The sequence below is a fragment of the Dactylosporangium sp. NPDC050688 genome (assembly GCF_040654515.1).
Lineage (GTDB): Bacteria > Actinomycetota > Actinomycetes > Mycobacteriales > Micromonosporaceae > Dactylosporangium.
This window is the reverse complement of record NZ_JBFAIC010000076.1, coordinates 1-52,901: the sequence shown is the minus strand read 5'-3', so window position 1 is coordinate 52,901 and position 52,901 is coordinate 1. Positions and strand designations below refer to the sequence as shown.

The window sequence follows — 52,901 nt, the reverse complement described above, 5'->3', positions numbered from 1 at the left end:
CGGCGGGCTGCCCGGGGCGGCGGGCTGCCCGGGGCGGCGGGCTGCCCGGGGCGGCTCGCCGACTGCCCATCGGCGCAGCGCCGAACGGCTGCCAGGCCCACCGCCCCGCCGAGCACCGCCAGCCGATGAACAGGCCAACTACCCGCCCCGACCAGGTACCAAGCCCGGCGGCAATCGGGGCGCGGCTCACCGGCACCGCCCGCAGCGTGAACACCCGTGCCATCCGCCTGCGGCCACGGCCATCAGGGCCACCGCAGCCGACGCCCGGCCGGATCAGCGCGCCTGGCCGGGCTGCACATCGTTACGTGCGGCGGCCACGCCGTCGGCCTCAGGGGCACCCGCAGCGCGGTGCGCGGCGTGATCGGCATGCACCCCAACGACACCGTGCGCGGTGCGAGCGGCCGTGCCGACCACGGCGTAAGCGCCCTTGCCGGCCGTGCCGCGAGCGCCCATGCCGCCCGCCGGTGCCGCGACCCAAACCAGCGACGTCGGCGACGCACCGCGCTCGCGGCCCCGACCAGCAGGGCCGCCGCAGCCGGGGCCAGCCGGGGCCAGCCGCATCCAGCAGTGCGGCCGCAGGCGGGGCCGGGCCTGATCAGCGGGCATGGCTGGCCTGGTCAGTGGGCATGGCGGGGCTGGTCAGCGGGCATGGCGGGGCTGGTCAGCGGGCATGGCTGGCCTGGTCAGCGGGCATGGCGGGGCTGGTCAGCGGGCATGGCGGGGCTGGTCAGCGGGCATGGCGGGGCTGCACGTCGTCGTGCGCGGCGGCCACACCGTCAGCCTCGTGCGCGCCGGCGGCGTGGTGCGGGGCGTGATCAGTGTGGGGCTCGGCGACGCCGTCCCCGGCGTGGGCGCCCGTGCCGTCGTGGCCGTGGCCGTGGCCGTGGCCGTGGACGTCAGTGCGGCCGAAGCCGTCGCCGTCGGTGCTGCTGAAGCCGTCGCCGGTGAAGCCCTTGCCGTCGGTGGGGCGGAAGCCGTTGCCGTCGGCGGCGGTGGCGACGGTGCCTGCGGGCGCGACCGAGCCGTTGCGGGGGTTGCCGGAGGCGCCGGCCGGGACGGACCCGCCGCCCGCGCTGCCGCCCGCGCTGCCGCCCGTGTCACCGCCCGCGGCCCACGAGCCGGCGGCTGACGCGCCGGCGGGCGAAGCGCCCGCGCCCGGCCCGCCCGACGATGCACCGGCGGCCATCGCGCCCGCCGGTGACGAGGCGGCGCCCGACGGCGCGCCGGTCGACGGGGAGCCCGTGGCAGGCCCGGCGGCGGACGCGGACTCGGCGTCCTCCTGGGCTCGCTGCTGCGCGGCGGACAGCGAGCGCAGCGGGATCTCCGGCAGGAACAGGATGACGCAGAAGCCGACGACCATGATGGCCGCCGCGACCGTGAACACCACGCTCATCGAGTCGGAGAAGCCGACCTTGAAGGGGTGGGCGAGGGCGGCGGCGAGGTTGTTGACGAACGAGGTGTCGTTGAAGGAGCTGGCGCTGCCCGAGGTGCCGGCCTGCTGGATGCCCTGCAGCTGCTCGGGGTTGGCGCGGGCTGCGGCCTGGAACTCCGGCGTCGACTGGGCGGCGATGAAGGCGGCCTTGATCTTCTCCGGCAGCAGGCTGAACAGCACGGAGAGGAAGACCGCGGCGCCGACGGTGCCGCCCATCGAGCGGAAGAACGTCACCGTGGAGGTGGCCACGCCGATCTCGCGCGGGTTGGCCGCGTTCTGGGCGGCGGTGATGATCGGCTGCATGTTGCCGCCGAGGCCGAGCCCCATCAAGGCCATGACCAGCATCGTCTGCCACAGCGGGGTGTCGGCGCCGATGCGGGAGAACAGTGCGAGCGCGGCGACCATGAGCAGCGAGCCGATGATGGGGAACTTGCGGTACTTGCCGGTGCGCGCGATCACCTGGCCGGACACGATGGAGCCGGTCATGATGCCCAGGACCAGCGGCAGCAGCATGAGGCCGGCCTCGGTGGGACTGGCGCCCTTCACGATCTGCAGATAGAGCGGCAGCGTGAGCAGGCCGCCGAACATCGCGATCCCCAGGATGAAGCTGCTGGTCGAGGCGACCGAGAAGGTGCGGCCCCGGAACAGGCGCAGCGGCAGCAGCGCCTCGTCCTTGTAGGACCACTCGGCGATGAGGAACAGCACCAGGCCGACCACGCCGATGCCGAAGCACAGCAGGGAGCGGCCGGAGCCCCAGCCCCACTCGCGGCCCTGCTCGGCGACGGTGAGCAGCGGCACCAGGCAGACGATGAGCGCCAGCGCGCCGGGCCAGTCGATGCGGTGGTCCTGGCGGCGGTGCGGGATGTGCAGGACCCGCATGACGACGAGGAACGCGGCGAGGGCGATCGGCACGTTGATGTAGAAGATCCACCGCCAGCCGGTGACGCCGAGGATGGAGTCGGCGCCGGCGAAGAAGCCGCCGAGGACCGGGCCGAGGACGCTGGAGGTGCCGAACACGGCCAGGAAATAGCCCTGGTACTTGGCGCGCTCGCGGGGCGGCACGACGTCACCGATGATGGCGAACGCGAGGGAGAACAGGCCGCCGGCGCCGATGCCCTGCACCGCGCGGTAGGCGGCGAGCTGGTAGACCGAACCGGCGAGGCCGCACAGTACCGAGCCGAGGATGAAGATGCCGATGGCGAAGAGGATGAACGGCTTGCGGCCGTAGATGTCCGACAGCTTGCCATACAGCGGCGTCGCGATCGTCGACGTGATGAGAAACGCCGTGGTCGCCCACGCCTGGATGGAGAATCCGCCCAGGTCGTCGGCGATGGTGCGCATGGCCGTGGACACGATGGTCTGGTCGAGGGCGGCCAGGAACATCGCCATCATCAGCCCGCCGAGGATCGTGAGGATCTGGCGGTGGGTCAGGGCAGTTTCGTCGGCGGTGGCTGTGCTCAAGGCGTCTCTCCCGTTACGAGCCGATCGCGTTTCGGAAATCACGCTACTCCGAGGTCCCCCGTTCGGCGCGCTCAGACACAATATGCGCGGGGTACGACAACTTTTGCGGAGGTACGTGGTGAGCGCCACGCTCGTGGTCAAGGAACTCGCGGCAGGTCACGGTGACCGGGCGTTGTTCTCCGGGCTGGACCTGGTCGTCGCGCCGGGCGACGTGATCGGCCTGGTCGGGGCCAACGGGGCGGGCAAGTCGACGCTGCTGCGCACCCTCGCTGGGCTGCTGCCGACGGAGGCGGGCGGCTTCGCGCTCAACCCGCCGAGCGCGATCATCGGGTACCTGCCGCAGGAGCCGGACCGCCGCGAGGGCGAGACGCTGCTGCAGTGCCTGGCCCGCCGCACCGGGGTCGCCGACGCGCAGGCGCGCATGGACGCGGCGGTCGAGCGCATCGAGCAGGACCCGGACGCGTATTCCGACGCGCTGGAGCGGTGGCTCGCCCTCGGCGGGGCCGACCTCGAGGAACGCGCCGCGGCCGTGGCCGCCGACCTGGGCCTGGCCGTGGAGCTGGACCTGCCGATGACCGCGCTGTCGGGCGGCCAGGCCGCAAGGGCCGGGATGGCGTCGCTGCTGCTGTCACGGTACGACGTGTTCCTGCTCGACGAGCCGACCAACGACCTCGACCTGGACGGCCTGGAGCGCCTGGAGCGGTTCGTGCAGGGGCTCAAGGCCGGCGCGGTGATCGTCAGCCACGACCGGGAGTTCCTGGCCCGCACCGCGACGGGGGTGCTGGAGCTGGACCTCGCCCAGCAGCAGGTGAACTTCTTCGGCGGCGTTTACGCGGCGTACCTGGAGGAGAAGGCGATCGCGAAGCGGCGGGCCCGGGAGGCGTACGAGGACTACGCCGATACGAAGGCCGACCTCGAGGCGCGGGCGCGCATGCAGCGGGCGTGGATGGAGAAGGGCATCAAGAACGCGCGGCGCAAGCAGCCCGACAACGACAAGATCGGCAAGGGCAAGAAGATCGAGTCGACGGAGAAGCAGGCGTCCAAGGCCCGCCAGACCGACCGGCTGATCGAGCGGCTCGAGATCGTGGAGGAGCCGCGCAAGGAGTGGCAGCTGCGGATGGAGATCGCCGCCGCGCCGCGGGCGGGCGCGATCGTGGCGACGCTGAACCGGGCGGTGGTGACCAGGGGCTCGTTCACGCTCGGGCCGGTGGACCTGCAGGTCGACTGGGCCGACCGGATCGCGATCACCGGCGCGAACGGCTCCGGCAAGTCGACCCTGCTCGGCGCGCTGCTCAAGCGGATCCCGCTGGCGAGCGGCACCGCGGCCCTCGGTCCCGGGGTGGTCGTCGGCGAGGTCGACCAGGCCCGCGGGCTGTTCCTCGGCGACGCGCCGCTGCTGGACGCGTTCTGCGCGGCGGCCCCGCAGCTGCAGCCGGCGGACGTCCGCACGCTGCTGGCCAAGTTCGGGCTGAAGGCGCACCACGTGCTGCGGCCGGCGGCGAGCCTGTCGCCGGGCGAGCGGACCCGGGCGGCGCTGGCGCTGCTGCAGGGGCGCGGGGTCAACCTGCTGGTGCTCGACGAGCCGACGAACCACCTGGACCTGCCCGCGATCGAGCAGCTGGAGTCGGCGCTGGACGGGTACCCGGGCACCCTGCTGCTGGTCACCCACGACCGGCGGATGCTGGAGTCGGTCCGCACGACCCGCCACGTGGACGTGCACGAGGGGAAGGTCACCGTCCGGTGAGCGACGAGGAGTTCTGGACCGAACGGCACCTGTGCACGATCACCACCGTGCGCGCCGACGGTACCCCGCACGTCGCGCCGGTCGGCGTCACGTACGACCCGGCGACGGGCACCGCCCGGGTGATCACGTCGGGCACGTCGCAGAAGGTCCGCAACGTGCGCGGCAACCCGAGGGTGGCGGTCTGCCAGGTCGACGGGCGCCGGTGGACGACCCTCGAGGGCACCGCCGTCGTCGAGGAGGACCCGGCGGCCGTCGCCGACGCCGAGCGCCGCTACGCGCAGCGGTACAGGACCCCCCGCCCGAACCCGGCGCGGGTCGTCATCGTCATCTCGGTGACCAGAGTGCTGGGCACCGTGCGTCCCGCGGTGCCGGTACGGTCACCGGATGGGGATTCCTGACTACGTCCGGGTCATGCGCGCGCACGTGGGCCACGACGTGCTGCTCCTGCCCGGCGTCAGCGCGATCGTGGTCGACGAGCGGGGCCGGCTGCTGCTCGGGCAGCGCAGCGACACCGGCCGGTGGGCGGTGCTGGCCGGCATGGTCGAGCCGGGTGAGCAGCCGGCGGACACGGTCGTGCGGGAGGTCCGTGAGGAGGCCGGCGTCGACGTGGTGGTCGAGCGGCTCCTCGGCGTCGCCTCGCACCCCGTGCACTACCCCAACGGCGACCGGTGCGAGTACCTGAACGTGACGTTCCTGTGCCGGCCCGTCGGCGGGACCGCCCGGGTCGCCGACGACGAGTCCCTCGACGTCGCCTGGTTCGACCCGGCGGACCTGCCGGAGATGGAGCCCTACTCGCGGCTGCGGGTCGAGATGGCGCTGCGCGACGCGAAGGAGGCATGGTTCGCCCCCGCCGGGTCGCGCCATCCGGCGCTGACCGAACCGTCGATGTGACCCGCCGGGCACGCGGGTCACATCGACGTCACTGCTGCGGCGGCCAGGCCGGCGGCGGGGCCGGCGGGCCGGCGTTCGGCGGGCCGCTGACCGGCGGCGACACCGGCTGCGACGGCACCTGCGGCGCGGCACCTGCGCCGGGGACCGTCCACGGCTGCGGGATGATCGGCTGGCTGCCCGGAGGTGGCGGCGGCAGTGGCGGGTACCCGGGTGCACCGGCCGGCGGTGCCGGGTACGTGGGCTGACCGAACGCCGGACCATCCGAGGTCGGCGGCGGAGGCGGCGGGTACGCGCCCGGCGGGTAGGTGCCGGGCAGCGCGGACACGGGCCCGGCCGGCTGCGCGGGGATCCCGGCCGGCGATCCCGGTGGGTACACCGGCGGCACCGGCGAGGACGCCCCGGCCGGCACGAACCCGGCCGGCCCCGGCACCTGCCCCGCAACCGGCCCGGCGCCCGGCGGCGGACCGGGGAACGCGCTCGTGGCCCCGGGCGCACCGAGGAACGCGGCCACCGGCGAACCGGGGAAAGCGGCGACCGGCGAACCGGGAAACCCGGCGGGCGGCGAGCCAGGGAAGGCAGCGGCCGGCGCACCGGGGAACGCGGACAGCGGCGCCACCCGCCGGCCGATCAGCTCCAGCAGCCAGACCACCAGCAGCCCGAGCACCGCCAGGACCGCCGTCGTCAGCAGCGCCACCGGGGCGCCCACGCCCTCGAGCAGCTGCCAGCGGCGTACCCCGTCGACGATGACCACGGCGAGCACGACACCGGCCACGCCGGCCCGGCGGCCCAGGACGCTGACCCCGCCGAGCAGGACGGCGGCAAGCGCGTACGGCAGCTGGCCGGAGTCGGTGACCATGGCGCCACCGGTGAGCCGCGCCGACAGGATCCCGGAGACGCCGGCGAGGACCGCGGAGCCGGCGACCCCGACCAGGGCGCCGACGAGCTTCGCGGGGCGCCACCGGCCCGGCTCGTCACCGCCGGCGACGGGACGGTTGGCCGTGAGCAGCTGCCGTACCGCCGGGACCGCGAACACCACCGCCCCGCCGATCGACACGACGACGAACACCGCCGCCCACACCCCGAAGCCGGTCGTCATGCGGGCGGCGCGGGCCAGCGGCTCGATGCGCCCCCCGGTAGCCTCGAGCACCGCCGCGGACACGATGAACCCGCCGCCGAGGGTTACCGCCCAGCCGGGCAGCGCGGTCAGCCCGACGATCAGGGCGAGGACCAGGCCGACGCCGGCGGCGGCGAGGACGGCCAGGAGGAACGCGACGGCGACCGACGCGCCGTCGTTGGTCCGCGTGACGAAGACCCAGCCGGCGAGCACCGCGATCGGCGCGATCGCCAGGTTGGGGGTGGCGGTGCGCAGCGACAGGGCCAGGCCGCAGGCGGCGAAGCCGAGGATCGCGATGCCGGCCCACACCTGCCCGCGGGTGAACACGGCGGAGTTGGCGTTGTAGAGGCCGGCGACGACGCCCGCGGCGGCGAGCAGCAGCACCCCCTCCCAGATCAGGTGCGGTGCGAGCTCACGCAGCGGTTTGACGTCGGTCATGCCGGCGACGCTACCGTGCATCGACGCTCGGCGCTGACCACATGCCACGCGACGTCACCCCTGCGCGTGCTCTACTCTCCGCGGGTGGCCGACGATGTCGAAGACCCGGTGGCGCAGGCGCACGGTGAGCTGTCCCTCGCGCGGGTGGCGCTCGCCGAGGACGACCTCGAGCACGCCGCCGAGCACCTGGCCGGCGCGATCGCGTGGGCGCCGCGGCTGCCGGAGGTCCACGAGCTGCTGGCGGCCCTGACCGCGCGGGCCGGCGGCCGGGTCGCGGAGCTGTTCCCGCTGCGGGAGCCGGCGTTCATCGGCACGGTCGTCGCCCGGGCGCACGTGACGGCGCCCGCCGACCCGCTCGGGGCGCTGCGGATGCTGGCGCAGGCGACCGGGTTCGATCCGCACCAGCCGTGGGCCGACGTCAGCTGGGTGCGGGCCGTGGACCCCGCCGGCCTCGACCCGGACGAGCTGGCCCGGCTGTTCGTCGGGGTGATGCAGCGGCTCGGCGACCCGGCGCCGGCACCGGTCGCGAAGGCCAACGAGGTGTACCTGGACCTCGCCCGACGCTCGCTGCGCGCCCACCCCGACCACGCGCTGCTGCACGGCGCCGCCGCCGGGCTCGGCCGCAGGTTCGGCGACACCGCGGAGGCGGTCCGCTGGGGTGCCCGCGGCCACCGCCTGCGCCCCGACAAGCTCACGTCGGTCTGGTACGCGTACGCCCTGCGCGCCGACGGCCAGCTGGACGCGGCGCTGAAAGTCATGCGCGGCGCGTGGCGGGCCACGCCGCAGGAGATGGACCTGTGCGCCGACATGGCCAACTGGCTCGCCGACTCCGGCCGCGTCGACGAGGCGATCGCGCTGCTCGATGAGGGCATGCGCGGCCAGGCCGACTACGACTGCGCCGTGCACACCGCGCAGCGGCTGCGCTTCCAGCGCGACGGGCAGGTGCGGCACCTGGTCGCACTGGTCGACTTCATCCGCGAGCACCCCGTGGTCAGCCACGAGCACACCGACCTGGCGCAGGCCTGCGATCGCCGCGCCTGGCTCGGCCGGGTCACCGGCCCGACCGAGGCGTGCGTCAACATGCTGCACCGGGTGCCGGCCGACCAGCGGGCCACGATGGACGGCGGGGTGGCGCTGTCCGCCCTCGAGGTGCCCAGCGCGCTGGCGCTGCTGCGCCGGGAGCTGCCCCGGGTCACGCTCGACGTGGCCGGCCCCGCCCCGCAGGACCTGGTGCGGCCGCTGAAACCGGTGCGGGTGCTGTGGCGGTACGACGGCACCACCGCCTACCCGACGGTCGAACCGGCGAGCCCGGCCGCCCAGGCCCTCCTCGCCGGCATCGCGGGGCCGGCCTGGCCGCACCCGGTCGCGGCGTACGACCACGCGCTGCCGCTCGGCGAGCTGCCGGCCGAGCAGCTGCTGTCGCTGCTGGTGCACCCGCCGGCCCGGCCCGCCCGGTACGCGGAGCTGCCCGACGGCTGGTGGGAACGCTCGGCGCAGGTGTTCGCGTGCCTCGGCCTGCTGCACTGCGGCGAGCTGCGCAACCCCGCCGACCCGGGCGACACCACCGCCCAGCGGCGGCTGCTCACCGACATCGCGTGGGGCGTGGAGGACTGGACGACGGACGCGGCGCTGTTCGCGCTGACGGTCGCCGCCTGGCTCGACCCGGCCTGCCGGGTCGAGGTCTGCGACACCGTCGGCCGCCGGTTCCTGGCCGCGGTCCAGGCGTCCCGCACCAGGGCGGTGACGATCCGCGACTCCCTGGCGGCGCTGGTGCACGCCGTGCCGGACATGGTCCCGGACGTCCTGGCCCTCGCCGACGAGGTGACCGCCGCCGCGGACCGCGCACCGGCGGCGGCGAAGCCGGCCGCTGGGAAGCCGGCCGCCCCGTCGAGGTTCGGCCGGCTCTTCCGCCGCCGCCGATAGCCGGCGGCGAATTCAGCGGCTTTTTACGGCCGGCGCTCATCAACATAGCGCCGTATGGCTGCAATACCAGCGCGACCCGGAAACGCCGATGGCCGGCGGGGAACCGCCGGCCATCGGAGCAAGTGCGGGATGAGCTACCAGTAATGGCGGCGCCCGGCGAGGGGGCGGCCGACGGCGCCCAGGATCCACAGCACTGCGCCCACGATCAGCAGCACGATGCCGATCGTCTCCAGGATGCCGACGTGGAGGAAAAGCCCGAGCAGGAAGAGGATCAGGCCAAGGACGATCATGTTCAGCTCCCGGGGAGGAGGGGTGTTGCTTGGACGTTCTTCAGGTACCCCTCCCCCGCCGCTGCTGAAACACCGGTCACCCGCGGCGCCCCCGGCGGGCGCGGATGTAGTCGGACACGACGTATCGGCCGAGGTCACCGGCGTCGGGGGTGAAGACCCGGCCGCCGCTGCGGCGGGCCACGGCGTCCACGAACCGGCGCAGGCCCGGGTCCTCGCCGAGCATGAACAGGTTGAGCACGGCGCCGTACCGGGTGAGCTGGTCCACCTCGTGCACCGTCGAGGTCACCGTCTCGCGGGTCGACGGCCAGTGGAAGGACGAGGTGCCGTCGTCGAGCAGGTGCGCGGTCGGCTCGCCGTCGGTGACGACGAGGACGACGGGGTCGGAGCCCGGGTGCCGGCGCAGGTGCCGACCCGCGAGCATGAGGGCGTGCTGCAGGTTCGTGCCCTGCACGTAGTCCGGCTCGACGGCGGCCAGCTCCTCGACGGACAGTTTCGTCGCGTACCGGCCGAACCCGATGATCTGCAGGGCGTCCTGCGGGAACCGGGTGGCCACGAGGTGCGACAGCGCCAGGGCGGCCTGCTTCATCGGGCCCCACCGGCCGTCGGCCATCATCGAGAAGGACAGGTCGACGCAGAGCGCGACGGCCGCGGAGACCCGCCGCTCGGTCTCGGCGATCTCGAAGTCCTCGACGTCCAGCGCGACGGGCAGCACCGCGGTGCCGCCGGTGGCCTGGCGGCGCACCGCGTTGCCGATGGTGCGCACCACGTCGATGGGCTGCTCGTCGCCGTACTGCCAGCGCCGCGACGCGCCGGTCAGCTCGCCCGCGGCGCCGGCGTCGCGCAGGTCGTGCTGGCCCTTGCGGCCGGCGGACAGGTCGGCGAAGACGGTGCGCAGGGCGGTGCCGCCGAGCCGGCGCAGCGCCTTGGGGCTCAGCGTGAGCCCGTCCGCGCCGCGGGTGACCCAGCCCTGCCGGCGCAGCTGCCGCTCCAGCTCCCGCAGCCGGCGCAGGTCGTCCGCGGCGGACCGGCCGAGCTGCCGCTCGACCGCCTCGACGTCGACGTCGTCGAGGGTGGCGCCGGGGTGCTCCTGGCCGAGCTGGTCGAGCAGGTCGTCGAGGTCGCCGATCTCCTCGAGGGCGCCGGCTGCCTCGCCGTAGCCGAGGTCGCGCTCGCCGCGCACCCGCTCGCCGCGGCCCCAGTTGAGGTCGGGGCGCAGCGAGCGCAGGTTGTCGGTGAGCGCGGCCATCTCCCCGGCGAGGCTGCCGAGGGACTGCTCCATCAGCGACTGCAGCTCGGCGCGCTGCTGCGGGCTCAGCGAGCGCAGCAGCCGCTCCCCGGCGGCGGCCCGGCGGGCGAGCGCGTCGACGAGCTCGTCCACCGAGCCGGGCTGCTCGGGGAAGAACTCGCCGTGCCGCTGCATGAACTGCGCGAACGCGTCGTCGGTGTTCTCCCCGCGGGCGTGCTTGCCGAGCAGGGCGTTGAGGTCCTGCAGCATCTCGCGCATGCGTTCCTGCGTCGCCGGGTCCTGCAGGGCCTCCTTCATCCCCTGGAACCGCTGGCCGAGGACATCGTTGCGCAGCTGGTCGAGGATCTGCTCGTACAGCGCGCGGGCCTCGGGCGAGGTCCACCCGTAGGAGGACAGCTCCGAGACCGCCCGCGACGTCGAGCGCGGCAGGTTGGCCAGCTGCGCCTCGGCGAAGCGGGCGTCGTCGGAGTCGACCTGGGCGAGGGCGTCGCGTTCGGTGGCCACCGCCTGGTCGAGCAGCTGCTGGGCGCGGGTCACGGCACCGTCGAGGTCGCCGCGGCGCATCGCCTCGCGCCGCAGCCGCCGCGCCCTGGCCAGCAGGTCGTCCAGGCCGCGCCCGCCGTCGGGGCCGTTGCGCAGCAGGTTGCGCAGCGCCTCGCGGAGGCTGCCGCCGTCGAGGACCTCGGCGCCGACCTGGTCGACGGCGGCGCGCACGTCGTACGGCGGGGCGAGCGGGTCGGGGCCGCCCCGCCACGCCCCGTAACGGAACCTGTTGTGGCGCACGTGCTCAGCCTCCGTAGACGGTGCGGCCGTCCTCGGTGAGATCCTTGGACAGCCGTCTGGTGAGGTGCAGTCCCTCCAGCACGAACTCGATGCCGGCGGCGGCCTCGCCGCGGCTGGGCGCGTCGCCGAGGCCCAGGCGCTCCAGCACCTTGGCCAGGCCGGGCACGGTGCCGACCTGGCGCAGGATGTCGTCGGCGCCGGCGAGCTCGCCGGTCTCGATGACCTGCCCCTCGGCGACGAGGTCGGTGAAGCCGGACAGGTCCAGCCCGGCGAGCCGGGACCGGAACGTGTCGGCGGTCGCGGTGCGCAGCAGGTGGGCGAGGATCTCGATCTCCCGGCCCTCCTCGCCGCTGTCGAACTCGACCTTGCCGCGCAGGGTGCTGGTGACCGAGACGGTGTCGCCGACCCGGGCGACCGGGTTGTCGTCGCCGAGCAGCCCGCCGCGGCGCAGCGCGGACGCGGCGACGGTCTCGACGGCGGCGATGGCGAAGCGGGCGGACACGCCGGAGCGCGCGTCGACGGCCGGCGACTCGCGCACCGCGCGGGTGAACCGGGCCAGGACCTCCAGGACGTGCCCGGGGACCTGCGCGACGAGCTGCGCCTCCTGCTGGATCAGGTCGGTCTCCAGCTCCAGGTCCAGCGGGTAGTGGGTGCGGATCTCGGCGCCGAAGCGGTCCTTGAGCGGCGTGATGATCCGGCCGCGGTTGGTGTAGTCCTCCGGGTTGGCGCTGGCCACCAGCAGCACGTCCAGCGGCAGCCGCAGCTGGTAGCCGCGGACCTGGATGTCGCGCTCCTCCAGGACGTTGAGCAGCGACACCTGGATGCGCTCGGCGAGGTCGGGCAGCTCGTTGACGGCGAAGATGCCGCGGTTGGTGCGCGGGACGAGGCCGAAGTGGATCGTCTCCGGGTCGCCGAGCGTGCGGCCCTGCGCGACCCGGATCGGGTCGACGTCGCCGATGAGGTCGCCGACGGAGGTGTCCGGGGTGGCGAGCTTCTCGCCGTAGCGCTGCGAACGGTGCAGCCAGTCCACCGGCAGCGCGTCGCCGGCCTCGGCTGCCATCCGCCGGGACGCGGGGGTGATCGGCTCGTAGGGGTGCTCGTTGAGCTCCGACCCGGCGATGACCGGGGTCCACTCGTCCAGCAGCGACACGAGGCCGCGGATGACGCGGGTCTTGCCCTGGCCGCGCTCGCCGAGCAGGACCAGGTCGTGGCCGGCCAGGATGGCCCGCTCGAGCTCGGGCAGGACGGTGTCTTCGTAGCCGACGATGCCGGGGAAGCGCGGCTCGCCGGAGCGCAGCTTGGCCAGGAGGTTGTCGCGCAGCTCCTGCTTGACGGTGCGGAACCGGTGGCCGCTCGATCGCAGCTCGCCCACGGTGCGGGGCAGGTCCAAAGGCTGGGTCACCGCTCGAACCTAGCGCGCTCACGTTTCCGGTGGCGAAACCCGCCGATCTGGGGGCCCGGCGCCGCGGAACCGGGCCAGCAGCGCGGCGCGCACGGCGGCGACGGCCGGGGCGGCTGGACCGGCCTGGTCACCGGCCAGAACCCGGCCAGCGCCACCGGCGTGGCGGAGGCGATGCTCGACGCCCTCGGCCAGTGGTCAGCGGGTGCTCACCGACCAGTCGCTGAACCCGGTCCAGGCGCTGTCGGGGCCCTGGTAGTGGTAGTAGTCGTGCGCGGCGTCCCGGCCGAGCAGCACGAACGCGGCGGTCAGCGCCGCCAGCACACCGGTGACCGCGGCCGAGGACAGCACACTGAACCACAGCGGCAGCACCTGGTACAGATGGGCCTCCTCAGCCGCGCCGTAGGCGAGCAGTGCATTGTCGGGGTTGACGACGACGCCGAGCAGCAGCACCACCCCGGCGAGCAGGGCCGCGGACCCGACGAGCAGCCGGGTGCCGATGTGCCGGCGCGGGACCGCCACCGCGACCCCGACGAGCAGCAAGGTCATCCCGGCGCCCAGCACGGCGGTGAGCGCCAGCCGGATGTGGATGCCGTCGATCTGCTCCTGCTCGCGGATGCTCCACGGCCCGTGCGCCGCGTAGGCCCCGGCGAACCGGGCGAGCAGCACCGTCGCGGCGAGCGTCTGCGCGCCGAGCAGCGCGGCCGCGGCCACGACCAGCCAAAACGCCCGCCGCACGGGGGCGGCAGGGCGGCGGCGCGGGACGGGGTCGGCGGCCATCCCGTCCAGGATAAGCGGCGCCGGGTGGGCGCTCATCGGCCGCGGCGGAGGAGATCCAGCCAGGACCCGTAGCCACCCCACCGGGCGTCCGGGTCGTAATCCTGGTAGTACCCGGCGGCTGCCGGCCGGCCCATCCGGACGAACGCGGTGCCGAACAGCGCCGCCACCCCGAACACCACCACCGCGGACAGTGTCTGGAACCAGGCGGGGATCAGTGTCTCGAGCCAGGCGAGGGAGGCCGCGATCACCAGGCCGCGATCACCGGCTGACGATGTCGAGCCATGACGTGAAGCCGCGCCACGTGGCGGTCGGGTCGTGGTGCTGGTAGTAGTCGAGCGCGGCGTCGCGGCCCAGCCGGGCGAAGGCGGTGCAGAGCAGGACGATCGCGCCGGTCACCGTCACCGACGCGGTCGCGGTGAACCACGCCGGCAGCAGCTGCTCCAGGTCGGCGAGCTCCTCGACGTCGCCGGCCAGGACCGCGCCGTCGGGGCCGACGACGATGCCGAGCAGCAGTGCGAACGCCACGACCAGCGCGGCGCAGCCGACGACCGTGCGGGTGCTGGTCGAGCGGCGCGGCACGGCCATCGCGGCGCCGAGCAGCAGCAGCGACATCCCGGCGCCGAGGACGACCGCGCCGGCCAGCCTGGCGCGCACGCCGTCGGCCTGGGTCTGCTCGCTGAAGGTCCACGGGGCGTGCGTGTCGTAGGCGGCGCCGAAGCGCAGCAGCAGCACCGCGGCCGCGACGGTCTGCGCGGCGACCAGGATGAGACCACCGGTGACCAGCCAGAAGGCCTGACGCACCGGGGCGGTCGGAGGGCTGCCGTGTGCCATCGGCATTCAGCGTACGACCGGCCACCGGACGTGGTCCATATCACCTCCGGGCCAGATGCCGGGTGGTCGGCGGCCGGGCTGCGGCGCATACGGCAGGATGGACGCGACACGTACCGCAGCAATCCCCATCCGCCGAGGAGTTTTCGCATGGCGCTCAGCAAGCCCGACGTGACCCTGCCCGACGGCCCGCCGCCGGCCGACCTGGTGATCGAGGACATCACCGTCGGTGACGGCGAGGAGGCGCGCCCCGGCCAGCAGGTCAGCGTCCACTACGTGGGGGTGTCGCTGTCGACGGGCAAGGAGTTCGACGCCTCGTGGAACCGTGGCAGCTCCACCTTCGACTTCGGCCTCGGCCAGGGCCAGGTCATCGCCGGCTGGGACCAGGGCGTGGCGGGCATGAAGGTCGGCGGCCGGCGCAAGCTGGTCATCCCGCCGCACCTGGGCTACGGCAGCCGGGGCGCCGGCGGCGGGCTCATCAAGCCCAACGAGACGCTCGTCTTCGTGGTGGACCTGCTCGGCACCCGGTAGGTCCGGTTGCCCGTCCATGGGCCCGGTATTCCCTGCCGGACCCATGGACGGCAATGCGGTAATTCACAGCTGACGCTCAGCCCACCTCGGACATCGAGATGCGATGCTGGACCATCGGCGTCGGCCGGCACTCTTTTTCACCATGTCACAACGCCATAAAGGGGTGTGCAGATGACAATGCAGTCGGCGGCACCGCGCGCGAAACGGATCCTCATGATCGGCGCACCCGGTGCCGGCAAGGGCACCCAGGCGCAGCTCATCGCGCAGCAGTTCGGCGTCACCCACATCGCCAGCGGCGACCTGCTCCGCAAGAACATCGCCGAGGGCACGACGATCGGCCGCACGGTCGAGCAGCTGGTCAACAAGGGTGAGCTGGTCCCCGACTCGATCATCATGGACATGCTCCGCAAGCCGGTCCTGGCCGCGAACGCAGCCGGCGGCTACGTGCTGGACGGCTTCCCGCGCACGGTCGAGCAGGCCGAGGCGGCCTACCGCACCGCCGGGAGCCTCGGCGTCGGTGTGCAGATCGCGATCCACCTCGACGTGCCGGAGGACGAGCTGACCCGCCGCATGCTGGCGCGGGCCCGCGGCGCCGACGACACCGTGGACGTGATCAAGCACCGGATCAAGGTGTACGAGGAGAAGACCCGCCCACTGCTGGAGTATTACCAGCAGCGGGAGCTGCTCATCCAGGTCAACGGCGCCCGGCCCGTCGGCGAGGTGACCTGGTCGATCGTCGTGCAGCTGCAGCGCGCCTTCAAGCAGCGCCCGGCCGCGGCCCGCACCGCCGCCGCGCCGGACCGCGCGGTGGCCTGAGCGGCCCGCACACGCTTCGACAGCGGAAGGCCCGGCCGGGACGGCCGGGCCTTCCGCTGTCGCTCACGCCGACAGCGCCGCCGAGACGACCCCGCGCGCCTCCTGCTGGATGCGCTCGAGGTGCTCCGGGCCCTGGAAGGACTCGGCGTAGACCTTGTACACGTCCTCGGTGCCGGACGGCCGGGCGGCGAACCAGCCGGACGCGGTGACCACCTTCAACCCGCCGAGGGCGGCGCCGTTGCCGGGGGCCGCGGTCAGCTTCGCGGTGATCGGCTCGCCGGCCAGGTCGGTCGCGGTCACCTGCTCCGGCGACAGCTTGCCCAGCACCGCCTTCTCCTCGCGGGTCGAGGCGACGTCGATGCGCGCGTACGCGGGGGCGCCGTGCCGGGCGACCAGGTCGGCGTAGTGCTCGCTGGGCGAGCGGCCGGTCGTCGCGATGATCTCGGCGGCGAGCAGGCACAGCAGCAGGCCGTCCTTGTCGGTGGTCCACACCTCGCCGTTGCGGCGCAGGAACGACGCGCCGGCGCTCTCCTCACCGCCGAAGCCGACGGAGCCGTCCAGCAGGCCGGGCACGAACCACTTGAAGCCGACCGGGACCTCGATCAGGGTCCGGCCGAGGTCCTCGGCGACCCGGTCGATCATCGACGAGGACACCAGCGTCTTGCCGATCGCGGCGCCCCGCGGCCAGCCGTCGCGGGCCGTGAACAGGTACTGGATGGCCACGGCGAGGAAGTGGTTGGGGTTCATGAGGCCGGCGTCGGGGGTGACGATGCCGTGCCGGTCGGCGTCGGCGTCGTTGCCCGTCGCCACCTGATAGTCGCCGCGCTTGCCGATGAGCGACGCCATCGCGTTCGGCGACGAGCAGTCCATCCGGATCCTGCCGTCCCAGTCGAGGGTCATGAACCCGAACGCCGGGTCGACGTCGGGGTTGACCACCGTCAGGTCCAGTTTGTGCCGTTCGGCGATGGCGCCCCAGTACGCGACGCTGGCGCCGCCGAGCGGGTCGGCGCCGATGCGGACCCCGGCGGCGGCGATGGCGGGCAGGTCGATCGCGGAGGGCAGGTCGTCGACGTAGGCGGCGAGGAAGTCGTACCGGCCCGTGGTGTCGGCGGTGCGGGCCCGCGCGTACGGCATCCGGCGGACCTCCTGCAGCCCGCCGGCCAGCAGTGCGTTCGCGCGGTCCTGGATCCACCTGGTGACGTCGGTGTCGGCGGGCCCGCCGTGCGGCGGGTTGTACTTGAAGCCGCCGTCCTCCGGCGGGTTGTGCGACGGGGTGACCACGACCCCGTCGGCGCCGAGGTGCCGGTGGGTGAGGATGGCGTGCGACAGCGCGGGCGTCGGCGTGTAGCCGTCGCGGCTGTCGATGAGCACCTGGACCCCGTTGGCGGCGAACACCTCCAGGGCGCTGACCGTCGCCGGCTCCGACAGGGCGTGGGTGTCCCTGCCGACGAAGAGCGGTCCCGTGTACCCCTGGCGCGCCCGGTACTCGCAGATGGCCTGGCTCACCGCAACGATGTGGTCCTCGTTGAACGAGCGGCGCAGACTGGACCCGCGGTGCCCGGACGTGCCGAACGCGACCTGCTCGGCGGGGTCGCTGACGTCGGGGTGCTCGGCGTAGTAGCTGGTGATGAGTCGCGGGACGTCGACGAGGTCGGAGCGCTGCGCCGGTTGCCCTGCACGGGGATGGACGGACATACCGCATACGTTGCCATGTCCGCCCGGACGCGGCGACACGACTCGGTCATCGCCGGAAACAATCCGCCGTTACACTGCCGCGCGTCGATGTCCATCTCACCCCAGCGAGGCGATGATGACCACCGCGGTTTCCATGTACTCCCGGGTCGGCGGCGGCCCCGCCATCAAGCAGGTCGTCGACCAGCTGTACACGTGGATCCTGGTCGACGGGCAACTGTCCCCCTACTTCGCCGGCGTCACCGTCGAGTCGCTGAAACGGCACATGGCCGCGCTGCTCGCGCAGGTCCTGGGCGGCCCTCAGGAGTACACCGGCCGCGAGCTCGGCGAGTCGCACCGCGGCCTCGGCATCACCGACGCGCACTACACGCGCGTCGTGGACCTGGTCCTCGCCGCGCTCTTCCTGGCGCACGCGCCCCGCGACGTCATCGCCGCCGTCGAGGAGACCCTGGCCGCCGTCAAGGCCGACATCGTCGCTTAGTACCCCGGGTCGGGTCCGCAGCCGTCGCCGGGGGGTGCCGCGTGGCATGATCCACTGATGACGTGGATCGCGCCGGCGGCGCCGCCGTTCGGGGGTTCGCTGGTCGCCGACGAGCGGACCCTGCTGGAGGGGTTCCTCGACTGGCAGCGGGCGGTGCTCGTCGGCAAGTGCACCGGCCTGACCGGCGAGCAGCTCGCCCGGCAGGCCTGTCCCCCGTCGACGCTGTCGCTGCTGGGCCTGCTGCGCCACGTCACCGACGTGGAACGCGAGTGGTTCCACGTCCGCTTCAACGGCACGGCGGTGCCGTGGCGGTACCGGCGCGACGACGCCAAGGACGCCGCTTTCGACGAGGCGGACCCGGTGGACGCGGAGGCCGACTACGCCGCGCTGCTGGCGCAGTGGCGGTCCTCACGGGTCGCGGTCGCCGCGGCGCAGCTGGACGACGCGTTCGACGACCCCCAGCGGGGCGCCATGTCGCTGCGGGCCGTCTACCTGCACCTCATCCAGGAGTACGCCCGGCACAACGGCCACGCCGACCTGCTCCGGCAGGCGATCGACGGGCAGACCGGCTGAGCCGCCGGGGCTGTCAGGCCCGCCGGGCGGGCGCCGGCGCAGCAGCCGCATCGCGGGCAGCTCGACGAGGTGGTGCACGGCCATCGCCGCCAGGACGCTGATCGAGAACACCGAGACCGTGGTCAGCGCGGCGACCAGCGGATGGGCGTGATGCGGCAGCAGCCCGAGCCGCTCGTAGCTCAGGTACGTCAGGTAGTGCACCAGGTAGAACGCGAATGACAGCTCGCCGAGGTACCGCAGCAGCGGCCGGGACCAGACGGTCGGCACGCCGGCGAGGTCGGCCCGGGCGGCCGCGGCGACGACGAGCGCGACCGGCACCAGGGTCAGGGCGTGCTGGTCGAGCGGGTAGGGCGCCTTCACCGCGGCGGCGGCGCCGAGCCCCACCAGGACGAACGACCAGCGCAGGCCGGGTCCGCGCCACGCGCCGGCGCGCACCAGCAGCGCGAGCACGATGCCGAGGGTGAACTCGGCCATGCGGACCGGCGGGAACATGTACCCCAGCCACAGGGCGAGCGGCCGTTCGGCGGTGGTCAGCAGCGCGCCCGTCGCGACGACGGCCCCGGTCAGGGCGGCGGCGACGGCCCACAGCCCGCGCGGGCGCAGCCGGCGCAGCGCCCGCAGCAGCAGCGGGAAGCACAGGTAGAAGAACGCCTCGCAGGACAGCGACCAGCTGACCGGGTTGAGGGCGCCGAACACCGTCGCCTGCGGAAACCAGGTCTGCGTGAGGGTGAGGTGGGCGGCGAGCTGGACGGGGCCGGCGCCGCCGACGACGAGCAGCGCGGCGAGCGTGGTGACCAGCGTCGCCGGGTAGATCCTGCTGAACCGCCGCCACCAGAACGCCTGGGCCGGCTCGGGTCCGGCGGGCTGCCGCGACGACCAGGTCAGGACGAAGCCGGACAGCACGAAGAAGAACGACACGCCCATCGCGCCGCCGTTGACCAGCAGGGCCCACAGCACGGCCCGGACCGGTCGCGGCGCGACCAGATCCGGGTCGTAGAACAGCTCCAGGGTGTGCTGGCCGAACACGACGAGCGCCGCCGCCCAGCGCAGGCCGGTGAGGGCCGGCAGCCGGCTGTCGCGGTTCACGTCTGATGTCTAGTCACTCCTGCGGTGCGGCACACGCCGCCCGGGGAAGATTTCACCCCGATGTGACCAGTTTTGACGGTACGGATCCGTGCAGTCACCTGTTGTCGCGACGCTCACCGCCACGATCACCGCCACGGCTGTCGCGCATGCCCATCAGGCGCATCGTCATCAGGCCCAGCGCGATGATGATCACGCCGATGATGATGTTGTTCGCGATGGCGCCGCCGCTCGGGTGCGCACCGAGGATCACCCACGGCGCCACGAACGCCCACACGCCGATGACCACCGGCACCCACGTCAGGCCGTGTGTACGGCCGTACGCGGCGGTGAAGCCGGCGGCGAGTGCGACGACGACCGCCCCGCAGATGAAGTTGTTGACCGCGAGGTCGCCCTCGAAGGTGGCGAACCCCAAGATCCACGGCGACAGGGCGAGGTACAACCCGGCAAGCATCAGCCCGCCATCGGTGACGTGCGCGGTCGGCGTCTCCGCCGCGCGGTCGTAGCGGGCTCGCAGCTCGAGGATGTCCGGGTGCTGGTCGAGGTCCGCGATCGGACGGGTCATGACGATCCCCTTTCCTTCGTCGGAGAAGGATCTCCTAACCCGTATGACGGAGAACTAACACAAAACGGGTGGGCGCGGCGGCGGCGCTGCAGACGCCGTCCGCCGCACCCTGGTTCGCGATGGGAGCCGCGAAAAGGGTGGGCATCACCTCCAGGTGGATCGATAGCCGTCGCGACCATAGGTCAAATCCGGGGCGCTTGTCCCGGGAGCGCTCCCATGCCAGAATCAGCGCCACCTCGCGTCTGGGAGCCGACGGGGCACACGCAGCGACTGGCTTGAGCACCAACGCCGTCGCGCTGTCGCGTGCCCGTTCCCCGCCCAGAAACTTTCACGAGGAGCACCCCACACCATGACCACCCGGAAACAACGCTGGCTGCGAACCGCGGCCGTCGGCCTCCTGGCCGCCGGCTCGCTGTACGCCCTGCCAGCCGGGATCGCACACGCCGCCACCGGCTGTTCGGTCGTCTATTCAGTCCGCAGCCAATGGTCGACCGGTTTCACCGGCGACCTGCTGGTGACGAACCTCGGTGACCCGCTGACGACCTGGAACGTCAGCTGGACCTTCGCCGGCAACCAGCAGCTGCAGCAGAGCTGGAACGGTGACTTCACCCAGACCGGCAACCAGGTCACGATCCGCAACGCGCCGTGGAACGGCAGCCTGCCGAGCAACGGGACCGTCAACCCGGGCTTCAACGCCGGCTACAGCGGCACGAACGTCAACCCGACCAGCTTCTCCCTCAACGGGGTCGCCTGCACCGGGCCGAACCTGCCGCCGTCGGTCGCCATCACCGCCCCGGCCGCCAACACCCGCTACACGGCGCCGGCGTCGATCCCGATCACCGCCACCGCCTCGGACCCCGACGCCGGTGACTCGATCGCCAAGGTCGAGTTCTACCATGACGGCCTGCTGCTGGGCACCGACACGACCGCCCCGTACAACTACACCTGGACGGGCGTGCCGAGCCAGACCGCCGGCTACCAGCTGCAGGCCAAGGCCTACGACAGCAAGGGCGCGGTGAGCACCTCCACGGCGGTGCCGGTGTTCGTCGACCCGTTCGTCGGGCCGTCGATCGTGGCCACGCCGTCGCCGCTGACGGTGCCGGAGGGCGGCTCGACCGCACTGTCGGTCAAGCTCAACCAGGCACCCACCGCGAACGTGACGGTGGCGGTCGCCCGCACCGGCGACACCGACATCACGGCGAGCCCGACGTCGCTCACCTTCACCTCCGCGAACTGGAACGTGGCGCAGACCGTCACCGTCGCCGCCGCCCAGGACACGGACACCACCAACGGCACCGCCACGATCAACCTGACCGCCAGCGGCTGGGCCTCGGCGGCGGTGCCGGCGAACGAGAGCGATGACGACGTCGCCGGCGGCGTCTACGTGCAGCGCTTCCTCGAGCAGTACCAGAAGCTGCACAGCAGCGGGTACTTCTCCCCGGAGGGCGTGCCCTACCACTCGATCGAGACGCTCGTGGTCGAGGCCCCGGACTGGGGTCATGAGACGACGTCGGAGGCGTTCAGCTTCTGGCTGTGGCTGGAGGCGCAGTACGGCCGCGTGAAGCAGGACTGGGCCCCGTTCAACAAGGCCTGGGACACGATGGAGAAGTACATCATCCCGACCCACGCGAACCAGGTGACCGGTGGCTACAACGCCAACGACCCGGCCGACTACGCGCCTGAGGCCGCGCAGCCCAGCCTGTACCCGCAGCAGGGCGGCCACCTCGACTCGTCGGTGAAGGTGGGTGTCGACCCGCTGTACCAGGAGCTGACCTCCACCTACGGCAACACCGACGTGTACGGCATGCACTGGCTGCTCGACGTCGACAACACGTACGGCTTCAGCTCGTGCACCCCGCAGGCCGGCTCGACGGTGTCGTACATCAACACCTACCAGCGCGGTCCGCAGGAGTCGGTGTGGGAGACCGTCGCCCAGCCGTCCTGCGAGGACTTCCGCTTCGGTGCCAAGGCCAACGGCGGCTTCCTGCCGCTGTTCATCGACGGCACCCCGGCCAAGCAGTGGCGCTACACCAACGCCCCCGACGCCGACGCGCGCGCCATCCAGGCCGCGTACTGGGCCAACCGGTGGGCGACCGAGCAGGGTAAGGCCGCCGACGTGGCGGCCGTCGTGGCGAAGGCCGCGAAGATGGGTGACTACCTGCGCTACGCGATGTACGACAAGTACTTCAAGAAGCCGGGCTGCACCTCCACCGCCTGCGCCGCCGGCACCGGCAAGGACTCCGCGGCGTACCTGCTGAACTGGTACTACGCGTGGGGCGGCGACGCGGGCGGCCAGTGGTCGTGGCGCATCGGCTCCAGCCACAACCACTCGGGCTACCAGAACCCGTTCGCGGCCTACATCCTGTCCAACGTCAACGGCTTCGCGCCGCGCTCCCCCACGGCGAAGGGCGACTGGCAGACCAGCCTCGGCCGGCAGCTCGAGTTCTACCAGTGGCTGCAGTCCGCCGAGGGCGCGTTCGCCGGTGGTGCGACGAACAGCTACGGCGGCAACTACTCGGCGCCGCCGGCCGGCACGCCGACCTTCTACGGCATGTTCTACGACGAGAAGCCGGTCTACCACGACCCGCCGTCCAACCAGTGGTTCGGCTTCCAGGCGTGGTCGGTGGAGCGGGTCGCGGAGTACTACTACGCGACCGGTGACGCCAAGGCCAAGAGCATGCTGGACAAGTGGGTCTCCTGGGCCATCGCGAACACGACGTTCACCTCGAACGGCGACTTCAAGATCCCGGACACCCTGCAGTGGAGCGGCGCTCCGGCCACCTGGAACCCGTCCAGCCCGGCCGCCAACACCAACCTGCACGTCACGGTCGTCAGCACCGGCACCGACGTCGGCATCGCCGCCGCCTACGCCCGCCTACTGACGTACTACGGCGCGAAGGCCGACAACGCGGCGGCGAAGACCACGGCGAAGAAGCTGCTCGACGGCATCTGGCTGCACACCGACAGCAAGGGCGTCGGCATCCCGGAGACCCGCAACGACTACAACCGCTTCGACGACATCTGGTCCTCGTCCAACCAGCAGGGGCTGTACATCCCCTCCACGTACAACGGCGTCATGCCCAACGGTGACGTGATCGCCGCCGGCAAGTCCTTCCTGGACATCCGTTCCTTCTACAAGAACGACCCGAACTGGCCGGCCGTGCAGGCCTACCTGGACGGGACCGGCCCCGCGCCGACGTTCACCTTCCACCGGTTCTGGGCGCAGTCCGACATCGCCATGGCGATGGCCGACTACGGCCTGCTGATCGGCGGTTGATCAGGTAAGTGAGTGGTAGCGGCCGCCGCCTGACGGCGGCGGCCGCTACGCCAACGTCTCGGCCGCGGCCTCGGCGCGGGCCTCGGCGCCTGCGTAGTGCAGCTTGCGGGCGACCCGCAGCGCCTCCTCGGCCTCCGCCAGGTCGCCCGTGGCCAGCGCGTGGACCCGGCGCAGGTCGGGCTCGGCGAACCCGGTCTGCCCCGGCAGGCCGCCGTCGAGGGCCTTCGTGGCGATCGCCGCCGCCTCCGCCGTCTGCCCCAGCGCCAGGCACGCGTCGGCGTGCAGCGCCTCGAGGCGGCCGAACCGGCGCATCGCCTCGCCCAGGTGCGTGCGGCCCCGCACGATGCGGGCCAGCCCGCCCTCGTCGCCGGCGCGGACCTCGGCCCAGCCGAGCAGGATCGCCGACATCGCCCGGTACTCCAGATGCCCGCCGCGCTCCGCCAGCTGCAGCGTGGCCCGGGCCGCCGCCGCGGTCGCCGCCGCGTCGTACCGGTCGGCGGCCACCGACGCGGCGTAGTGGCTGACGTACATCTCCAGGAACGGCTCACCGACCCTCACGGCCCGCTCCCGGGCGGCCCGCAGGTGCCGGGCGGCCGTGTCGTGGTCGCCGAGCATGCCGCACACCATCGCCGCGGGCGCCTGCGCGCCGAGGACCGGATCCCAGTTCGCGATCGGGAACACCGGCAGGTCACCGCCGGGCAGCGCGGCCAGGGCGGTGTCGAAGCACTCACGGGCCTTGAGCAGGTCCAGCACCGCGAGCGCGGCCGCGCCCTCGTGCACCTCCGCCACGATCGACGCCCACGGGTCGGTGCTGCCGTGCTCGCTCGCCGAGCGGGCCATCGCGACCGCCCGCGCCACGTCACCGGACGCGGTGTGGAACGACGCGTACCCCCACAGCGCGGGCAGGATGTCCAGCACCGGCCGGCCGCGCAGCCGGACCAGCAGCGGCTCCATCGCCGCGTACTGGGCGGCCACGAACGGCGCCAGGTAGCCGTCGGTCGCCTGGTGCATGTACGCCAGCCGGATCCGCAGGTCCAGCTCCGCGACGTCGCGCCGCTCGCCCGCCGGCGCGCGGTGCAGCACGCCGACCGCCTCCTCCAGCAGCGCCGAGGCATGCTCGTGGGCCGTCTGCTCGTACGCCTCACCGGCCGCCCCGACCAGCGCCGGCACCACGTCGAACGGCGACAGCACCGGCAGCGCGGCCCGCAGGTGGGCGGCCAGCTCCGGCACCGTGGCCAGCCCCGTGTCCCGCAGCGCCTGCGCCGCCCTGGCGTGCAACCTGGCCCGGCGCAGCGGCCCCTGGTCCAGGTACGCGGTCTGCCGTACCAGGTCGTGGGAGAAGCGCAGCAGCCCCGGGTCGTCGGTCGCGGTCAGGATCCCGCTGACCACGGCGGTGTCGAGCGTGTCGAACAGCGCCAGCTCGTCGATCTGCACGACCTCGCGCAGCACCGGCACCGACACGTCCCGCCCCAGCACCGACGCGACCGCAATGACCGCGTTGACCTGGCCGGGCAGCTTCGCCAGCCGGCGGCGCACCACCTCCTGCACCCGCACCGGCACATGCTCGGGGGCCAGGGTGTGTTCGGCGACCAGGACGCGCAGCAGCTCCACCACGAAGAACGGGTTGCCGCCGGTGCGGTCCAGCAGCATCGCCACCGTCTGCTCCGGCACGTCGGCGCCGGTCACGTCGCGGGCCAGGGCGGCCACCCCGTCGGCGCCGAGACCCTGCAGCGGCAGCCGCACCGCCGACGGGTCGGCCAGCAGCTCGCCGAGCGCGCCGGCCAGCGGCGCGTCCGGGGCCAGCTCGGCCTCCCGGTACCCGACGGCGAGCAGCACCCGGCTGCGCCGCACCGCCTTCGCGAACATGGTCAGCAGCACCGTGGACGGCGCGTCCAGCCAGTGCGCGTCGTCCACGACGAGCACCAGCGGCCGCTGCGTCGCGAGCCGGGACAGCCCGTCCACGATCCCCTGGTACAGCCGTGACCTGGCCAGCTCCGGGTCGGCGATCCGCTCGGCGGCCGGCAGCGGCAGCGCCTCGGCCAGCGTCGGGTCCAGCACGGCGGGCAGGTTGCCGTACGGCGCGAACGCCCCCGCGAGGGCCTCCGCCGCGTCGGGGGTGGCGGCGATGGCCCGCAGGATCTGCGCCCACGGCAGGAACACCGGCGGCGCCTCCCCGTCGACGCCGGTGCCGGTGCCCACCAGGCTGTTCCTGGCGGCGGCCCGCGCGGCGAGCTCGGTGAGCAGGGCGGACTTGCCGATGCCGGGGCTGCCGGAGACGAGCAGCAACCGCCCGCGGCCGGTGGCGGTGGCCTGCAGGAGTTCGTCGACGGTGCGCAGCTCCCGGTCCCGGCCGACGAGGCCGCTGTCCTCGTGGTCCTGGACCGGGCCGGTGGAGAATGCGCCGGAGTTGGTCTCCGCGCTGCCCGTTCCGCTGCTCGTGCCGCCCTGCCCGCCGCCGGGTCCGCCCTGCCCGCTTGGTCCGCCCGCCCAACCGCCCGGCCCGCCACTCGCGCCGCCGGGTCCGCCCGCCCGGCTGCCCGGCCCGCCGCCTGCTGCTGCGCTTCCCCCTTGTCCCGCCACTCCTTCGCCGGACATTTCCGAAATGTCGGTAACGGTGGAGCGAATCGCTGCGTCCTGCGGTGTCGCCGTTGCCGCCGGGCCGTGGCCCGGCGTCTGGCTTACTGCCGGCGGCGCGGTCAGGTGCGGGGCCTGGCGCAGGATGTCCTGCTCCAGCTGCTGCAGTGCCGGGCCGGGCTCGATGCCGAGCTCGTCGACGAGGCCCGCGCGGGCACGGCCGTACGCGGCGAGCGCCTCCGCCTGCCGGCCCGACCGGTACAGGGCGAGCATCAGCTGCCCCCACAGCCGCTCCCGGTACGGGGCCTCGGCGAGCGCGCTCTCGCTCAGGTACGCGACCTCGGCGGCCCGGCCGAGGCGCAGGAGGGCCTCGGAGCGCTCCTCCATGGCGATCAGCCGCAGCTCCTGCAGGCGCCCCCGCTCGGCGCGGGCCAGCGGCGAGTCACCCAGCTCGGGCAGCGGGTCGGCGCGCCACAGCTGCAGCGCGTCGGTGAGCACCCGCAGCGCCTCGGCCGGGTCGGTGCCGGCGCGCGCCTGCTCGACCGCGGCGGCGAACCGGGCGGCGTCGACCGCGTCGGCCGGCACCATCAGCTGGTACCCGGGCGCGCGGCTGACGAGCACGGTGGACCGGTCGCGGGCCGTCCGGCCGGGCTCGAGGGCGCGGCGGAGGCGGGAGACGTACGCCTGCAGGGAGGCGATCGCCCGCTCCGGCGGCTCGTCCGCCCACAGCTCGTCGATCAGCCGCTGCACCGACACGGTCCGGCCGGGCTGCATCGTCAGCATCGCCAGCACGGCGCGCTGCTTCGGGGTGCCGGTGTCGACCGGGCCGCCCTCCCCGACGACTTCGAGCGGGCCCAGGATCCGAATCTGCAGGATGCGAAACTCCCGGAACTCCACTTCGGCCGCGAAGCGTGCTACAACTCCACGGCGTATGAACCGTCGCCGAACGGTCCGAAGCCCGCCTTCTGCAGCAGCTCCTCGCCGTGCGCCAGAGGCGCCGCGACGAGCCTACGTGCAGGACCGGCCCGCAGTGCGTCCACCAACGAGATCAGCACCTGAACGGCGAGGTCGGTGCGTCCGCCCGGCGCGACGATTCCGACCAGTCGGACGATGGTTTCCCCCGGTCGGACGGCAGCGAGCGCGGCCGCCGGCTGCTCGTCCCCGTCGGCCGGGTCGATGAGCTCCCACCACTCCAGTCCGTCGAACAGGAACTCGTCGACGACGGACACCCCGAGCGCGTGCCGGGTCACGGCGCGCCGCCCGGCCGGCACCCGCCGCACCAGCCGAATGTCTTCTCCCACGACTCCAGCAAACCCGCCCCGACTTGCAAACGACTTGCCGTGCCGCTCGGTCCACCGGCCACCGGTCCGGCCGCGCACGCGCTTCCCGCTTGGTAGCGTCGCGGGCGTGACGCGTGACGAGCTGGTCGCACACTGCCTGGGCAAGCCCGGGGCGTGGCAGGACACGCCGTGGGAGGGCGACGTCGTCGTGAAGGTGGGCCCGAAGATCTTCGCGTTCCTGGGTGGGGGCGGGCAGCAGCCGTCGGTCGGGGTGAAGTGCGCGCCGACGCGGGAGGCCGCCGACGAGTGGATCGCGCGGTTCCCCGGCGACGCGGCGGTGATGCCGTACATCGGCCGGTCGGGGTGGAACACGCTGCGGGTGGGCGGGGCGATCCCCGACGAGGAGATCCTCGAGGCGGTGGACGAGTCGTACCGCTGGGTCGTGTCCAAGCTGCCCAAGAAGGACCGCCCCCGGTAGGCGCGTCCGGGGCGGGGGCGGCCGGCTGAGCGGCGGCCAATCGGCGCTTTCGGGGCGCCGGGCCGGGTCCGGGCGATACCGTGGGACGGGCCTGGGGGCGACGCGGCGGGGGAAGACGCGTGCCGAAACCGATCGCCACACTGCGCCGCCAGTTCGTCTGGCTCGCCGCCGTGCTGCTGTCCGTCGCCGCGGCCCGGGTGCTGGCCGGGCACTACGTCGCCGGTGTGTACGACGCCCACCTGCACCGCATCGCGGAGACCGAGCGCGCCAACCAGCGGATCCTGCAGGACCTCACCGACATCGAGACCGGGGTGCGCGGGTACCAGCTGACCGGCGACCCCACGTTCCTGGAGCCGTTCCGCGCCGGCGCGTCCGACTACCCCGCCGCCCGCGACGCGGCGCTGCGCGCGGCACCCGACGACCGCACCAGGGTCCTCGTCCGCGACCAGGACCAGGCCGCGCAGCGATGGCTGGCGCAGGTCGCGCTGCCAATCAGTGCCCTGCCGGCGGGGCGCCCGGGCGTCGGGACGGACCGCAGCGCCCGCGGCAAGCTGCTGTTCGACGAGATCCGGGCGGCGAACGCCGCTGTGGCCGCCGCCGTCGCGGAGTCACAGGCGGCGGCGACCGCGTCCCACCGCACCGCGGGCACCGTGCTGGAGACGGCCCTCGCCGTGCTCACGCTGCTGTCGGTGCTGGTGGCGGTGCGGGTGTACCGGTCCGCGGCCCGGCTGCTGACCGCGGCCGCAACCGGGCCGATCGCCGGCGCCCGCCCCGAGACCGGCGCCCGGCCGCCCGGGGCTGATCCGGCCGCAATCATCGCCGACGGCCCGGACCCGGCCGCCGAAGCCCATCCCCGGCAGCTGCTGCGCGTCTCGGCCACCCCGTCCGTGGACGGCGGCGTCCGCCTGACCGTGACCGCCCGCGGCGACGGCGTCCCGTCGTCGCCCGGCGGCCTCGACCTTGCCCTCTGCCGCCGCGTCGTGTCCCGCCACGGCGGCACGATCATCACCTCCGGCGCCGCCGTCCACATCGAGCTGCCCGCGTCGTGCGTCGCGCAACCGGTCGGTTCATGATTCCGCCCTGGTACGCCCGCTCCCCAGCACCTCGAACGCCACCACACACCCGACCGCGGCTCGCACCACGGCCCCGAGCCAGCCCGCGGCGGCGCCCCACCCCACCGGCACCGCGGCGAGCACGAGCAGCACGGCGACGATCCCGACCGTCGTCTCGGCCCGGTGCCGCAACACCTCGAACCCGACGCCGGTTGCCGCGGCCGCCGCCGTGACCAGCGCCCCGGCGGCCGCCAGCCAGAGCAGCGCCGCACCCGCGTACCCGATCCGCCGCTTCACCGTCGTCGTCATGAACGGTAACTCGATCTAGATAGAGTTACCGTGGGAAGAGACGGTCAGGAACGCACGGCGGCCCTCGCGGTGGTCGGCGTGTCGGCGGCGAACGCGGACTTGGCGAACTGGACGCACTCGTCGTAGGTGTGGGCGGCCAGTGCCTCGCGGACCGCCGGGATGCTGCGGGCCGCCATCGACAGGCTGCTGATGCCCAGGCCGACCAGCACGAGGGCGAAGTCCGGGTCCGCGGCCGCTTCGCCGCAGACGCCGACCGGCTTGCCGGCCTCGCGGCCCGCCGCGGCGCACGCGGCGATCAGCGAGATGAGGGCGGGCTGCCACGGGTCCAGCAGCTCGGCGAGGTCGCCGCACATGCGGTCGGCGGCGAAGGTGTACTGGCTGAGGTCGTTGGTGCCGATGCTGAGGAAGTCGACATCGCGCAGGACGGTGCCGGCGCGCAGGGCGGCGGCGGGGACCTCGATCATGACGCCGGCGGTGCGCAGGCCGTGCTCATGGCAGGCGGCGGCGAAGGCGGCGGCCTCGGCGGCGGTGGCCACCATCGGGGCCATGACCCAGACGTCGGCCTCGGTGGTGGCGGCGGCCGCGGCGATCGCGGACAGCTGGGTCTCCAGGACCGACGGCATGGCGCGGGCGACGCGCAGGCCGCGGATGCCGAGGGCGGGGTTCGGCTCGTCGGCCAGCCGCAGGAACGGCAGCGGCTTGTCGGCGCCGGCGTCGAGGGTGCGCACGACGACCTTGCGGGCGGGCAGGGCGGCGAAGACCTGCTGGTAGGCGGTCACCTGCTCCTCGAACGACGGTGGCTCGGTGCGGTCGAGGTACAGCAGCTCGGTGCGGAACAGGCCGACGCCCTCGACCGGATCCCCGGCGGGCAGGTCGCGGGCGGAGCCGATGTTGGCCAGGAGGGCCACCGGGTGGCCGTCGGCGGTGGCCCCGGGGCCGGAGGACGCGGCCCGGCGCTCCAGCAGCGCCCGCTGCGCCTCGTTGACCGCTTGCGCCGACTGCTCCGACAGGCCGACCGCGACGGCGCCGGACGAGCCGTTCAGGCTCACCCGTACACCATCCGGAATCTCCAGCACGGCACCGCAGCGCACCACGGCGGGGATGCCGAGGGTACGGGCCAGGATGGCGGTGTGGCTGGTGGGCCCGCCCTCGGCGGTGATCAGGCCCAGGACGACGGCGGGGTCGAGGCCGGCGGTGTCGGCCGGGGCGAGGTCCCGGGCGACCAGGATGAACGGGTGGCCGGGTGACGGCACCCCGGGCATCGGCAGGCCCAGGCACGCCGCGACCAGCCGGTCGCGCAGGTCGTCGAGATCGCTGACCCGCTCGGCGAGGTATCCCCCGGCGGCCTCGAACGCCGCGCGGTGCTCGGCGAGGGCGGCGGTGATCGCGTGCGGCGCGTCGGCGCCGCCGTCGATCGCGATGTCGACGGCCTCCAGGAGCATCTCGTCGGCGGCCATGAGGACCTGGGCGCGCAGGACCTCGGCGGCGGTGGCGTCCGCGGCGGCGTCGGCGCGGCGGGTCAGCTCGGCGGCGACGGTGGTGACCGCGGCGCGGGCGCGGGCCCGCTCCGCGGCGATGTCGATGACCGGCGGTGCCGGCGGGAGCGGGGGCGGCGGGGCCAGCCGGTACACCGGCCCCGCGGCCCGACCGGGGCTGACCCCGATCCCCTGCAGCTCGGTGTCAGCCATCTTCGGCGTCCAGGTCCCGCTCCAGAAGCGCGGCGAGGGTGTCGACGGCGTCCTGGGCGCCGTCGCCGTCGGCTTCGAGGGTCACCTCGGTGCCCTTCTTCGCGCCGAGCGACAGCACGGAGAGCATGCTGCGGGCCGGCACGGGCTTCTTCTCGCCGGTACGGATGGTGACCTGCACCGGCTGTTTGGCGGCCGCCGCGACGAACAGCGCGGCGGGGCGCGCGTGCAGGCCGCTGGCGGAGCCGACGGCGACGGTCCGGGTGGGCATCAACGACCTCCTACGGTTCGATGGTGACCTTGATCGCCTCGCCGCGGGCCACGATGCCGAAGGCGTCGCGGACGTCGGCGAGGGGCAGGCGGTGGGTGATGAGGTCGGCGACGGGGACGGCGCCGGAGGCGATCAGCTGCAGCGCCTCCTTGTTGTGGGCGGGGCTGGAGCCGTTCGCGCCGACGATGGTGAGCTCGCGGTAGTGCACGACATTGGAGTCGACGGACACGACCGGCTTGTCCTTCGGCAGGCCGCCGAAGAAGCTGATTCTGCCCTGCCGGGCGGTCATCTGCAGCGCCTGCTCCTGCGCCGCGCCGGACGCGGCGGCGGTGATGACGACGTCGGCGCCGCGGCCCTCGGTGAGCTTCATGACGGCGTCGACCACGTCGGTCTCCGCGCCGCAGATCGCGGCGTCGGGGTTGACCAGGCCGGCGGCGAGGTCGAGGCGCTCCCGGTTGAGGTCGACAAGGAAGACCCGGGCGGCGCCGCGGGCCCGGGCGAGCCGCACGTGCAGGCAGCCGATCGGCCCGGAGCCGACCACGACCACGTCGTCGCCGTCGCCGACGCGGGCGAGGTTCTGGCCATTGAGGACGCAGGCGAGGGGTTCGGCGACGGACGCCTCGGCGTAGCTGACGCCGTCGGGGATGCGGTTGAGGCCGTCGACGTCCAGCACGTTGTGCGGCACGACCATGTACTCGGCGAAGCCGCCGTCGAAGTGGTACCCCATCGACACCTGGTTGGGGCAGACGGTCATCCGGCCGCGGGTGCACTCGCCGCAGCGCCCGCACGGGATCGCGGCGATCACCTGGACCCGGTCCCCCGCGGCCCAGCCGGTCACGTCGGCGCCGACCTCGACGATCTCGCCGGCGATCTCGTGGCCCATGACCCGGGGCGGCACGATGTGGTGGTGGCCATGGTTGAAGATCTTCACGTCGGTGCCGCAGGTGGAGCAGGCCCGGACGCGGATCTTCACGTCGGCGGGGCCCGGCGCCGGCTCCGGGGCGTCCTCGACGCGGACGTCGCCGGGGGCGTGGAACGTCAGTACTTTCACGTCTTCTCCAGGATGAGCAGGTCCAGCACGTCGGCGGGGTCGGTGGCGGCTCGCAGCCGCGCCGCCTGGTCGGGGTCCAGCAGGATCTCCGCGAGGGAGGCGAGGATGTCGACATGGCCGTCCCCGGCGGCGGCGATGGCGACGCAGACGCGCACGTCGAAGCCGTCCCAGTCGACGCCGTCGGGGAAGCGCAGCACCGCGAGGGCGTCGCGGCGCACGGACTCCTTGCTGTTGAGCGTGCCGTGCGGGATGGCGACGCCCTCCCCGACGTAGGTGGAGACGCTCTGCTCGCGGGCGAGCATCGCCTCCACGTACGCCGGGGCGACGGCGCCGACCTCGACGAGCACCTCGCCGCAGCGGCGGATCGCCTCGTCCCGCGATCCGGCCCGCTCGTGGAGCCGGATCGCGTCGCCGGTCAGCAGGTCAGCCACTGAGCTCACCGCCGCGCTGGACGGCGTTGACCACCTTCGTCACCGCGGGGTCGCCGATGAACACCTGGATGGGCACGATCACCTTGTCGGGGGCGCTGACCCGGGCCCGGGCGGCGAGGCCCTGGTGGCAGATGACCACGTCCGCGTCGGACGGGATCTGGTTCACCGGGGTGTGCTCGACGGTGACGGCGCTCTTCGACAGCTGCCGCCGCAGGGTGCTGGCGAGCATGACGCTGCTGCCCATGCCGGCGTCGCACGCGACGACGACCTTCTTGATCTCGGTGCCGTTGATGGTGGGCATGAGCGCTCAGACCTCCTGGCGGGCCGGGGTGTGTGCGGTGTCGTTCTCAGCGGCGTCCCCGTCGGCGTCCTCGGTGGCCGGCGGCTCGCCGCGGCCGAAACCCATCAGCACCGAGGCGACGGCGAAGGTGACCGCCGCGGAGATGGCGATGCCGAGCAGCACGACGAAGTAGCCGCCCTTCGGGGTGACCGCCATGTAGGCGAAGATGCTGCCGGGGGCCGGGGTGGCGACGAGCCCGGCGCCGGTGATCATGAAGGTGCCGACGCCGGCCGCGCCACCCGCGATCATGGCGAGGATCAGCTTGGGCTTCATCAGCACGTACGGGAAGTAGATCTCGTGGATGCCGCCGAGGAACTGCACGATGATCGCGGCCGGGACGCTGGGGCGCAGCGTGCGGGGGCCGAAGAGCATGAACGCGAGCAGCAGGCCGAGGCCCGGGCCGGGGTTCGACTCGATCATGAACAGGATGGACTTGCCCTTTTCGGCGGCCTCGGCGACGCCGAGCGGGCCGAGCACGCCGTGGTTGATGGCGTTGTTGAGGAACAGCACCTTCGCCGGCTCGACCAGCACCGAGGTCAGCGGCAGCAGGTCCTTGTCGACGAGCCAGTCGACGCCGGAGCCGGCGCGCTTGGTGAGCCACTCGACGACCGGGCCGATGCCGTAGACGCCGCCGATCGCCATGGCGCCGCCGATGATGCCGGCGCTGAAGTTGTCGACCAGCATCTCGAAGCCGGGACGGATCCGGTTCTCCACGAGCCCGTCGAAGAGCTTGAGGATGTACGCGGTGAGCGGGCCGATGAGCATGGCGCCGAGGAACATCGGCACGTCGGCGCCGATGACGAGGCCCATGGTGGCGACGGCGCCGACGACCGCGCCGCGCTGGCCGTGCACGAGCCGGCCGCCGGTGTACCCGATGAGCACCGGCAGCAGCACGGTGATCATCGGGCCGACCAGGCCGGCGAGCTTCTCGTTGGGCAGCCAGCCGGTCGGGATGAACAGGGCGGTGATCAGCCCCCAGGCGATGAAGGCGCCGATGTTGGGCATGACCATGGCGGCCAGGTAGCCGCCCACGCGTTGCACGGAGGCCTTGAGGCCACCGCCTTGGACCTGCGGGGTGTAGGTCGACACGGGGTTCTCCTTCAGGAGGGCGGGCCGGATCGCAGCAGGGGGCGGAGCTGGTCCGGTTGGGGGTGGATGGCGACGTTGTGACGGATCAGGTCGGCGGGGCCGGGCATGCGGCTGCCGGGCAGGCTGACCGCGGCGGCGCCCCAGGCGAGGCCCTCGGCGAGCGCGGCCGCGCCGCGGGCACCGGCGGCGAGGAACCCGGCGAGCAGGGCGTCGCCGGCGCCGACGGTGCTACGGGGGCGGACCACCGGGCAGGTGCCGGTGATGACCCCGTCGGCGTCGACGAGGACCGCGCCGTCGGCGCCGAGGCTCGCCACGACCGTGCCGGCGCCCCACGAGCGCAGCTGCTGGCAGGCGTCGACGACGTCGCCGAGGGCCGCGAGGGGCGCGCCGACGACCTCGGCGAGCTCGTCCCGGTTGGGTTTGAGCAGGTTCGCCCCGGCCAGCGCGGCCTCGCGCAGGGCGGGGCCGCTGGTGTCCACGGCGACCCGGATGCCGGCGGCGCGCAGGCGGTGGCAGAGCTGCGCGTACGCGTCGTCGGGCAGTCCCGGCGGGACGCTGCCGCACAGCACGACCCAGTGGGCGCTGCCGGCGCGGGTCAGGACCCGGTCGGTGATCTCGTCGAACTCGGCGCGGTACATGGCCGGGCCGGGCTCGTTGACCTTGGTGACGGTGCCGTCGGGCTCGGCGAGGGTGATGTTGGAGCGGGTCCGGCCGGTGATCGGGACCGCGAGGACCTCGACCCCTTCGGCCTTGAGCAGGCGGACGAGCTGCCCGCCCTCGTCGCCGCCGCAGGGCAGGACCGCCACCGACGGCACGCCGTTGGCCAGCAGCGCCCGGGAGACGTTGACGCCCTTGCCGCCGGGGTCGAGGTGGGCGGCGGTGGCCCGGATGACCTCGCCGCGGGTGAGCGCGTCGACCTCGACGGCCCGGTCGAGGCTCGGGTTGAGCGTGACGGTGACGATCATGCGCAGGTCACCTCCACGCCCGCAGCGCGGTGTGCCGGACGGGCTGCCGGGCGGGTCATGCCCGGGTCACCCGCACGCCGGCGGCCTCCAGGTCGCCGACCAGGTCGCTGTCGGCGACCTGGTCGGTGATGAACAGGTCCAGGTCGGCGAGCTCGCCGAAGCGGGCCAGGTAGTCGTTGCCGAGCTTGGTGTGGTCGGCGAGCAGGACCGTGCGCCGGGCGGCGCGGATCATCGCCCGCTTGACCGCGGCCTCGGCCGGGTCGGGGGTGGTCAGGCCGCGCTCGACGGAGATGCCGTTGGTGCCGACGAACGCCACGTCGACGTACAGGTCGGCCAGGGGGCGCAGCGACCAGTCGTCGACGGTGGCGAGGGTCTTGCCGCGGACCCGGCCGCCGAGCAGCAGCACGTTGAGGTTGGGGCGGATTCCGAGGGTGGTGGCGATGACCGGCGAGTTGACCACGACGGTCAGCTCCCGGTCGGCGGGCAGGAGCTGCGCCAGGCGGGCGGTGGTGGTGCCGGCGTCGAGGATGATCGCGCCCTCGTCGGGCACCTCGGCGAGCGCGACCTTGGCGATGCGCTCCTTCTCCTCGATGAGGACCGCGTCGCGGGCCGCCAGGGCGGGCTCGAAACCGATCCGTTCGACCGGGATCGCCCCGCCGTGCACCCGGCGCAGGACCCCGGCCCGCTCCAGCATGGTGAGGTCCCGGCGGATGGTCTCCGACGTGACGTTGAGCTCGTCGGCCAGGCCGGCGACCTCGACCCGGCCCTGCGCGCGGGCGATTCGGAGGATCTCCTGCTGCCGTTCTTCGGCGTACATCGTGTTGTTTCACCGCCGTTTCGTTTTGCTTGTGCTTTGTTTACGCCCGTTTCTGTTGGAAGTCAAGAGTGGACCGGTGATGAACCAGATGACCAGCACCAACGTGACCTGACCGGCGCCGGCCTCCAGCGCGAGCGTGCGTGCCGGGTCCCCGATCCACCAGATCCCGGCGCCGAGCAGCGCGCAGGTGATCGCCCAGGCCAGCGCCGCCAGCCGGAACAGCCGCCACTCGTGGGCCCGTTTGTCTGCGGGCTTCTGTGGTTTCGGGCCACCGGCGAAGCGGTGCGCGAACCGCACGTCGGCCCAGCGCACCATGGACGGCCCGAACGCGAGCGAGAACCCCAGGTACAGCGCGGCGAGGGCGTGCCGCGCCCCGGCCGTGGCGCCACCGGCGAGGTCGACCGCGCAGGCGACCAGCAGCACCAGGTCGACCACGGGCACCGCGGCCAGCACCACCGCCCCGGCCCGCGGGCGGCGCAGCGGGTACCGCAGCAGCAGCCCCGCAGCCAGCACGACCCAGAACGCGATCTCACAACCGATGATGAACCCGATGACCATGCCCAGAGCCTCGCAGCCGGCCCGGGCGGCCGCGTCGGCCGTGGCGACGGCCCGCGGGTACATCCTTCGTCGCATACCGCCCGCCGCGTCCGGGATGGTGGAATCGGCGGCATGAAAGGACGCGCCGTCGACCTCGCCCTCGCCGGGGCCGGGCTCGGCCTCGGGCTGCTCATGCTCGTCACCGGGCAGTACCAGGCCAGGGCCGGCGTCGGCTGGCTGGTGCCGCCGCTCGTGGTGTGCTGCGCGGCGCTGCTGCTGCGCCGCACCGCGCCCGTGGCCTCGGTGCTGATCGGCACCGCCGCCGTCACCGCCGACGTGGTGGTCGGCCCGTCGCTGGCCACCCCGCTGGTCTACACGCAGGTCCTCTACGACGCCTGCGTGCACGGCCGCCAGTCCCTGGCCCGGACGCTGCTGGCCTGCTCGGTCGTCGGTTCGGTGGTGACCGCGGTCGTGGCCCTGGTCGTCTACCGCGACGTGCAGGCGCTCGGCCTGGCCGTCCTGCTCGCGCTGGTCACCGTCGTGCCGGTGCTCACCGGCACGCACGTGCGCCACCACCGGGAGCAGGCGCAGGTCGCGCGGCAGCTGGCCCGCCTCGCCGAGCTCGACCGGGCCAACGCCGTCGCCGGTGAGCGCGCCCGGATGGCCCGCGAGCTGCACGACGTCATCGCCAACCACCTCAGCGCCGTGGCCATCCACGCCACCGCCGCGCTGAGCGCCGACCTCGGCCCCGACCGCACCCGCGACGCGTTGCAGGTCATCCGGGAGAACAGCGTGCGCGGCCTCGCCGAGATGCGCCAGCTCGTCGGGTTCCTGCGCGACCCCGCGGGCGGGTCGGCCGCCGAGGACGTCACCGCCGGGCTGGCCGACCTCGAGGACCTCGCGGGCCGCGCCCGGCGCTCCGGTCTTGCCGTGGCGGTGTCGGTACGCGGTGAGCCCGCCGACCTGCCGACGTCAGTGGACCTGGCCGCCTACCGCATCGTGCAGGAGTCGCTGACCAACGCCCTCAAGCACGGTGACGGCGGCCCGGTCACGGTGTCGGTCGCGTACCAGCCGGCGACGGTGGACATCAGCGTCGCCTCCCCGCTCGCCGGCAGGCCACCTCGGGCCGACGGGGCCGGCGCCGGCGTGATCGGCATGCGGGAGCGGGCCGAGCTGCTCGGCGGCTCACTCGACGCCGGGCCGCGCGACGGCGACTGGCTGGTCTCCGCGCGGCTGCCCCGGGAGGTGCGGGCATGACGATCAGGGTGCTGGTCGCCGACGATCAGGGCGCGGTCCGCGCCGGGCTGGTGCTCATCCTCGGCGCCGCACCCGACATGGACGTGGTCGGCGAGGCCGCGGACGGGGTGCAGGCCGTCGAGCTGGCCCGCGAGCTGCGCCCCGACGTCGTCGTGCTGGACGTGCGGATGCCCCGCCTCGACGGCATCGCCGCCACCCGCGAGCTGGTCGCGCTCGGCGCGCCGGGCGTGCTGATCCTGACCACGTTCGACCTCGACGAGTACGTCTTCGGCGCGCTGCGCGCCGGCGCCGCCGGGTTCCTGCTCAAGGACGCCGAGGCCGCCGACCTGCTCGCCGCGGTGCGCGCGGTGGCCCGCGGCGACGGCGTCATGGCGCCCGCGGTGACCCGGCGGGTCATCGCCACCTTCGCCGGCCCGCCCGCCCCGCCGGTCGACCTGGAAGGGCTCACCGACCGCGAGCGCGACGTGCTGCGCTGCCTCGGCGACGGGCTGTCCAACGCCGAGATCGCCGCCCGCCTCGGCATCGCCGAGGCCACCACGAAGACGCACGTGAGCCGGGTCCTGGCCAAGCTCGGCCTGCGCAGCCGGGTCCAGGCCGCCATCGCCGCCCAGGGCCTCACCGGAGGCTGAGCCCCTGGGGCCCCGGGCGGCAGCCGGTCAGTGCGCCGTCAGCGGCGCCGACGACGGGGTGATCGGGGCCGGGAGCCGGCCGCCGCCGCCCAGGTACTGGTGGACCGCCGCGGCCGCGGAGCGGCCCTCGGCGATCGCCCAGACGATGAGCGACGGGCCGCGGCGGGCGTCGCCGGCCACGAAGACGCCCGGGGCGGAGGTCTGCCAGTCCGCGTCGGTGTCCAGGGTGCCGCGCCGGTTGCGGGTCAGCTCGGCCTGCTCCAGGTGCGGGCCGGGCTGGGTGCCGGCGAAGCCGATCGCCAGCAGGGCCAGGTCCGCCGGGATCTCCCGGACCGTGCCCTCGACCTCGGTCAGCGTGAAGCCGGGGCCGAGCACGACGTCGACCAGCTCGACGGCGCGCAGCCGTCCCTGCTCGTCGCCGATGAACCGGCGGATCGCGCAGCCGTAGTTGCGCTCGCCGCCCTCCTCGTGGGCGGAGCCGCTGCGCAGCATGATCGGCCAGGTCGGCCACGGGTTGCGGCCGGCGTCGCGCTGCGGCGGTGGCAGCGGGGCGACCTCGACGAGCTGCACGCTGACCGCGCCCTGCCGGTGCGCGGTGCCGAGGCAGTCCGCGGCCGTGTCACCGCCGCCGACGACGATGACGTGCCGCCCGGCCGCGGTGATCGGCGGGGCGTCCAGCGTGCCGGCGACGACCTTGTTGGCGCCTTCGAGGTACTCCATCGCCTGGTGGATGCCGCTGAGGTCGCGGCCGGGGGTGTCCGGCACGTCGCGGGGGTCCAGGGCGCCGCAGGCGAGCACGACGGCGTCGTGCTGCTCGCGCAGGTCGGCGAGCGAGACGTCCACGCCGACCTCGCAGTTGGTGACGAAGGTCACCCCCTCGGCCGACATCTGGTCGAGCCGCCGGTCGATGTGGTGCTTCTCGAACTTGAAGTCCGGGATGCCGTAGCGCAGCAGGCCGCCGGGGGCGTCGCTGCGTTCGTACACCGTGACCGCATGCCCGGCGCGGGCCAGCTGCTGCGCCGCGGCCAGGCCGGCCGGGCCGGAGCCGACGACGGCCACGCTGCGGCCCGACGGGGCCACCACCGGGAAGGGCGGCAGCGGCCCGTCGTCGGTGACGTGGTTGATGATCTCGACCTCGACCTGCTTGATCGTGACCGGGTCGTCGCCGATGCCCAGGACGCAGGCCGCCTCGCACGGCGCCGGGCAGAGCCGGCCGGTGACCTCGGGGAAGTTGTTGGTGGCGTGCAGCGCGTCGGCGGCGCGGCCCCAGTCCCCGGTGCGCACCAGGTCGTTCCAGTCCGGGATCAGGTTGCCCAGCGGGCAGCCGTTGTGGCAGTACGGCACGCCGCAGTTCATGCAGCGGCTGGCCTGCTCGTGGATCAGTTGCGCGTCGGCGCGCTGGTACACGTCGCGCCAGTCGGTGACCCGCTCGGGCACCGGCCGCAGCAGCGGCAGTTGACGACCGTACTTCAGAAAGCCAGTCGGGTCCGGCACAGCTGTCCCTCCACCGTTGCCTGGCGGTGCACACGGAAAAACTTCACGGTGGGACAGCGTTGGCCCGGTCTGACCGCACGGCCGTACACGGCCGCGGAAGGCACCTTAGCCGTTGCGCCCATACCCGCCACAAGGGGTCGGCTCTGCCCAATGCGCCACACCCTGGTATGGCCCGGCACCCGCACCGCTTGACATGTGACCGTTCGGTCACATAACTTCGGGTAGTGAATGACGACGACCGCGTCTTCAAGGCCCTGGCCGATCCGACCCGCCGGTTCCTGCTCGACCTGCTCTTCTCGCGTGACGGCCGCACGCTGACGGAGCTGGAGTCGGAGCTGGCGATGTCGCGCTTCGGAGTCATGAAGCACCTGAAGGTCCTCGAAGAGGCAGGACTGGTCGTGACCCGCCGGATGGGGCGGGAGAAATTGCACTTCCTCAACCCGATCCCGATCCGCCAGGTGCACGACCGGTGGATCGACAAGTACACCGAGCACCACGCCACGGCACTGCTGGAACTCAAGGCCGAACTCGAAGGGGACGAGCACGCATGAGCAGCACGGAGCGCAGCGGAGGGCTGCGAATCATGGGCACAGGGTGGAGCTCAGGCCGGCGCCGGAGCGCAGCGGAGGTGACGGCATGAGCAGCACGCAGCGCAGCGGAGGGCTGCGAATCATGGGCACAGGGTGGAGCTCAGGCCGGCGCCGGAGCGCAGCGGAGGTGACGGCATGAGCAGCACGCAGCGCAGCGGAGGGCTGCGAATCATGGGCACAGGGTGGAGCTCAGGCCGGCGCCGGAGCGCAGCGGAGGTGACGGCATGAGCAGCACGCAGGTCTACAAGATTCACATCAAGGCGAGCCCGCAGCGGATCTGGGACGCGATCACCACCCCGGAATGGACGTCGCGGTACGGCTACCGCGGCGAGAACCACATGGAGCTGCGCCCCGGCGGCGCGTTCCGCGGCATGTCGAACGCCGGCATGATCGCCGCTGGCGCCCCGGAGCTGGGCGTCGACGGCGAGATCGTCGAGGTCGACCCGCCGTTCCGGCTGGTGCAGACCTGGCGGATGCTGATGGACCCCGACCACGTGCCCGAGGGGTTCACCCGGCTCACGTACGAGCTGAAGGAGGGCAAGGACGGCGTGACGGCGCTGACCGTGACCCACGAGATCGGCGCCGAGGCCGGCCTGGCCCAGCTGCTGTCGGGAGAGCTGGAGGACATGGGCGCCGGCGGCGGCTGGCCGTGGATCCTCAGCGACCTCAAGTCGCTGCTGGAGACCGGCACCGCGATGACCGGCTGATCGGCGGCGCGGGTGCCGGGCCGCGGCCCGGCACCCGCTGCTCCACAACGACGATCAGACATCCCATCTATCTGCCAGCGGCGTCCGCATGATCACGGGTACTCTCGGACACTGCAGGCATTGGCGAAGGCAGACGTCCAATGTTAACTGCTTGACACATGCAAGGGTCTCGACGGCGCGAGGCTCCCCACTCCCGGATCGAAGGAGCGTTGCTGTGGGCAAGCCCCGCCGACTCGCCCTCCTGGCGGCCGCCACCGTCCTGTTGGGCACGTTCGTCACCCTGATCCACGGCCCGAGCGCCACCGCGTCGACGACCGACGAGGCGTTCAACCCCGGCACCGGCGCCCTTGACGTCAACTACGCCGGCTACCTGGGCAAGCACGACATCGTCTACAACAGCCCGCAGACCGACCCGCTGCACGGGCTCACCGTCGGCAACGGCAGGACCGGCGCGATGGTCTGGAACGCCAACGGCCTCACCATGCAGGTGTCCGGCGTCGACCTGTCGCCGCAGTCGGCGTTCGCGGCGGGCCTGGTGAACCTCAACACCAGCCCCGGCCTTGATACCGGCCCAGACACCGGTGTGAGCGGCTACCAGCAGCGCCTGTCGCTCTACGACGGCACGCTGACCACCCGGTACGACACCAACCGCACCGTCACGATCATGGGCGTGCCCGGCTCCGAGGTCATGGGCGTGCACGTCGAGGACCCGCGCACCGGCCTGGGCACCACCACGCTCGACCTGAGCATGTGGGACCCGGCGACGGTCACCAACAGCGCCGACGTGCCCAACCTGGACACCTGGAAGCAGGTGAGCACGTTCGCCGACGCGAGCGCCGCCGGGCTCAGCCGCGGCCAGAGCGACCCCAACACCTTCGGCTACACGCTGGCCGCGACGGTCGAGGGCGCCGCGTACAGCACGCAGGTCGTCAACGGCACGCGGGTCCGGCTGAACATCACCCCGAGCGCCAGCTACACGATCTGGTTCACCGCCGCGAGCCGGGTCAACTCCCCCGGCGCCAACTCCGTCACCCAGGCCCGCAACCAGCTCACCGCGGCGAAGAACGCCGGCTACCTGACCAACCTCAACGCCCACCGAAACTGGTGGCACGCGTTCTGGGCGAAGTCGTTCGTGCAGTACAGCGGCGCCCCTCAAGGACAGTACGGCAACACCGGCGACTATCTCGAGAACGTGTACTACCTGGCGACGTACATGATCGCCGCCGGCGGCTACGGCAACTACCCGTTCCACTTCATCAACGGCGTGTTCCGGGCGACCGAGGACCGCACCAAGTGGAGCAACGGCTACTGGTTCTGGAACCAGCGCGACGTGTACAACTCGTTCCTCGCCTCCAACCACGCCGACCTGTTCGCCACCGAGAACCGCCTGTACAGCCGCAACCTCACCGCGTTGAAGGCCTACACCCAGACCAGGTACGGCATCGACGGGCTGTGGGTGCCGGAGACGATGGGCTGGGACGGCAACGCCCGCGGCACCGTCAACAGCGACTACGTCAACGACATCTACTCCACCGGCACCGAGGCCGCCTACAACATGTACCTGCAGTACCGGTACACCAACGACCTCACCTACCTGCAGAACACCGCGTACCCGTACATGCGCGAGGCGGTGAGGTTCTACCAGTCCAAGCTCAGCTACGACGCCGGCACCGGCCGCTACTTCATGGCGACGTCCAACGCGCACGAGACGTACTGGGACGTCAAGAACGCCATCACGGACCTCGCCGCGGTGCGGCTGCTGTTCCCGCTCACCATCCAGGTCAGCACCCAGCTCGGCCTGGACGCCGGCCTGCGCGCCGGGTGGCAGAACGTGCTGGACCGCATCGAGCCGTACAAGACCAGCAACGGCGCGTGGCTGCCGCACGACCCGCCGGCGGCCCAGCAGCGCAACGGCGAGAACGTCACCGCCGAGCTGATCTGGCCCTACGACCTGACCGGCATCGGCGCGCCCGACTACCAGACCGCGCTGAACAGCTGGAACACCCGGCCCAACCCGTACAGCAACGTGTGGGCCCGGCAGCCCGGGCCTGGTCAACGACACCGCGCTCACCTACGACGCGAACTGGTTCCACACCACCGGCCGCGGCTACGGCGACCACAACGACGACACGCACCACTCCACCACCGTCAACGCCGCCGCCGGCTACACCTTCACCGGCACCGGCGTGGAGCTGCTGTCGGAGCGCTTCAGCGACATGGGCAACGTCGACGTGTACCTCGACAACGTCTTCCAGGCCAACGTCAACCTCTACGCCGCCGGCCCCCGCCAGGCACAGCAGGTGGTGTACAGCAGGACCGGCCTGACCAACGGCAGCCACACCATCCGCATCGTGAACAGGACGACGTCGGTCGGCATGGTCGACGCGCTGCGCATCATCATCACCGGCGGCGCCCCGCCGGCCGGCGGCTCGACGCTCATGGCGCAGGTCAACAGCCGCTACGTGAGCGCCGGCGCCGGCCCGCTGATCGCCGACAAGACCGCCGCCGGCGTTTCGGAGCAGTTCGAGATCGTCGACCTCGGCAGCGGCAACGTCGCCCTGAAGGCCAAAGTCAACGGCCAGTACGTGTGCGCGGAGAACGCCGGCGCCAACCCGCTGGTGGCCAACCGCGCCGTGATCGGCGGCTGGGAGACGTTCAGGCTGATCCGCAACGCGGACGGCACCGTCAGCCTGCAGGCCACCGTCAACAGCAAGTACGTCGTCGCGGAGAGCGCCGGTGCCGCCGCCCTCATCGCCAACCGTGACGCGATCGGCCCGTGGGAGAAGTTCATCCTCACCACGGCGTAGGTTCTCCCGCCGGGTGGGGGCCGCCAGCCCCACCCGGCTTTTTCCGGAAGGACACCACCGCATGAGACTCACCCGACGCGGGTTGCTCGGCGCCGCCGCCGTGGGCCAGTGGGAGAAGTTCGACCTCGTCATCCCGTGACACGCAGCCGGGGGCACCGGCCGCCGCGGCGACCGGTGGACGCACGACCCGGTGGCTGCCTGGTCGATGAGGACCAGGAATCCACCGGGTCGTGGCGAGCGGCGTCAGGCGAAGGCGAGCTCGGGCGGCGGGCATGCCGGCGGCCGCCGCGCCGGGCGGGGCGGGCGGTCAGGTCAGCGCGACATCAGCCCTGGAGGGGCCCCTCCAGGGCTGATGTCTACCCTGCTCCGCGTCGGCGTCGCTTCGCAGGGTGTCGTCCGCAGGTCTCGAGCGGTGGGTCCGCTCATCGAACCATGGACAACCCTCGACATCGAGTCGAACATCGGAGGTATCGGTTCGTCAAGCAGGGTTCCAAACTTCTGTCCTGTCGAACAAAAGCGACAGGCTCCAAGATTTTGCCCCTTGCCGTTCGCGGGTCACGCCTGCTAGACATCGGATGTCTGAACGCAGCAGTGGTACTCGATCGAGGGAGGGACCGTGACCAACCGCTTCGTGTCGCTGGACACCTACGACGTGCGGTTCCCGACCTCACGGGAGCTCGACGGCTCCGACGCGATGAACGCCGACCCGGACTATTCAGCCGCCTACGTGGTCCTGCGCACCGACGCCATCGGCACCACCGAGGGCGGGGAGGACGGTGAGGGGCACGGGTTCGCGTTCACCATCGGCCGCGGCAACGACGTGCAGACCGCGGCGATCGAGGCGCTGCGGCCGTATCTCGTCGGACGTCTGGTGAAGGAGGTGCTCGACGACCTCGGCGGGCTGTACCGCGAGCTGGTCTACGACTCGCAGCTGCGCTGGCTGGGCCCGGAGAAGGGTGTCATGCACATGGCGATCTCGGCGGTCGTCAATGCGCTGTGGGACCTGAAGGCGAAGCGGGCCGGCCTGCCGCTGTGGCGGCTGCTGTCGTCGATGTCGCCGGAGGAGCTCGTCGGCCTGGTCGACTTCCGGTACCTCAGCGACGCCCTGACGCCGCAGGAGGCGCTGCGGCTGCTGCGCCGCGGTGAGGAGGGCCGGGAGGAGCGGGTGCAGGCGCTGCTGGCCGGCGGCTACCCCGCGTACGCCACGTCGCCCGGGTGGCTCGGCTACGACGACGCCAAGCTCGAACGGCTCTGCCGGGAGGCCCTAGCGGCCGGGTTCACGCAGATCAAGCTCAAGGTCGGCGCCGACCTCGACGACGACCTGCGCCGCATGCGGATCGCCCGGGAGGTGTGCGGTCCGGGCGTACGGATCGCGATCGACGCCAACCAGCGGTGGGACGTCGGCACCGCGGTCGAGTGGGTCGAGGCGCTGGCACCGTTCGACCCGTGGTGGGTGGAGGAGCCGACCTCCCCCGACGACGTCGTCGGGCACGCCGCGATCGCCCGGCGGATCGCGCCGATCCCGGTCGCCACCGGTGAGCACGTCCAGAACCGGGTCGTGTTCAAGCAGCTGCTGCAGCTCAACGCGGTCTCGTTCGTCCAGCTCGACGCCGCCCGCGTCGCCGGGGTCAACGAGAACGTCGCGATCCTGCTGCTGGCCGCGAAGTTCGGCGTCCCCGTCTGCCCGCACGCCGGCGGCGTCGGGCTGTGCGAGCTCGTGCAGCACCTGTCGATGTTCGACTACGTCGCGGTGTCCGGGTCGATGCACGACCGGGCCATCGAGTACGTCGACCACCTGCACGAGCACTTCACCGACCCGGTGCGCATGCACCGGGGGCACTACCTGGCGCCGCTCGCACCAGGGTTCAGCTCCACCATGCGGGCCGAGAGCCGGGCCCGCTACGCGTTTCCGGACGGCCCCGTCTGGCGTGCCGGCGCCGGCGACGCATCCCCGAGCCGCTGAACACCACACCCCCTTTGAGGATCCCGCCATGAACCTGTTACGACCGGCCCTGTTGGCCACCGCCCTGGTCGTGTCCCTCGCCGCTTGCGACGCCGGCACCTCCCCCGGCGGCGGCGCGCCCGGCCCCGCGAAGGGTGCTCCGATCGCGGTCGACCTGCCCCGCGCGGACTCCGACTTCTGGAACTCCTACGCCAGGTACATCCCGCAGTACGCCAAGGACGGCGGCCTGAACCTGATGACGCCGACGAACTCGCAGAACGACATCGCCAAACTCGTCGCGAACACGCAGGCGCTGACCAGCCAGGGCGCCAAAGCCATCGTGATGGCGCCGCAGGACACCGGCGCGATCGGCACCATCCTGACCCAACTGGAACAGAAGAAGATCCCGGTCGTCACCGTCGACACCCGCCCCGACAAAGGCAACGTGTACATGGTCGTGCGCGCCGACAACCGCGCCTACGGACAGAAAGCCTGCGAGTTCCTCGGCACCAAACTCGGCGGCAAGGGCAAGGTCATCGAGTTCCAGGGCGCCCTGTCCAGCGTCAACGGCCGCGACCGCTCCGAAGCATTCGCCGAACCCACCGACTGGGAAGGCGCCAAAGCCTCCGCCGCCCTGCAGACCCGCCTCGCCCAGCACCCCGACATCAACGGCATCTACATGCAGGCCGGCGGCGTCTTCCTCGCCCCCACCCTGCAACTGCTGCGCACCAAGAACCTCCTCGTCCCACCCACCGACCCCAAACACATCTTCATCGTGTCCAACGACGGCATCCCCCAGGAGCTCGACGCCATCCGCAAGGGCGACATCGACGCCACCGTGTCCCAACCCGCCGACCTGTACGCCAAGTACGCCCTGTACTACGCCAAGGCCGCCGTCGACGGCAGAACCTTCCAACCCGGCAGGACCGACCACGACAGCACCATCGTCCAGATCCGCGACGGACTCCTCGAAGACCAACTCCCCGCCCCGCTCGTCATCAAGGACAACGTCGACGACCCCGCCCTGTGGGGCAACCAGATCGGCAAGTGATGACCGACGCGACCGGCGCCTCCACCGCCCCGGCGGTGGAGGCCGTCCACACGAGCAAACGCTTCGGCGCCACCACGGCGCTGCACGACGTGTCGCTGGGGCTGACGGCCGTCACTTCGCCGCGCTCAGCTCGACCAGCAGCTCCGACAGGGCGGCCGGGTCGCAGTCGCCCAGCCGGACGTGCCGCGTCTGCTGCAGGTGATCCGACCAGGCGTCGTCGACCCACAGCTCGGTGATGCGGTGCGGGGTGCCGGTGGCGGACCACTTCGAGACGCCCGGCTCGACCTCGGCCACCAGTGCCAGCCCGCCGGGCAGCCGGTGCCACAGCTGGGTGTGCACGTGCTGGGTGGTGTCGTGCCCGTTGCCCTGCCAGTCGCCGCCGTGCAGCAGCGCCAGGAGGTGCTCCGCCGGCACCGGCCCGGGACCCGGCACGCTCGTCGCGGCGCGCTCGGCCCCGGTCAGGATGACGACCGGCCGCTGCAGTTGCGGCAGCGGCGGCAGGATCTCGTAGTCGGTGAGCAGCCGCGTCCAGCGGGGCAGGTCGGTGCCCAGCTCGGCCGGGTGCACGACGCCGAGCGGCGCGTCCGGGTCGACCGTCGCGGTGGTGTCCTCGACGTCGGTGAACGTGCCGTCCTCGGCGATGCGCAGGGCCCGGACGAGCCGGTCGCCGGGGCCGTACTCGCCCCACAGCAGCCGCCGGGCGAGCGGGCCGAGGACCGGGTGCGGCAGCACGACCGTCGTCAGGTCGCGCGCCGGGCGCAGCCGCCGGGTGAGCATGTCCCGGCGCAGGCGCGCGACCTGGACCGCTGCGGCCGCCCGCAGGTCCTTCTTGAACCGCGCGAACGCCTCGTACGCCGCCGGGTTGGTGTCCTTCGCGCCCGGCTTCGGCGGCCGGGCCAGCCGCCGCCCGGCCGCGTCGACGACGTGCGCGGTGAGGTGCTCGTCGGCGACCGCAGTGAAGGCCCGCGGCCCGTAGTCGAACGTGACGCCCCGGTCGAGGCCGAGCGTCGGGGCGAGGCGGTCCGCCAGCTGTGTGACGCTCAGCCCGCGCCGCGCGGCGGCCTGGGTCAGGTAGGCGACGGCCCGCTCGTTCGTCGGCCCGCCCGACATGCCCGCCTCGATCGACAGCAGGTGCCGCAGCGCCACGTCGGTGCCGGCCGTGGCCAGCACGGCGAGCCCGTCGATCGCCCGCGCCCACCGGCTGCGGGCGGGCCACGACCGCACCAGCGGCGCGAGCTGGTCCATCGTGGTGTCGTCGCCGATGTGCGCCTGCGCCAGCACCACCCACGCCTGCGCGGCGGGCATGCCGTCGGCCACCCAGGCGTCCAGCAGCGCCCGCCCGAACCGCGCCAGGCTTCCGGGGTCGCAGACGGCAATGAGCTTCTCGGCCTCCGGCGCGGGCGGCTGGACGAACGGCTGCGCGGCCGACGACGATTCCACGGTCACCGGCACGCCACCGGCGGCCGGTGCCGGGTCGCCGGGCGGCGGCTCCGGTGGCGTGTCCAGCCGCGTCCAGGTGAGCGCCTCGGCCAGCCGCGCAACGTCGTCGCGCGGCATCGTCGTACCGTCGCCCGGCCGCTGCGCACCGCCGGTCGGCTGGGCGACGTCGTCGCCTGGCACCGTCGCGGCGCCCGCCGGCTCGGCGTTGTCCTCCCTTGGCACCGTCGCGGCGCCCGCCGGCTCGGCGTTGTCGTCCCGCGGCACCGTGGCGGCGCCGGCCAGGTGGATCGGCGGCAGGCGCTCGGGGCGTGCCCACGCGGGCGCCCTGCCGGTGCGCGCCGGCAGCGGCCCCCACAGCGGCACCTCGACGCCGTGCTCGCGCGTGGCCCGCGCCACGGTCTCCGCGTGCCCGGTCGCGGCCAGGAACCCCAGCGCGTCCTCCGCCTGCTGCCGCGCCTTGCCGGGCCGCCCGGCCGCGGCCGGTGCCAGCGCCCGCGCGGCGGTCTCGGCATGCCGGTGCAGCCACAGCCGCGCCCACATCCGGGCCGACCCGAGATGCCGCAGCCACCCGGCGACCAGCGCGGCCGGCTCCGGGCCCCGGAACGGCAGCAGCAGCATCCCGAGCCCGTCCGCGTCCTGGCCGGCGTCCTGCAGCGCGAGCGGCAGCGCGTCGAGCTCGAACCGGGCGACCGCGACCCGGTCGACATCGATACGCTGCCGGTGCCGCAGCAGCACCAGCAACTTGCCGAGCAGCGCCCGCGCGGACGGCTCCGGCCCGCGCGTGATCAGCCACGACAGCTGCGCCTGCGTCAGGTCGGACAGGTGATCGGCACTGGTCACCGCGGTGACCCAGTCGGGCTGCTCACGGCCGTGCTCCAGCGCCGCGGCCCGCGACCACCACAGGTCCCGCTCCCCGTCCTGCCACGCCATGACGGTGCCCGGTGCACCTGCCGTCATCGTCGCCCCCTCCCCCGCCGGTCCGCAGACCGTATCGTGACGCGTCCACTCCCGCGCCGTGCAGCGGCTGGCGCATCGATGGCCCTGCGGCGGTACGGTGTCGCCATGAGTGAGGCGGCGGTGGCGGATTCGGTTGTGGTGCAGGTGGTCGACGTCGCCGGGGGGGCGGGAGATCTCGTGGGGTGACGGGGCCGTGGAGCGGCTGCGGGACCGGCTGTCGGACGTGCAGGCGGCGGTCGCGGCCGGGGTGCGGGCCGTCGCGGCGAACGTGACGCCCGACCTGTCGGGGTGGGAGGTCGCCGAGCTGCAGGCGAAGTTCGGGGTCACGCTCAGCGCCGAGGCCGGGGCGGTGGTGTCGCGGGCGACGACCGGGGCCACGTTCGAGGTGACCGTCACGCTGCGGCGGGCGGCGCCGCAACCGGCGGACCAGAGCGGCCCGGGCGACCAGGGCGGCCAGGCCGGTCAGGGCTGATGATCGACGGGCGGATCGTCGCCGGGGCGGCGGACCTGGGCAGCGGGTTCTGCCTGACGGACCGGATCGTCGCGACGGCGGCGCACGTGGTGCGGCACCGCGGGGCGCACGAGCTCGAGTTCGTCACGGCGGCCGGGGTACGGCTGCCGGTCGAGGCCGTCCACGCGGACCCGGCGATCGACGTGGCCACGCTGCGGGTCGCGGAGTCGCTGGCGATCGTGCCCCCGCTGACGCACGCGGTGCTGCGTGCCGACTGGCGGGTGACGGCGCGGCCGCGGGACCACGACGCGCAGCTCACCGGGCCTGTTCCCGCCTGCGGCCGACGCTCGCGCACCGCCGGCTACCGCTCGTGCACCACCTCCCCGTCGACGAACACGAGGTCGGCCTTGGTCTCGTAGAGCACGGCGCCGGGCTCGAACGGGTCGCGGTCCAGCACGACCAGGTCGGCGGCCTTGCCGGCGGTGATGGAGCCGGTCTCGTCGTCGGTGCCGTTCACGTACGCCGAGCCGAGCGTGTACGCCGTCAGCGCCTGCTCCAGGCTCAGCGCCTCCTGCGGCAGCATCGGCACCTGGGACGCCGGCCAGTCCGCCTCGCCCGAGACGAGGGGCTCGGTCCGGTGCACCGCCACGTGGATCGCCCACCACGGGTCGGAGGTGGTGACGGGCCAGTCGCTGCCGGCGGCGAGCCGGCCGCCGGTGCGGGCGATCGAGCCGAACGGATACTGCCAGCCGGAGCGCTCCGGGCCGAAGAACGGCACGCACAGGGTGTCGTTCTGCTCGTGGTGGGTCGCCCACAGGGCCTGGATGTTGGCGGTGACGTCGAGGGCTGCGAAGCGCGGCACGTCGTCTGGGTGCACCACCTGCAGGTGGGCCAGGTGATGGCGGGCACCGGAGGAGCCGTGGGCCCGCGCCGCCGCGACCGCGTCAAGGCACTCACGGACGGCACGGTCGCCGATGGCGTGGAAGTGCACGCCGAACCCGGCGGCGTCCAGCAGGGTCACGTAATCCCGCAGGCGGGCGGGGTCGACGTTGGACTGGCCGCAGTGGCCGCCCTGGCCGACGTAGGGATCGATCATCGCGGCGGTGAAGTTCTCCGCGACGCCGTCCTGCATGATCTTCACGGCGGTCGCGCGGAACCTGCCGTGCCCCGCGGCGGCGCGCCGGGCCTCGAAGCCCGCGATCTGCGACGCGTCGCCCGCGCGGTCCCACCACAGCGCGCCGGTGACCCTCGCCCGCAGTACACCCGCCGCATCCGCTGCCAGGTAGGTGCCGAACTGGTCCCGGGCACCCGCATAGGCACCCACGATCGCGTCCTGCCAGCCGGTGACGCCCAGGCTGAACAGGTAGCGCTGCGCCTCGAGCAACGCGCGGTCGTAGTCCTCGGCGGTGTCGGCGGGCAGCAGCCCCGTGATCAGATCCATGGCCCCCTCGTGCAGGACCCCGGTCGGCTCCCCCGCGGCATCCCGCTCGATCCTCCCATCGGCCGGGTCGGGCGTGCCACGACCGATGCCCGCTATCGACAACGCGCGACTGTTCACCCACGCCGAGTGATGGTCGCGGTTGGGCAGGAAGACCGGCCGGTCCGGGGCGACGGTGTCGAGGTCGTCGCGGTGCGGCAGGCCGCCCGGGAATGCCGCCATCGACCAGCCGCCGCCGGTGATCCAGCCGTCGCCCGGGTACACGGCGATCGCGGCGAGATACTCGGCCTTCGTGTGCCAGGGGGTGAGGTCGCAGCGCAGCCGCTCGAGGGCGCCGGAGACGGGGTGGATGTGCGCGTCCTGCAGGCCGGGGACGAGCGCCCGGCCGCCGAGGTCGATGACGTCGAACGCGTGACCGGACAACTCGGACAGCACGGCCGCGCGGTCGCCGACTGCGACGATCCGCCCGTCGCGGACCGCGACCGCCTCCGCGCCGCCGGGTGCGAAGACCCGGCCGCCGATGAACAACAGCGCACCCATCCGCGCAGCATGCACGGCAACCGTGGGGGCACGCAAAGGGTCCACCCCGTTGACCTGCATGCCCGTCGATGTGATGGTGCCATCACTACATCGACGGTCGGCGAAGTGTTCGCGGTCATCCCGCGGCACCACGCTGCGTACCCCCAACCGGAAGGGACCACCCACCCATGCGCAAGAGACGGGTCATCGCGATCGGTGCGGCCATCATCGCCGTCGCCGCGAGCGTCGTCGCCGGCCCCGCGCCGGCCCAGGCCGTGCAGGCCACCGGGCTGGGCGCGACCATCGCCCTGAACAACTGCTCGGGCGCCCTGGTCCGGTTCCCCAGCTCAGTCGACAGCGACCGGGCGATGCTGCTCACCAACGGCCACTGCTACGAGGGCGGCTTCATCAACGCCGGTCAGGTGCTGCAGAACCGCACCAGCACCCGCACCGGGACACTGCTGAACAACACCGGCGGCTCGCTGGGCACCGTGCGCGCCGACAAGCTCATCTACGCCACGATGACGAACACGGACGTGGCGCTGTACCAGCTGACCCAGACCTTCGCGCAGATCAAGTCGAGCTACAACACCACCGCCCTGACGATCGCCGCCACCCACCCGGCCGACGGCACGGCGATGACGATCCCGTCCAGCTACTGGAAGCAGGTCTGGACCTGCACCATCAACGGCTTCGTGCCCACCCTGCGCGAGGACCAGTGGACCTGGCACGACTCGATCCGGTACAACACCGGCTGCCAGACCACCCACGGCACATCCGGCTCGCCGATCGTCGCGTCGTCGGACAACACCGTCATCGGCATCAACAACACGGGCAACGACAACGGCGCCAGCTGCACCCTCAACAACCCGTGCGAGGTCGACGCGAACGGCAACGTCACCGTCCGGCAGGGCCAGAGCTACGGTCAGCAGACGTACTGGTTCACCACCTGCCTCAACTCCTCGCGGGTCATCGACCTGTCGATCGCCGGCTGCCTGCTCACCAAGCCTCCGGGCAGCGGCAACACGGTCACCGTGACCAACCCCGGCGCGCAGACCGCGACGGTCGGCACCGCGAAGTCGCTGCAGATCTCGGCGTCGTCGTCCGGCAGCGGCCAGACCCTGACGTACTCGGCCACCGGCCTGCCCGCGGGCCTGACCATCAACGCCAGCACCGGCCTGATCTCGGGCACCCCGACCACCGCGCAGACCACCACCTCCACGGTGACGGTCCGTGACACGACGGGTGCGACCGGCACCGCGTCGTTCGGCTGGACGGTCAGCGGTGGCGGCGGCGGTACGTGCAGCGGCCAGAAGCTGCTCAACCCCGGCTTCGAGTCCGGCGCCACCTCCTGGACCGGCACCAGCGGCGCCATCGGCCAATGGGCCAGCCA

At 73.1% G+C, this 52,901-nt stretch carries 46 protein-coding genes and 1 pseudogene; 21 read left to right on the top strand and 26 right to left on the bottom strand.

Annotation, left to right across the window (positions count from 1 at the left end; genetic code table 11):
- Positions 1-727 precede the first annotated feature (727 nt).
- Positions 728-2,893 carry an MDR family MFS transporter gene (locus AB0H83_RS43935; RefSeq protein WP_360107138.1) on the bottom strand — a complete coding sequence of 722 codons (2,166 nt, stop codon included), beginning with the start codon at positions 2,891-2,893 and terminating at the stop codon, positions 728-730.
- A gap of 118 nt (positions 2,894-3,011) precedes the next feature.
- On the opposite strand from AB0H83_RS43935, the gene AB0H83_RS43930 reads away from it, so the two are divergent.
- From AB0H83_RS43930 to AB0H83_RS43920, 3 genes are read left to right on the top strand one after another with little or no spacing between them, the layout of a single operon-like run.
- Positions 3,012-4,637 carry an ABC-F family ATP-binding cassette domain-containing protein gene (locus AB0H83_RS43930; protein WP_360107135.1) on the top strand — a complete coding sequence of 542 codons (1,626 nt, stop codon included), beginning with the start codon at positions 3,012-3,014 and terminating at the stop codon, positions 4,635-4,637.
- Positions 4,634-5,035, top strand: a complete 402-nt coding sequence (locus AB0H83_RS43925; RefSeq protein ID WP_360107132.1) for a PPOX class F420-dependent oxidoreductase — start codon at positions 4,634-4,636, stop codon at positions 5,033-5,035. The genes AB0H83_RS43930 and AB0H83_RS43925 overlap by 4 nt, the downstream gene beginning before the upstream one ends.
- Positions 5,022-5,528 (top strand): NUDIX domain-containing protein, encoded by a 507-nt coding sequence (locus AB0H83_RS43920; RefSeq protein WP_360107129.1) that lies wholly within the window; start codon positions 5,022-5,024, stop codon positions 5,526-5,528. Before AB0H83_RS43925 ends, AB0H83_RS43920 begins: the two co-directional genes overlap by 14 nt.
- Before the next feature lie 28 nt (positions 5,529-5,556).
- Here the strand turns inward: AB0H83_RS43920 and AB0H83_RS43915 are convergent, their stop codons facing one another.
- Positions 5,557-7,080 carry a hypothetical protein gene (locus AB0H83_RS43915; protein WP_360107126.1) on the bottom strand — a complete coding sequence of 508 codons (1,524 nt, stop codon included), beginning with the start codon at positions 7,078-7,080 and terminating at the stop codon, positions 5,557-5,559.
- An 84-nt stretch (positions 7,081-7,164) separates the two neighbouring features.
- On the opposite strand from AB0H83_RS43915, the gene AB0H83_RS43910 reads away from it, so the two are divergent.
- Positions 7,165-9,003 carry a tetratricopeptide repeat protein gene (locus AB0H83_RS43910; protein ID WP_360107123.1) on the top strand — a complete coding sequence of 613 codons (1,839 nt, stop codon included), beginning with the start codon at positions 7,165-7,167 and terminating at the stop codon, positions 9,001-9,003.
- A 134-nt stretch (positions 9,004-9,137) separates the two neighbouring features.
- Here the strand turns inward: AB0H83_RS43910 and AB0H83_RS43905 are convergent, their stop codons facing one another.
- From AB0H83_RS43905 to AB0H83_RS43880, 6 genes are all read right to left on the bottom strand, one after another.
- Positions 9,138-9,293, bottom strand: a complete 156-nt coding sequence (locus AB0H83_RS43905) for a DUF6131 family protein (protein WP_203853177.1) — start codon at positions 9,291-9,293, stop codon at positions 9,138-9,140.
- Positions 9,294-9,369: 76 nt separating this feature from the next.
- Positions 9,370-11,322: a hypothetical protein gene (locus AB0H83_RS43900; RefSeq protein WP_360107119.1), complete on the bottom strand. Its 1,953-nt coding sequence runs from the start codon at positions 11,320-11,322 to the stop codon at positions 9,370-9,372.
- Positions 11,323-11,326: 4 nt separating this feature from the next.
- A complete protein-coding gene (locus tag AB0H83_RS43895) occupies positions 11,327-12,724 on the bottom strand; it encodes a sigma 54-interacting transcriptional regulator (RefSeq protein ID WP_360107116.1) in 1,398 nt (465 codons plus the stop codon).
- 195 nt (positions 12,725-12,919) lie between these two features.
- Positions 12,920-13,501, bottom strand: a complete 582-nt coding sequence (locus AB0H83_RS43890) for a hypothetical protein (RefSeq protein WP_360107113.1) — start codon at positions 13,499-13,501, stop codon at positions 12,920-12,922.
- 32 nt (positions 13,502-13,533) lie between these two features.
- A complete protein-coding gene (locus tag AB0H83_RS43885; RefSeq protein ID WP_360107110.1) occupies positions 13,534-13,749 on the bottom strand; it encodes a hypothetical protein in 216 nt (71 codons plus the stop codon).
- Between the two features lie 10 nt (positions 13,750-13,759).
- On the bottom strand, positions 13,760-14,332 hold the full coding sequence (locus tag AB0H83_RS43880; protein WP_360107107.1) for a hypothetical protein: 573 nt from the start codon (positions 14,330-14,332) through the stop codon (positions 13,760-13,762).
- Positions 14,333-14,479: 147 nt separating this feature from the next.
- Between AB0H83_RS43880 and AB0H83_RS43875 the strand changes: the two genes are divergently transcribed.
- Both AB0H83_RS43875 and AB0H83_RS43870 read left to right on the top strand, forming a co-directional pair.
- A complete protein-coding gene (locus AB0H83_RS43875; RefSeq protein WP_360107104.1) occupies positions 14,480-14,860 on the top strand; it encodes an FKBP-type peptidyl-prolyl cis-trans isomerase in 381 nt (126 codons plus the stop codon).
- 171 nt (positions 14,861-15,031) lie between these two features.
- Entirely contained in the window at positions 15,032-15,676 is a 645-nt protein-coding gene (locus tag AB0H83_RS43870; protein WP_360107101.1) for an adenylate kinase, read from the top strand.
- 63 nt (positions 15,677-15,739) lie between these two features.
- Here AB0H83_RS43870 and pgm read toward each other — a convergent pair whose 3' ends face one another.
- Positions 15,740-17,371: a phosphoglucomutase (alpha-D-glucose-1,6-bisphosphate-dependent) gene (gene pgm / locus AB0H83_RS43865; protein ID WP_360107098.1), complete on the bottom strand. Its 1,632-nt coding sequence runs from the start codon at positions 17,369-17,371 to the stop codon at positions 15,740-15,742.
- Positions 17,372-17,486: 115 nt separating this feature from the next.
- Between pgm and AB0H83_RS43860 the strand changes: the two genes are divergently transcribed.
- Both AB0H83_RS43860 and AB0H83_RS43855 read left to right on the top strand, forming a co-directional pair.
- Positions 17,487-17,849: a group 1 truncated hemoglobin gene (locus AB0H83_RS43860; RefSeq protein ID WP_360107095.1), complete on the top strand. Its 363-nt coding sequence runs from the start codon at positions 17,487-17,489 to the stop codon at positions 17,847-17,849.
- Positions 17,850-17,906: 57 nt separating this feature from the next.
- The gene (locus AB0H83_RS43855) at positions 17,907-18,422 is read left to right on the top strand and encodes a DinB family protein (RefSeq protein ID WP_360107092.1); all 516 of its coding nucleotides are present in this window, start codon (positions 17,907-17,909) and stop codon (positions 18,420-18,422) included.
- A 96-nt stretch (positions 18,423-18,518) separates the two neighbouring features.
- On the opposite strand, the pseudogene AB0H83_RS43850 reads toward AB0H83_RS43855, so the two are convergent.
- Both AB0H83_RS43850 and AB0H83_RS43845 read right to left on the bottom strand, forming a co-directional pair.
- Positions 18,519-19,508, bottom strand: a pseudogene (locus AB0H83_RS43850) (acyltransferase); the annotation flags it as partial.
- Positions 19,509-19,602: 94 nt separating this feature from the next.
- Positions 19,603-20,070, bottom strand: a complete 468-nt coding sequence (locus tag AB0H83_RS43845; protein WP_360107089.1) for an SPW repeat protein — start codon at positions 20,068-20,070, stop codon at positions 19,603-19,605.
- A 349-nt stretch (positions 20,071-20,419) separates the two neighbouring features.
- Between AB0H83_RS43845 and AB0H83_RS43840 the strand changes: the two genes are divergently transcribed.
- Complete coding sequence (locus AB0H83_RS43840) at positions 20,420-23,347, top strand: glycoside hydrolase family 48 protein (RefSeq protein WP_360107086.1); 2,928 nt, start codon at positions 20,420-20,422, stop codon at positions 23,345-23,347.
- Between the two features lie 45 nt (positions 23,348-23,392).
- Here AB0H83_RS43840 and AB0H83_RS43835 read toward each other — a convergent pair whose 3' ends face one another.
- Both AB0H83_RS43835 and AB0H83_RS43830 read right to left on the bottom strand, forming a co-directional pair.
- Positions 23,393-26,818 (bottom strand): BTAD domain-containing putative transcriptional regulator, encoded by a 3,426-nt coding sequence (locus AB0H83_RS43835; protein WP_360107083.1) that lies wholly within the window; start codon positions 26,816-26,818, stop codon positions 23,393-23,395.
- Between the two features lie 17 nt (positions 26,819-26,835).
- Positions 26,836-27,222, bottom strand: coding sequence for a hypothetical protein (locus AB0H83_RS43830; protein ID WP_360107080.1), 387 nt, complete (start codon positions 27,220-27,222; stop codon positions 26,836-26,838).
- A 106-nt stretch (positions 27,223-27,328) separates the two neighbouring features.
- Between AB0H83_RS43830 and AB0H83_RS43825 the strand changes: the two genes are divergently transcribed.
- The gene (locus AB0H83_RS43825) at positions 27,329-27,679 is read left to right on the top strand and encodes an MmcQ/YjbR family DNA-binding protein (protein WP_360107077.1); all 351 of its coding nucleotides are present in this window, start codon (positions 27,329-27,331) and stop codon (positions 27,677-27,679) included.
- 119 nt (positions 27,680-27,798) lie between these two features.
- Positions 27,799-28,752 carry a CHASE3 domain-containing protein gene (locus AB0H83_RS43820; RefSeq protein WP_360107074.1) on the top strand — a complete coding sequence of 318 codons (954 nt, stop codon included), beginning with the start codon at positions 27,799-27,801 and terminating at the stop codon, positions 28,750-28,752.
- Here AB0H83_RS43820 and AB0H83_RS43815 read toward each other — a convergent pair.
- The 10 genes from AB0H83_RS43815 to AB0H83_RS43770 are packed head-to-tail and all read right to left on the bottom strand — an operon-like array spanning position 28,747 to position 36,322.
- Entirely contained in the window at positions 28,747-29,040 is a 294-nt protein-coding gene (locus tag AB0H83_RS43815; protein ID WP_360107071.1) for a hypothetical protein, read from the bottom strand. The two genes, AB0H83_RS43820 and AB0H83_RS43815, sit on opposite strands and share 6 nt — an antisense overlap.
- Positions 29,041-29,084: 44 nt before the next feature.
- On the bottom strand, positions 29,085-30,728 hold the full coding sequence (ptsP, locus tag AB0H83_RS43810) for a phosphoenolpyruvate--protein phosphotransferase (protein ID WP_360107068.1): 1,644 nt from the start codon (positions 30,726-30,728) through the stop codon (positions 29,085-29,087).
- Positions 30,721-30,996 carry an HPr family phosphocarrier protein gene (locus AB0H83_RS43805; RefSeq protein WP_360107065.1) on the bottom strand — a complete coding sequence of 92 codons (276 nt, stop codon included), beginning with the start codon at positions 30,994-30,996 and terminating at the stop codon, positions 30,721-30,723. Before AB0H83_RS43805 ends, ptsP begins: the two co-directional genes overlap by 8 nt.
- A 10-nt stretch (positions 30,997-31,006) precedes the next feature.
- Positions 31,007-32,047, bottom strand: a complete 1,041-nt coding sequence (locus AB0H83_RS43800; RefSeq protein WP_360107062.1) for a zinc-dependent dehydrogenase — start codon at positions 32,045-32,047, stop codon at positions 31,007-31,009.
- Positions 32,044-32,478, bottom strand: a complete 435-nt coding sequence (locus AB0H83_RS43795) for a PTS sugar transporter subunit IIA (RefSeq protein ID WP_360107059.1) — start codon at positions 32,476-32,478, stop codon at positions 32,044-32,046. Before AB0H83_RS43795 ends, AB0H83_RS43800 begins: the two co-directional genes overlap by 4 nt.
- Positions 32,471-32,779: a PTS lactose transporter subunit IIB gene (locus AB0H83_RS43790; protein ID WP_033364260.1), complete on the bottom strand. Its 309-nt coding sequence runs from the start codon at positions 32,777-32,779 to the stop codon at positions 32,471-32,473. Before AB0H83_RS43790 ends, AB0H83_RS43795 begins: the two co-directional genes overlap by 8 nt.
- A gap of 6 nt (positions 32,780-32,785) precedes the next feature.
- Entirely contained in the window at positions 32,786-33,907 is a 1,122-nt protein-coding gene (locus AB0H83_RS43785; protein WP_360107055.1) for a PTS mannitol transporter subunit IICB, read from the bottom strand.
- A gap of 11 nt (positions 33,908-33,918) precedes the next feature.
- Positions 33,919-34,872, bottom strand: coding sequence for a 1-phosphofructokinase (pfkB, locus tag AB0H83_RS43780; protein WP_360107052.1), 954 nt, complete (start codon positions 34,870-34,872; stop codon positions 33,919-33,921).
- A gap of 55 nt (positions 34,873-34,927) precedes the next feature.
- Entirely contained in the window at positions 34,928-35,689 is a 762-nt protein-coding gene (locus AB0H83_RS43775) for a DeoR/GlpR family DNA-binding transcription regulator (protein WP_360107049.1), read from the bottom strand.
- A 9-nt stretch (positions 35,690-35,698) separates the two neighbouring features.
- The gene (locus AB0H83_RS43770) at positions 35,699-36,322 is read right to left on the bottom strand and encodes a hypothetical protein (RefSeq protein ID WP_360107046.1); all 624 of its coding nucleotides are present in this window, start codon (positions 36,320-36,322) and stop codon (positions 35,699-35,701) included.
- Positions 36,323-36,358: 36 nt separating this feature from the next.
- Between AB0H83_RS43770 and AB0H83_RS43765 the strand changes: the two genes are divergently transcribed.
- Together AB0H83_RS43765 and AB0H83_RS43760 are read left to right on the top strand one after the other, a co-directional pair.
- Positions 36,359-37,483 carry a histidine kinase gene (locus tag AB0H83_RS43765; protein ID WP_360107043.1) on the top strand — a complete coding sequence of 375 codons (1,125 nt, stop codon included), beginning with the start codon at positions 36,359-36,361 and terminating at the stop codon, positions 37,481-37,483.
- Positions 37,480-38,112: a response regulator transcription factor gene (locus tag AB0H83_RS43760; RefSeq protein WP_360107040.1), complete on the top strand. Its 633-nt coding sequence runs from the start codon at positions 37,480-37,482 to the stop codon at positions 38,110-38,112. The genes AB0H83_RS43765 and AB0H83_RS43760 overlap by 4 nt, the downstream gene beginning before the upstream one ends.
- 27 nt (positions 38,113-38,139) lie before the next feature.
- Here the strand turns inward: AB0H83_RS43760 and AB0H83_RS43755 are convergent, their stop codons facing one another.
- Entirely contained in the window at positions 38,140-39,606 is a 1,467-nt protein-coding gene (locus AB0H83_RS43755) for a glutamate synthase subunit beta (protein ID WP_360107037.1), read from the bottom strand.
- A gap of 224 nt (positions 39,607-39,830) precedes the next feature.
- On the opposite strand from AB0H83_RS43755, the gene AB0H83_RS43750 reads away from it, so the two are divergent.
- The 5 genes from AB0H83_RS43750 to AB0H83_RS43730 all read left to right on the top strand — a co-directional run bounded on the left by AB0H83_RS43750 (position 39,831) and on the right by AB0H83_RS43730 (position 46,703).
- The gene (locus AB0H83_RS43750) at positions 39,831-40,157 is read left to right on the top strand and encodes a metalloregulator ArsR/SmtB family transcription factor (RefSeq protein ID WP_360107034.1); all 327 of its coding nucleotides are present in this window, start codon (positions 39,831-39,833) and stop codon (positions 40,155-40,157) included.
- A 263-nt stretch (positions 40,158-40,420) separates the two neighbouring features.
- Positions 40,421-40,903: an SRPBCC family protein gene (locus AB0H83_RS43745; protein ID WP_360107031.1), complete on the top strand. Its 483-nt coding sequence runs from the start codon at positions 40,421-40,423 to the stop codon at positions 40,901-40,903.
- 214 nt (positions 40,904-41,117) lie between these two features.
- Positions 41,118-43,667 (top strand): hypothetical protein, encoded by a 2,550-nt coding sequence (locus AB0H83_RS43740; protein WP_360107028.1) that lies wholly within the window; start codon positions 41,118-41,120, stop codon positions 43,665-43,667.
- 659 nt (positions 43,668-44,326) lie between these two features.
- Positions 44,327-45,673, top strand: a complete 1,347-nt coding sequence (locus AB0H83_RS43735; RefSeq protein WP_360107025.1) for an enolase C-terminal domain-like protein — start codon at positions 44,327-44,329, stop codon at positions 45,671-45,673.
- Positions 45,674-45,701: 28 nt separating this feature from the next.
- Positions 45,702-46,703 carry a sugar ABC transporter substrate-binding protein gene (locus tag AB0H83_RS43730; RefSeq protein ID WP_360107022.1) on the top strand — a complete coding sequence of 334 codons (1,002 nt, stop codon included), beginning with the start codon at positions 45,702-45,704 and terminating at the stop codon, positions 46,701-46,703.
- A 111-nt stretch (positions 46,704-46,814) separates the two neighbouring features.
- On the opposite strand, the gene AB0H83_RS43725 is transcribed toward AB0H83_RS43730, so the two are convergent.
- Positions 46,815-49,100 carry a DUF4132 domain-containing protein gene (locus AB0H83_RS43725; protein ID WP_360107019.1) on the bottom strand — a complete coding sequence of 762 codons (2,286 nt, stop codon included), beginning with the start codon at positions 49,098-49,100 and terminating at the stop codon, positions 46,815-46,817.
- A 109-nt stretch (positions 49,101-49,209) separates the two neighbouring features.
- On the opposite strand from AB0H83_RS43725, the gene AB0H83_RS43720 reads away from it, so the two are divergent.
- Positions 49,210-49,572, top strand: coding sequence for a CU044_2847 family protein (locus AB0H83_RS43720; protein WP_360107017.1), 363 nt, complete (start codon positions 49,210-49,212; stop codon positions 49,570-49,572).
- The gene (locus AB0H83_RS43715) at positions 49,572-49,970 is read left to right on the top strand and encodes a serine protease (RefSeq protein ID WP_360107014.1); all 399 of its coding nucleotides are present in this window, start codon (positions 49,572-49,574) and stop codon (positions 49,968-49,970) included. Before AB0H83_RS43720 ends, AB0H83_RS43715 begins: the two co-directional genes overlap by 1 nt.
- Here AB0H83_RS43715 and AB0H83_RS43710 read toward each other — a convergent pair.
- The gene (locus AB0H83_RS43710; RefSeq protein ID WP_360107011.1) at positions 49,913-51,529 is read right to left on the bottom strand and encodes an amidohydrolase; all 1,617 of its coding nucleotides are present in this window, start codon (positions 51,527-51,529) and stop codon (positions 49,913-49,915) included. The two genes, AB0H83_RS43715 and AB0H83_RS43710, sit on opposite strands and share 58 nt — an antisense overlap.
- A 167-nt stretch (positions 51,530-51,696) precedes the next feature.
- Here AB0H83_RS43710 and AB0H83_RS43705 point away from each other — a divergent pair.
- Positions 51,697-52,901: putative Ig domain-containing protein (locus AB0H83_RS43705; RefSeq protein WP_360107008.1), on the top strand; the 1,205-nt coding region annotated here is incomplete at its 3' end.

Coding starts and splice junctions, on each gene's coding strand:
- AB0H83_RS43920 (WP_360107129.1), top strand. CDS start 5,022: ATGGGGATTCCTGACTACGTCCGGGTCATGCGCGCGCACGTGGGCCAC.
- AB0H83_RS43915 (WP_360107126.1), bottom strand. CDS start 7,080: ATGACCGACGTCAAACCGCTGCGTGAGCTCGCACCGCACCTGATCTGG.
- AB0H83_RS43905 (WP_203853177.1), bottom strand. CDS start 9,293: ATGATCGTCCTTGGCCTGATCCTCTTCCTGCTCGGGCTTTTCCTCCAC.
- AB0H83_RS43890 (WP_360107113.1), bottom strand. CDS start 13,501: ATGGCCGCCGACCCCGTCCCGCGCCGCCGCCCTGCCGCCCCCGTGCGG.
- AB0H83_RS43880 (WP_360107107.1), bottom strand. CDS start 14,332: ATGGCACACGGCAGCCCTCCGACCGCCCCGGTGCGTCAGGCCTTCTGG.
- AB0H83_RS43875 (WP_360107104.1), top strand. CDS start 14,480: ATGGCGCTCAGCAAGCCCGACGTGACCCTGCCCGACGGCCCGCCGCCG.
- AB0H83_RS43870 (WP_360107101.1), top strand. CDS start 15,032: ATGACAATGCAGTCGGCGGCACCGCGCGCGAAACGGATCCTCATGATC.
- pgm (WP_360107098.1), bottom strand. CDS start 17,371: ATGTCCGTCCATCCCCGTGCAGGGCAACCGGCGCAGCGCTCCGACCTC.
- AB0H83_RS43860 (WP_360107095.1), top strand. CDS start 17,487: ATGACCACCGCGGTTTCCATGTACTCCCGGGTCGGCGGCGGCCCCGCC.
- AB0H83_RS43855 (WP_360107092.1), top strand. CDS start 17,907: ATGACGTGGATCGCGCCGGCGGCGCCGCCGTTCGGGGGTTCGCTGGTC.
- AB0H83_RS43845 (WP_360107089.1), bottom strand. CDS start 20,070: ATGACCCGTCCGATCGCGGACCTCGACCAGCACCCGGACATCCTCGAG.
- AB0H83_RS43840 (WP_360107086.1), top strand. CDS start 20,420: ATGACCACCCGGAAACAACGCTGGCTGCGAACCGCGGCCGTCGGCCTC.
- AB0H83_RS43815 (WP_360107071.1), bottom strand. CDS start 29,040: ATGACGACGACGGTGAAGCGGCGGATCGGGTACGCGGGTGCGGCGCTG.
- ptsP (WP_360107068.1), bottom strand. CDS start 30,728: ATGGCTGACACCGAGCTGCAGGGGATCGGGGTCAGCCCCGGTCGGGCC.
- AB0H83_RS43805 (WP_360107065.1), bottom strand. CDS start 30,996: ATGCCCACCCGGACCGTCGCCGTCGGCTCCGCCAGCGGCCTGCACGCG.
- AB0H83_RS43790 (WP_033364260.1), bottom strand. CDS start 32,779: ATGCCCACCATCAACGGCACCGAGATCAAGAAGGTCGTCGTCGCGTGC.
- pfkB (WP_360107052.1), bottom strand. CDS start 34,872: ATGATCGTCACCGTCACGCTCAACCCGAGCCTCGACCGGGCCGTCGAG.
- AB0H83_RS43775 (WP_360107049.1), bottom strand. CDS start 35,689: ATGTACGCCGAAGAACGGCAGCAGGAGATCCTCCGAATCGCCCGCGCG.
- AB0H83_RS43770 (WP_360107046.1), bottom strand. CDS start 36,322: ATGCGACGAAGGATGTACCCGCGGGCCGTCGCCACGGCCGACGCGGCC.
- AB0H83_RS43765 (WP_360107043.1), top strand. CDS start 36,359: ATGAAAGGACGCGCCGTCGACCTCGCCCTCGCCGGGGCCGGGCTCGGC.
- AB0H83_RS43760 (WP_360107040.1), top strand. CDS start 37,480: ATGACGATCAGGGTGCTGGTCGCCGACGATCAGGGCGCGGTCCGCGCC.
- AB0H83_RS43745 (WP_360107031.1), top strand. CDS start 40,421: ATGAGCAGCACGCAGGTCTACAAGATTCACATCAAGGCGAGCCCGCAG.
- AB0H83_RS43730 (WP_360107022.1), top strand. CDS start 45,702: ATGAACCTGTTACGACCGGCCCTGTTGGCCACCGCCCTGGTCGTGTCC.
- AB0H83_RS43725 (WP_360107019.1), bottom strand. CDS start 49,100: ATGACGGCAGGTGCACCGGGCACCGTCATGGCGTGGCAGGACGGGGAG.
- AB0H83_RS43715 (WP_360107014.1), top strand. CDS start 49,572: ATGATCGACGGGCGGATCGTCGCCGGGGCGGCGGACCTGGGCAGCGGG.
- AB0H83_RS43710 (WP_360107011.1), bottom strand. CDS start 51,529: ATGGGTGCGCTGTTGTTCATCGGCGGCCGGGTCTTCGCACCCGGCGGC.